This window comes from Pleomorphomonas sp. JP5, from assembly GCF_023721815.1.
GTDB lineage: Bacteria > Pseudomonadota > Alphaproteobacteria > Rhizobiales > Pleomorphomonadaceae > Pleomorphomonas.
This window is the reverse complement of the sequence record NZ_JAMDLI010000007.1, coordinates 885,236-940,494: the sequence shown is the minus strand read 5'-3', so window position 1 is coordinate 940,494 and position 55,259 is coordinate 885,236. Positions and strand designations below refer to the sequence as shown.

54 protein-coding genes (1 of these 54 cut by a window edge) are annotated in these 55,259 nt (G+C 63.6%); 22 read left to right on the top strand and 32 right to left on the bottom strand.

The window, feature by feature from the left end; translation table 11 throughout:
* Together modD and M4J40_RS11275 are read right to left on the bottom strand one after the other, a co-directional pair.
* Positions 1 to 792: the 5' portion of a ModD protein gene (gene modD / locus M4J40_RS11280; protein ID WP_251754224.1), read on the bottom strand. It extends 27 nt beyond the left edge of the window; only the first 792 of its 819 coding nucleotides appear in the window; its start codon is at positions 790 to 792; its stop codon lies off the left edge, out of view.
* Positions 789 to 1,001: a molybdopterin-binding protein gene (locus M4J40_RS11275; RefSeq protein WP_251754223.1), complete on the bottom strand. Its 213-nt coding sequence runs from the start codon at positions 999 to 1,001 to the stop codon at positions 789 to 791. The genes modD and M4J40_RS11275 overlap by 4 nt, the downstream gene beginning before the upstream one ends.
* A 125-nt stretch (positions 1,002 to 1,126) precedes the next feature.
* On the opposite strand from M4J40_RS11275, the gene M4J40_RS11270 reads away from it, so the two are divergent.
* Complete coding sequence (locus M4J40_RS11270) at positions 1,127 to 1,729, top strand: DUF2478 domain-containing protein (RefSeq protein WP_251754222.1); 603 nt, start codon at positions 1,127 to 1,129, stop codon at positions 1,727 to 1,729.
* Positions 1,730 to 1,744: 15 nt separating this feature from the next.
* Here M4J40_RS11270 and fdxB read toward each other — a convergent pair whose 3' ends face one another.
* The 8 genes from fdxB to nifH all read right to left on the bottom strand — a co-directional run bounded on the left by fdxB (position 1,745) and on the right by nifH (position 10,332).
* The gene (gene fdxB / locus M4J40_RS11265) at positions 1,745 to 2,062 is read right to left on the bottom strand and encodes a ferredoxin III, nif-specific (protein WP_405030736.1); all 318 of its coding nucleotides are present in this window, start codon (positions 2,060 to 2,062) and stop codon (positions 1,745 to 1,747) included.
* Between the two features lie 33 nt (positions 2,063 to 2,095).
* Positions 2,096 to 2,557 carry a NifX-associated nitrogen fixation protein gene (locus M4J40_RS11260; protein ID WP_251754220.1) on the bottom strand — a complete coding sequence of 154 codons (462 nt, stop codon included), beginning with the start codon at positions 2,555 to 2,557 and terminating at the stop codon, positions 2,096 to 2,098.
* Positions 2,558 to 2,561: 4 nt separating this feature from the next.
* Complete coding sequence (gene nifX / locus M4J40_RS11255) at positions 2,562 to 3,050, bottom strand: nitrogen fixation protein NifX (protein ID WP_251754219.1); 489 nt, start codon at positions 3,048 to 3,050, stop codon at positions 2,562 to 2,564.
* Positions 3,013 to 4,395 (bottom strand): nitrogenase iron-molybdenum cofactor biosynthesis protein NifN, encoded by a 1,383-nt coding sequence (nifN, locus tag M4J40_RS11250; RefSeq protein ID WP_405030745.1) that lies wholly within the window; start codon positions 4,393 to 4,395, stop codon positions 3,013 to 3,015. Before nifN ends, nifX begins: the two co-directional genes overlap by 38 nt.
* Positions 4,396 to 4,399: 4 nt before the next feature.
* Positions 4,400 to 5,878 (bottom strand): nitrogenase iron-molybdenum cofactor biosynthesis protein NifE, encoded by a 1,479-nt coding sequence (gene nifE, locus M4J40_RS11245; protein ID WP_251754217.1) that lies wholly within the window; start codon positions 5,876 to 5,878, stop codon positions 4,400 to 4,402.
* Between the two features lie 284 nt (positions 5,879 to 6,162).
* Positions 6,163 to 7,704, bottom strand: a complete 1,542-nt coding sequence (nifK, locus tag M4J40_RS11240; protein ID WP_251754216.1) for a nitrogenase molybdenum-iron protein subunit beta — start codon at positions 7,702 to 7,704, stop codon at positions 6,163 to 6,165.
* A 133-nt stretch (positions 7,705 to 7,837) separates the two neighbouring features.
* Entirely contained in the window at positions 7,838 to 9,352 is a 1,515-nt protein-coding gene (gene nifD / locus M4J40_RS11235) for a nitrogenase molybdenum-iron protein alpha chain (RefSeq protein ID WP_251754215.1), read from the bottom strand.
* An 80-nt stretch (positions 9,353 to 9,432) separates the two neighbouring features.
* Entirely contained in the window at positions 9,433 to 10,332 is a 900-nt protein-coding gene (gene nifH / locus M4J40_RS11230) for a nitrogenase iron protein (protein WP_251727549.1), read from the bottom strand.
* A gap of 538 nt (positions 10,333 to 10,870) precedes the next feature.
* On the opposite strand from nifH, the gene M4J40_RS11225 reads away from it, so the two are divergent.
* From M4J40_RS11225 to M4J40_RS11205, 5 genes are all read left to right on the top strand, one after another.
* Positions 10,871 to 12,463, top strand: coding sequence for an ABC transporter substrate-binding protein (locus tag M4J40_RS11225; RefSeq protein WP_251754214.1), 1,593 nt, complete (start codon positions 10,871 to 10,873; stop codon positions 12,461 to 12,463).
* Positions 12,464 to 12,555: 92 nt separating this feature from the next.
* Complete coding sequence (locus M4J40_RS11220) at positions 12,556 to 13,578, top strand: ABC transporter permease (protein WP_251754213.1); 1,023 nt, start codon at positions 12,556 to 12,558, stop codon at positions 13,576 to 13,578.
* A complete protein-coding gene (locus tag M4J40_RS11215; RefSeq protein ID WP_251754212.1) occupies positions 13,575 to 14,402 on the top strand; it encodes an ABC transporter permease in 828 nt (275 codons plus the stop codon). Before M4J40_RS11220 ends, M4J40_RS11215 begins: the two co-directional genes overlap by 4 nt.
* Entirely contained in the window at positions 14,395 to 16,026 is a 1,632-nt protein-coding gene (locus M4J40_RS11210; protein WP_251754211.1) for an ABC transporter ATP-binding protein, read from the top strand. Before M4J40_RS11215 ends, M4J40_RS11210 begins: the two co-directional genes overlap by 8 nt.
* 76 nt (positions 16,027 to 16,102) lie before the next feature.
* Positions 16,103 to 18,100 (top strand): CocE/NonD family hydrolase, encoded by a 1,998-nt coding sequence (locus M4J40_RS11205; RefSeq protein WP_251754210.1) that lies wholly within the window; start codon positions 16,103 to 16,105, stop codon positions 18,098 to 18,100.
* Positions 18,101 to 18,228: 128 nt separating this feature from the next.
* On the opposite strand, the gene M4J40_RS11200 is transcribed toward M4J40_RS11205, so the two are convergent.
* From M4J40_RS11200 to M4J40_RS11175, 6 genes are all read right to left on the bottom strand, one after another.
* Positions 18,229 to 19,098 (bottom strand): SIR2 family protein, encoded by an 870-nt coding sequence (locus tag M4J40_RS11200; protein WP_251754209.1) that lies wholly within the window; start codon positions 19,096 to 19,098, stop codon positions 18,229 to 18,231.
* A 1-nt stretch (position 19,099) separates the two neighbouring features.
* Positions 19,100 to 19,312 carry a putative nitrogen fixation protein NifT gene (gene nifT / locus M4J40_RS11195; RefSeq protein WP_251754208.1) on the bottom strand — a complete coding sequence of 71 codons (213 nt, stop codon included), beginning with the start codon at positions 19,310 to 19,312 and terminating at the stop codon, positions 19,100 to 19,102.
* Entirely contained in the window at positions 19,309 to 19,608 is a 300-nt protein-coding gene (locus M4J40_RS11190) for a nitrogen fixation protein NifZ (protein ID WP_251754207.1), read from the bottom strand. The genes nifT and M4J40_RS11190 overlap by 4 nt, the downstream gene beginning before the upstream one ends.
* A 1-nt stretch (position 19,609) precedes the next feature.
* Positions 19,610 to 19,804, bottom strand: coding sequence for a 4Fe-4S binding protein (locus M4J40_RS11185; protein ID WP_251727553.1), 195 nt, complete (start codon positions 19,802 to 19,804; stop codon positions 19,610 to 19,612).
* Positions 19,805 to 19,951: 147 nt separating this feature from the next.
* Positions 19,952 to 21,727: a nif-specific transcriptional activator NifA gene (nifA, locus tag M4J40_RS11180; RefSeq protein WP_311134107.1), complete on the bottom strand. Its 1,776-nt coding sequence runs from the start codon at positions 21,725 to 21,727 to the stop codon at positions 19,952 to 19,954.
* 191 nt (positions 21,728 to 21,918) lie between these two features.
* The gene (locus M4J40_RS11175; RefSeq protein WP_251754206.1) at positions 21,919 to 22,674 is read right to left on the bottom strand and encodes a GntR family transcriptional regulator; all 756 of its coding nucleotides are present in this window, start codon (positions 22,672 to 22,674) and stop codon (positions 21,919 to 21,921) included.
* Between the two features lie 623 nt (positions 22,675 to 23,297).
* Here M4J40_RS11175 and M4J40_RS11170 point away from each other — a divergent pair.
* From M4J40_RS11170 to M4J40_RS11145, 6 genes are all read left to right on the top strand, one after another.
* Positions 23,298 to 24,257 carry a PfkB family carbohydrate kinase gene (locus tag M4J40_RS11170; protein WP_251754205.1) on the top strand — a complete coding sequence of 320 codons (960 nt, stop codon included), beginning with the start codon at positions 23,298 to 23,300 and terminating at the stop codon, positions 24,255 to 24,257.
* Between the two features lie 47 nt (positions 24,258 to 24,304).
* Positions 24,305 to 25,297: a 2-keto-3-deoxygluconate transporter gene (gene kdgT, locus M4J40_RS11165; RefSeq protein WP_251754204.1), complete on the top strand. Its 993-nt coding sequence runs from the start codon at positions 24,305 to 24,307 to the stop codon at positions 25,295 to 25,297.
* Positions 25,298 to 25,353: 56 nt separating this feature from the next.
* On the top strand, positions 25,354 to 25,815 hold the full coding sequence (locus M4J40_RS11160; protein WP_251754203.1) for a YhcH/YjgK/YiaL family protein: 462 nt from the start codon (positions 25,354 to 25,356) through the stop codon (positions 25,813 to 25,815).
* Positions 25,816 to 25,845: 30 nt separating this feature from the next.
* Entirely contained in the window at positions 25,846 to 26,688 is an 843-nt protein-coding gene (gene kduI, locus M4J40_RS11155) for a 5-dehydro-4-deoxy-D-glucuronate isomerase (protein ID WP_251754202.1), read from the top strand.
* Positions 26,689 to 26,708: 20 nt separating this feature from the next.
* A complete protein-coding gene (locus M4J40_RS11150; RefSeq protein WP_251754201.1) occupies positions 26,709 to 27,494 on the top strand; it encodes a gluconate 5-dehydrogenase in 786 nt (261 codons plus the stop codon).
* Positions 27,495 to 27,595: 101 nt separating this feature from the next.
* On the top strand, positions 27,596 to 28,429 hold the full coding sequence (locus M4J40_RS11145; RefSeq protein ID WP_251754200.1) for a class I SAM-dependent methyltransferase: 834 nt from the start codon (positions 27,596 to 27,598) through the stop codon (positions 28,427 to 28,429).
* A gap of 4 nt (positions 28,430 to 28,433) precedes the next feature.
* Here M4J40_RS11145 and alr read toward each other — a convergent pair whose 3' ends face one another.
* Complete coding sequence (gene alr, locus M4J40_RS11140; protein WP_251754199.1) at positions 28,434 to 29,537, bottom strand: alanine racemase; 1,104 nt, start codon at positions 29,535 to 29,537, stop codon at positions 28,434 to 28,436.
* Positions 29,538 to 29,733: 196 nt separating this feature from the next.
* Here alr and cpaB point away from each other — a divergent pair, with 196 nt between their 5' ends.
* From cpaB to M4J40_RS11105, 7 genes are all read left to right on the top strand, one after another.
* On the top strand, positions 29,734 to 30,663 hold the full coding sequence (cpaB, locus tag M4J40_RS11135; protein WP_251754198.1) for a Flp pilus assembly protein CpaB: 930 nt from the start codon (positions 29,734 to 29,736) through the stop codon (positions 30,661 to 30,663).
* Positions 30,660 to 32,030, top strand: coding sequence for a type II and III secretion system protein family protein (locus tag M4J40_RS11130; RefSeq protein ID WP_251754197.1), 1,371 nt, complete (start codon positions 30,660 to 30,662; stop codon positions 32,028 to 32,030). The genes cpaB and M4J40_RS11130 overlap by 4 nt, the downstream gene beginning before the upstream one ends.
* Before the next feature lie 5 nt (positions 32,031 to 32,035).
* A complete protein-coding gene (locus M4J40_RS11125; protein WP_251754196.1) occupies positions 32,036 to 33,277 on the top strand; it encodes a response regulator receiver protein in 1,242 nt (413 codons plus the stop codon).
* On the top strand, positions 33,270 to 34,676 hold the full coding sequence (locus tag M4J40_RS11120) for a CpaF family protein (RefSeq protein WP_251754195.1): 1,407 nt from the start codon (positions 33,270 to 33,272) through the stop codon (positions 34,674 to 34,676). The genes M4J40_RS11125 and M4J40_RS11120 overlap by 8 nt, the downstream gene beginning before the upstream one ends.
* Positions 34,677 to 34,683: 7 nt before the next feature.
* On the top strand, positions 34,684 to 35,643 hold the full coding sequence (locus M4J40_RS11115) for a type II secretion system F family protein (RefSeq protein WP_251754194.1): 960 nt from the start codon (positions 34,684 to 34,686) through the stop codon (positions 35,641 to 35,643).
* A gap of 7 nt (positions 35,644 to 35,650) precedes the next feature.
* Complete coding sequence (locus M4J40_RS11110) at positions 35,651 to 36,649, top strand: type II secretion system F family protein (protein WP_251754193.1); 999 nt, start codon at positions 35,651 to 35,653, stop codon at positions 36,647 to 36,649.
* Positions 36,650 to 36,876: 227 nt separating this feature from the next.
* Positions 36,877 to 37,353 (top strand): tetratricopeptide repeat protein, encoded by a 477-nt coding sequence (locus tag M4J40_RS11105; RefSeq protein ID WP_251754192.1) that lies wholly within the window; start codon positions 36,877 to 36,879, stop codon positions 37,351 to 37,353.
* Here the strand turns inward: M4J40_RS11105 and M4J40_RS11100 are convergent, their stop codons facing one another.
* Positions 37,354 to 37,713 carry a DMT family protein gene (locus M4J40_RS11100; RefSeq protein ID WP_251754191.1) on the bottom strand — a complete coding sequence of 120 codons (360 nt, stop codon included), beginning with the start codon at positions 37,711 to 37,713 and terminating at the stop codon, positions 37,354 to 37,356.
* A 122-nt stretch (positions 37,714 to 37,835) separates the two neighbouring features.
* Here M4J40_RS11100 and M4J40_RS11095 point away from each other — a divergent pair, with 122 nt between their 5' ends.
* Positions 37,836 to 38,540, top strand: a complete 705-nt coding sequence (locus tag M4J40_RS11095) for a polysaccharide deacetylase family protein (RefSeq protein ID WP_251754190.1) — start codon at positions 37,836 to 37,838, stop codon at positions 38,538 to 38,540.
* 15 nt (positions 38,541 to 38,555) lie between these two features.
* On the opposite strand, the gene M4J40_RS11090 is transcribed toward M4J40_RS11095, so the two are convergent.
* Both M4J40_RS11090 and M4J40_RS11085 read right to left on the bottom strand, forming a co-directional pair.
* Positions 38,556 to 38,888 (bottom strand): hypothetical protein, encoded by a 333-nt coding sequence (locus M4J40_RS11090; protein WP_251754189.1) that lies wholly within the window; start codon positions 38,886 to 38,888, stop codon positions 38,556 to 38,558.
* Positions 38,889 to 39,001: 113 nt separating this feature from the next.
* Positions 39,002 to 39,502, bottom strand: coding sequence for a response regulator (locus tag M4J40_RS11085; RefSeq protein WP_026790096.1), 501 nt, complete (start codon positions 39,500 to 39,502; stop codon positions 39,002 to 39,004).
* A gap of 436 nt (positions 39,503 to 39,938) precedes the next feature.
* On the opposite strand from M4J40_RS11085, the gene hemA reads away from it, so the two are divergent.
* Positions 39,939 to 41,210, top strand: a complete 1,272-nt coding sequence (hemA, locus tag M4J40_RS11080) for a 5-aminolevulinate synthase (RefSeq protein WP_251754188.1) — start codon at positions 39,939 to 39,941, stop codon at positions 41,208 to 41,210.
* An 84-nt stretch (positions 41,211 to 41,294) separates the two neighbouring features.
* On the opposite strand, the gene ccoS is transcribed toward hemA, so the two are convergent.
* From ccoS to ccoN, 8 genes are all read right to left on the bottom strand, one after another.
* Complete coding sequence (gene ccoS / locus M4J40_RS11075) at positions 41,295 to 41,510, bottom strand: cbb3-type cytochrome oxidase assembly protein CcoS (protein ID WP_251754187.1); 216 nt, start codon at positions 41,508 to 41,510, stop codon at positions 41,295 to 41,297.
* Entirely contained in the window at positions 41,507 to 43,810 is a 2,304-nt protein-coding gene (locus M4J40_RS11070) for a heavy metal translocating P-type ATPase (RefSeq protein ID WP_311134106.1), read from the bottom strand. Before M4J40_RS11070 ends, ccoS begins: the two co-directional genes overlap by 4 nt.
* Before the next feature lie 14 nt (positions 43,811 to 43,824).
* Complete coding sequence (locus M4J40_RS11065; protein ID WP_251754186.1) at positions 43,825 to 44,334, bottom strand: FixH family protein; 510 nt, start codon at positions 44,332 to 44,334, stop codon at positions 43,825 to 43,827.
* Positions 44,335 to 44,414: 80 nt separating this feature from the next.
* Positions 44,415 to 45,869 (bottom strand): cytochrome c oxidase accessory protein CcoG, encoded by a 1,455-nt coding sequence (gene ccoG / locus M4J40_RS11060; protein WP_251754185.1) that lies wholly within the window; start codon positions 45,867 to 45,869, stop codon positions 44,415 to 44,417.
* Between the two features lie 278 nt (positions 45,870 to 46,147).
* The gene (gene ccoP / locus M4J40_RS11055; RefSeq protein ID WP_251754184.1) at positions 46,148 to 47,014 is read right to left on the bottom strand and encodes a cytochrome-c oxidase, cbb3-type subunit III; all 867 of its coding nucleotides are present in this window, start codon (positions 47,012 to 47,014) and stop codon (positions 46,148 to 46,150) included.
* A 3-nt stretch (positions 47,015 to 47,017) separates the two neighbouring features.
* Complete coding sequence (locus tag M4J40_RS11050; RefSeq protein WP_101291274.1) at positions 47,018 to 47,173, bottom strand: cbb3-type cytochrome c oxidase subunit 3; 156 nt, start codon at positions 47,171 to 47,173, stop codon at positions 47,018 to 47,020.
* 9 nt (positions 47,174 to 47,182) lie between these two features.
* Positions 47,183 to 47,914 carry a cytochrome-c oxidase, cbb3-type subunit II gene (ccoO, locus tag M4J40_RS11045; RefSeq protein ID WP_251754183.1) on the bottom strand — a complete coding sequence of 244 codons (732 nt, stop codon included), beginning with the start codon at positions 47,912 to 47,914 and terminating at the stop codon, positions 47,183 to 47,185.
* Between the two features lie 11 nt (positions 47,915 to 47,925).
* Positions 47,926 to 49,551 (bottom strand): cytochrome-c oxidase, cbb3-type subunit I, encoded by a 1,626-nt coding sequence (gene ccoN, locus M4J40_RS11040; RefSeq protein ID WP_251754274.1) that lies wholly within the window; start codon positions 49,549 to 49,551, stop codon positions 47,926 to 47,928.
* Positions 49,552 to 50,172: 621 nt separating this feature from the next.
* On the opposite strand from ccoN, the gene hemN reads away from it, so the two are divergent.
* Entirely contained in the window at positions 50,173 to 51,534 is a 1,362-nt protein-coding gene (hemN, locus tag M4J40_RS11035; RefSeq protein WP_251754182.1) for an oxygen-independent coproporphyrinogen III oxidase, read from the top strand.
* Positions 51,535 to 51,547: 13 nt separating this feature from the next.
* Here hemN and M4J40_RS11030 read toward each other — a convergent pair whose 3' ends face one another.
* From M4J40_RS11030 to M4J40_RS11015, 4 genes are all read right to left on the bottom strand, one after another.
* On the bottom strand, positions 51,548 to 52,306 hold the full coding sequence (locus tag M4J40_RS11030; protein ID WP_251754181.1) for a Crp/Fnr family transcriptional regulator: 759 nt from the start codon (positions 52,304 to 52,306) through the stop codon (positions 51,548 to 51,550).
* 410 nt (positions 52,307 to 52,716) lie between these two features.
* Positions 52,717 to 53,055: a response regulator gene (locus M4J40_RS11025; protein WP_251754180.1), complete on the bottom strand. Its 339-nt coding sequence runs from the start codon at positions 53,053 to 53,055 to the stop codon at positions 52,717 to 52,719.
* 74 nt (positions 53,056 to 53,129) lie between these two features.
* Positions 53,130 to 53,750 (bottom strand): response regulator transcription factor, encoded by a 621-nt coding sequence (locus tag M4J40_RS11020; protein ID WP_251754179.1) that lies wholly within the window; start codon positions 53,748 to 53,750, stop codon positions 53,130 to 53,132.
* Positions 53,751 to 53,998: 248 nt separating this feature from the next.
* Positions 53,999 to 55,162 carry a nitrogen regulation protein NR(II) gene (locus M4J40_RS11015; RefSeq protein WP_251754178.1) on the bottom strand — a complete coding sequence of 388 codons (1,164 nt, stop codon included), beginning with the start codon at positions 55,160 to 55,162 and terminating at the stop codon, positions 53,999 to 54,001.
* Between the last annotated feature and the right edge of the window lie 97 nt (positions 55,163 to 55,259).

The following is a 55,259-nucleotide window of genomic DNA, read 5'->3' as shown; positions in this document are numbered from 1 at the left end:
GTCGCGAGGACGAGCGGTGTAGGGCCAGGACGTGACGATGAAGTCGGCGCCGGCCGCAGCATAGGCGGCCGCGTTGGCCGGGTCGATGCCGCCGGCCGCACCGATACGAGCCCGCTTGCCCCTTTCCGGCAGACGATCGACCAGTTCGGCCACCGCCTCGGGCGCAAACTTCTCGAGCTGGACTACATCGAAGCCGGCGACAGCCGCCTCGACCGCCTCGTCGATCGTGCCGACCTCGACTGTCAGCGCTTTCTCGGGCTGGGTTCGTCGGAGGCGAGCTGCGATGTCGGACAGGCTCTCGCCACCAAGGAACAGGCGGTGTTCCGGGAAGACGAGGATGGTCTCCGACAGACCATGGCGGTGAAGAATGCCGCCACCGGCCCGGACGGCCAGTTGCGACAGGGCACGGGCGCCGGGCACCGTCTTTCGCGTGGTGGCGACCGGAAGAGGGGCCGCCGCCTCGACCACGGCGCGAGTGGCCGAGGCGATGCCCGACAGGATCTCGAGAAGCGTCTGCGCCGCCTTCCAGGCACGGTGCAAGGCGGAGGCTGGTCCACGCGCCTCCAGAATGGCCGTCCCGGCGGGCAGCCAATCTCCGTCCTTTGCGTGAAGAACGACGGTGAGGCCGTCCATCATTTTCGCGGCAACCTCGATGCCGGCAAGCACCATGTCATGGCGCGCCGTGAAGGTCATATGGCCGGGTCGGTGCCCGAAGCCCAGAGCATCGGTGGTCAGATCGCCGGCGGGCACATCCTCGGCCAGCAGGCGCTCAATCTCGGTTCGCGAAATCATGGTTCGATACCGATCATCACGTCGGACGCCTTGATGATGGCGGCGGCGTCCGCGCCGACCATCAGCCCGAGATCGTCGGCCGCCTCGTTGGTGATCGCAGCCGTGACCACCACGCCTTCCACGATCTCGACCTTGACATGCGTGGTGGTCGCGCCACGGGTGAGAGCCACCACCTTGCCCTTCAGGATGTTACGCGCCGAGAGCCGCATGGCCTTCTCCGTATGTGCGTGAAGTCTCGTTTCGTTATATATCCGAAGCAATAACGGTCAAGGCAATTGGCCCGGCCTTTGCGAAGCGCCCACCATTGCCGCCCGCATTCGACACGGAGCCCCTCATGACCCGTCGCCTGCTCGACCGCTTTCCCACCCTCGACCCAGCCGCGATAAATGCGTCCGAGCTGGCGGCAATCGTTTACGAGGAAGGCGCCTCGGTAGACCATCTCATCGCTTTCTTCGCCGATGAACTCCAGACGGCGGGGCGTCGAGTGGGCGGCATCGTCCACCTGCCCGATGACGAGGAACCGCCGAGCAGAGACGTGACACTGGTCGATCTGATCGGCGGCGACCGGTGGCGCCAGTCGCATGCGCGCCCCTCTCCAGCGGAGGCGGCCGTGACGAGGAGGCGTATCCTCGCAACCATCGAGGCGCGGGCCGACCTTGCCATCGTCCCACGCTTCGGCGCGGCGGAAATCACAGGCGGCGGCCAGGCGGACACCTTCGGCACGCTGGCCGCCTTTGGCCTTCCGATACTGACGGCCGTCCGCCGGGAAGACGTGGACGCCTGGCTGCGGTTCACCGGCGGCATCGGAACCCTGCTTGCCTGCCGCCTGCGCGTCGTACGCGCCTGGTGGCAGGAAACCGACGACCGGCGACAGAAGATGCTGGCCCGAACGAACGCGAGAAGCGGCAACATCGTGCCGCTTCTGCCAAGTTTCTGACAATGGAGGAAGGCGTTACGCCGCCAGCTTGTCGGGCGCCGCGTGATTCTGACAGTTCTTCGGGCAAACGCGGGCGCACGCGTTGCAGCCGATGCAGGCGCCGTCGTTGTCGGCGACCATGATCTTGCGATTGAGTTCGCCGTCGAAGTCGTCATCATCGTCCTCGACGACCTTGCCGAGGATCTCGCCGTCCTCGTCGACACCGTAGAGATGCATGACGTCGCGATCGCAAACCTTGAAGCAGCGCGCACAACCGATGCAAGCGCCGCCGTCGATCGAAACGAGAAACAGCGGCGTCCAGGGACTACCGTCGCGGGTGGTGTAGTCGGCCATCAAATGTCTCCAGCTCGGATGGATCGAGAGAACTCAGAAATCGGCGACCTCGGGGAAGCGACCGATCATGGCGGTCGCCTCGTCGACCAGCTTGCCGCCGGCAGTGGCCAGAGCGGCGAAGTCGTCGAAGCCGAAGCGGTGGACGTCGCGCAACGTCCTTGAGATCACCACCAACCGGCCGGCTGTGAGCAGCACGCGGCCGAATCCCTCGTGGTTCAGCTTCAGGATGGGCGAGGCGACCCGCCCCGTGACCTGCTCGACGGCGAGACTGACCGCGCCATAGAAGGCCTCCACGCGGTCGATGATGTCGGGATCCGGATCGTCGATGATGGGCCTCGACCGACGCTCCTCGCGGCTGACGATGAAATCGGCGAGCACCTCACCGTCGGTCTTTCGTTCCCAGACGCCGTAGCTGTCGGCGGAGCGGACGAGGCGGGCCAAGGTCTTGACGAAGGGATGGTCGAGGTCGGAAATCGGCGGGGCGATGTCGCTCATCGGTTCAGTCATCCTCAAAATCGGGGCGTGGGGCGCCTACGCCGGCCGCCTGTAGAACCTTGCGAAGCCAGGGCGGCGGGCTGCCGGTCAGCATGGCCCGCACCTTCTCCAGCACATCGTCGATCGGCGCCGGTTGAGCCTTGATCGGGTGTATCCGCTGCGCCACCGCCTTGGCGGCGGCCGGCCCGCCAATGGCCAGGCAGAACAACAGATGGCAGCCTGCGAGCGCGTCGACCTTGGGCGTGATGCGGTCGTCGCCATCGGTCCGGTGGTTGCCGTCGCCCTCGGTGTTGCCTTCGAACTCGACGGCTTCGACAAAGCTCCAGCCGGAGGGTGTCACGTCGTAGACGGCGAACTTGGGCGCCGAGCCGAAGTGGGCGTTGAGCCCCTTGAGATCGGTTGACGCAATGGCGACGCGCACCGCGCCGGGCGGTGGCGCGGCATCGGTTGCCTCGTCAGTGTCGACGAGGCTCAGGCGACGGACGGCTGTCATGGAGTGTCTCCCGGTTGCGTAGCGGATCGAGGCTTTCGGGTGTCGGGTGATGGTGGTCGGCGGCGATCAGGGTGTTCGCCACCTCGAAGATCAGGTCGCGCGTGCCCTCGTAGAGCGCGCTTCGACGATGCTGGGCGCCGAGACGGTCGAAAATCGGAAAGCCGACGCGGAACAGCGGTATGTCCAGCCGCTCCGACGCTTGACGACCATGGGCATGACTGACCAGCAGGTCGGCGCCGGTCGCGCGTTGCTCGAGGTCGCCGAGGTCGCCGACAATCACCTCGGCCGGCACGGCCTCCAGGATGGCGCTGTCCGGCGTCGAAGCGATCGCGACGCTGGTTTCCGCGCCCATTTCGGCGAAGAAGCTCGCCATCTGGTAGAGAAGATCCGGTTCGGCTGCGATGGCCACCTTGCGGCCGCCGAAGTGGAAATGACCGTCCAGCATGGCATCCTGAAGCTGCGACCGGCGACGGCGGATCGACGCGGGGACCGGCCGGCCGGACAGTCGGGCGAGCAAGGCGACGAACCGATCGGCAGCGGCAAGGCCGGTCAGCGTCGGCAGAAGCGTGAAGGCGAGGCCGGTCTTGCGGTTCAGGACCTCGGCCGGACGGCGCATGTGCTCGCCGACGGCGACGCAATGGCAGGCAGCCCCCAACGTCTCGATGTCGGCAACGGCGGTGCCACCGTAGGCGGAGGGTATCCAGCGATCGGGGACAGTGCCATCGAGCGAGCCGGAGATGTCCGGCAGGACGACCGGCGTAAAACCGAACAGCTCGGCCGTTTGCCGCACGACTTCGATGTCGCCAACCGTGAAATGGCTGGGAGCAAGAATGACAAGGCGCTCGGGGTCACGCCGCGCGGTGGGTTGGGTACCCGCTTCGATCATTGCCGTGACGGCGGCGCTCCACCCCTCCTCGATCGAGCCGCGGAAGTCGGGCGTCCCGGCCAGAACGACGCGGCAGTCGCCGAGCGCATCGGCGCGACGATCGACGATCGAGGCAATGTCGGCGGCAAAGTCCTCGCCGCGCGTTTCGACCAGCGCCGTGGTGCAGACACCGATCAGCTTGGGGTTGGCGCGTGTCCGGATGTTGACGATGGCTTCCTCGAGATGATCCGAGCCCCCGAGCACCGTCGAAATCTCGTTCATGGCCGTCGTCTGGATGGGAATGGTTTCCTTGAAGTGGCGGACGAACAGCACCAACGCGAAAGCCGTGCAACCCTGACTGCCATGGAGGAGAGGAATGCCCCCCTCGACACCAAGAAAGGCATAGGCGGCACCGAGCGGCTGCGAGGACTTCAACGGATTGGTGGAGAGAGAGCGAACTTCGGTCGAGGACATCACTATCTCCTCAGCAATCGTCGGCGTCTTCGAGGACGCCGCCGGCGAACTTGCGAAAGCTATGGACGACCTCCACCGGCACGTCGGGGGAGTCGAGCAGGCGACCGGCCTCGTCCCATGGCGCCGGTGCGCGCAAGGCCGGGAATACCGGGCTGTTGACGGCAAGATCGATCCGCTTGAGCAGTTCGACGAAACCTTCGTAACCAGCGTAGGGGTGGTGGCGCTCCTGATTGACGTCGAGCCAGGGCGTCTTTGCCTTCAGCGCGATGAACTGCGTGCGGCTGCCGGACAGCATGATGTCGGCCTCGCCATCGGCCAGCATCCGGTAGATCTCGCGCGGAGGCAGGCGATCGAACAGGTGCTTCTCGTCCTTCAGGGCGGCCAGCGCCCGGGCCTTGTCTTCCTCCGTCGACTTCTTGATCGAGGTCCGGATCACCTCCATTCCGGCCTCCTGAAGCGCATCGACCATCGACCAGCTCTTGACGCCGCCGGTGTTGAGCAAAACCCGTTTGCCGGCGAGCCGAGGCTTCAACGGCTCGATGCGCTGCCAGGCGATCGCCTCTTCGCGAGCGATCAGCGTTTCGGCCCGATCGAGCAGATCGGCAGAGGCTCCTCCCTCCACCAGCAGACGGCAGATGCCACGGATGGCCGCCGATGTGTCGGCAATGCCGTAGAAGGATCCTTCGAAATAAGGGATGCCCCAGCGCTCCTGCATGCCGCGCGCGAGGTTGATGAGGGCCGACGAGCAGACCATCATGTTGGCCTTGGCCCGATGAGCGGTGGCAATGTCGCGATAGCGGGCGTCGCCCGGAATGACGGCGCGCAGACGGATGCCCAGCTCCTCGAGGAGCGGCTTCACGAACCAGAACTCGCCGAGCAGATTGTACTCGCCGAGGATGTTCACGTCGTAAGGCGTCACATCGTCCGGCTCGACGGTGCCGATGACATGGTCGAGAAGCGTCTGACCTGCCAAGCGGTTGCCGAGGTTCTTCGAACCGGCGAAGCCGGGCGCCTCGACGGCGACGACGGGACGGCCAAAGCGCTCGCCGGCGCGTTTGCAGACGGCGGAGATATCGTCGCCGATCAGCGAGGCGACGCAGGTGGAGTAAACGAAGATCGCCGGCGGATCGTGCCTTTCGACGATGGTTCGGATCGCCTTGAACAGCTTCTTCTCGCCATTGCCCATGACGATGTCGAGCTCGGAAAGATCGGTGGTGAACGAGCGCCGCCACAGATCCGGGCCGGATGAGGCCGAATGGCGGTTGTCCCAGGAGTTGCCCTCGCAGGCAAGAGGACCGTGGATGAGGTGGGCGACATCGGTCACCGGCTGCAGCACGATCTTGGCGCCATCGAAGGCGCAACCGCCGGCTGCCGCGCCGGGTGTCAAGGGTTTCGAGCAGCCCTTCTTGCGCGTCGTCTCGGACTTCTCCCGATTGGTCGGGCAAGCCGGCTCGTCGAACACACTGGCAATCCTGGCCTTCAGGGACATCGGAGCCTCGTTGCTTGCGGTCACAAGACGTGTTTCGCAAGCGACGTGCCAGTGAAAGCCTACCTACCAAGAGATTGAAATCGCTGGCTCCTTCCGCCACACACAGGGACTTCGCGCGTTCGTTCCCCGTGACGGCGAGGCTTGCGACACATCATTGTCGGGTTTGCGACGCATCGTCTTTCGCTCAGCATCCAACCTTTGGCGGCAGGGCTTTGGCTTCCCTCAATGGATGAGGGCCGGCTCCGTTTCCGGGCCGGCCCTCGTCATGCGTCTCGATACCGCTTTCAGCGCGTCAGATCGAAGGAGATATCGGTCTCGCCGGCAATGTTGGTCTCGGCGTCGAGCTTGTCGAACAGCTTGTCGAGGATGGTGGTCAGCACTCTGAGGCCGCCCTGATAGCCGATCACCGGGAACCGGTGGTGGTGATGACGGTCGAAGATCGGGAATGTCAGCCTGATGAGCGGGGTCTTGGTATCGCGTTCGAGATACTTGCCGTGGCTGTTGCCGATCAGGAAGTCCACCGGCTCGGTGAACATCAGCGAGCGCAGGTGCCAGAGATCCTTGTGCGCATAGGCCTTGCAGTCCTTGCCGAAGGGCGAGCTGTCGAACAGCACCTGCATGTCCTCGGCCCATTCCTTGCCACCGTTGGTGGACAGGCAGTGGACGGGTTCGCCGCCCGTTTCGAGGATGAAGCGCGCCATGGCCTGAACGAAGTCGGGATCGCCGAAAATGGCGTAGCGCTTGCCGTGCAGATAGGCCTGGCTGTCGGCCATGGCATCGACGAGACGACCACGCTCGAGACGAAGCGCCTCGGGGATAGCCTTGCCGCTGAGCGACGAGATCTTCATGAGAAGCTCGTCGGTGGCGCGGATGCCGAGCGGGTAGTTGAAGCTCGCGGTCTCCTGGCCGACGCTTCCCGCGTACTCCAGCGTCTTGCGACTGTTCCAGTGCTGGAGCGCGAGGGTTGCCTTGGCACCCTTGGCGGCCTTCAGGTCGTCGATGGTGGTGCCGCCGTCATACATGCGGTACTCGCCGTCCGAAGGCGTGTCGAACTGGTCGGCAGCGTCGCCGATCAGCTTGTAGCTGACGCCCATCAGGTCGAGCATGCGACCGAGCTCGCGATTGTTGCCGACGCAGAAGCCATCGAAGCCGGGGACGATGTTGATGGTTTCCGATGCGCTGGCCACCACCGGATTGTCCTTCCAGAAGTGCTCGAGGATGCCCTTGATGGAGTTGTCGTAGCCATCGATATGGCTGCCGACGAAGGAGGGCGTGTGGGCAAAGGGCACGTCGAAGTCTTCGGGCACCGAGCCCTTGGCCTTGGCATTGCCGATGAAGCCGTGCAGGTCGTCGCCGATCACCTCAGCCATGCAGGTGGTGGAGACGGCGATCATCTTGGGCTGATAGAGCGAGTAGCAGTTGGCGAGGCCGTCGATCATGTTGTTGAGGCCGCCGAACACCGCCGCGTCCTCGGTCATCGACGAGGAGACCGCCGTGCACGGCTCCTTGAAGTGGCGGGAAAGATGCGAGCGGAAGTAGGCGGCGCAGCCCTGCGAGCCATGGACGAAGCTCATGGTCTTCTCGAAGCCGGCGGCGGCGAATACCGCGCCAAGCGGCTGGCAGGCCTTGGCCGGATTGATGACCAGCGCTTCACGAGCAAAGTTCTTTTCCCGATATTCCCAGCCCTTGGTGTATTCGGACTGGAGCGCGGTGGCGTCGATGCTGGCAGCGCCGTCGCAAGCCTTCTTGCGAGCGAACATTTCCTGGTATTCCGGCTCGCGGAACAAGGGGCCATGATCGAGGATCTTTTCGGCTGACTGGGGCATGGTCTGACCTCATCGCCCGCGCCGCGCCATACGGCGGCCAAACGGGCACAGGAGTATCGGTCACGCGGCAAGCGCGTGGTGAAAGGGTTGGCTTTTGGGGAGCCCCCTCCCCTTTCGGGGAGAGGGAGGCAGATCATTCGGCCGCTGCGAGCAGTTCGCCGCCATCCGTCCACGGCGCGTCGAACAGGTCCCAGACCGGATTGTTGATCGCAAGATCCATGTCGCGGGCGAAAATGGCGAAGCCATCATAGCCGTGATAGGGGCCCGAATAGTCCCAGGAGTGCATCTGGCGGAAGGGGATGCCCATCTTCTGAACGGGATACTTTTCCTTGATGCCCGAGCCGACGAGATCGGGGCGGATCTTCTCGACGAACTTCTCCAGTTCGTAGCCGGTGACGTCATCGTAGATCAGCGTGCCTGGCTTGGCGTAGTGACCGGTGCGCTGGTAGTCGTCGTTGTGGGCGAACTCGTAACCGGTGCCGGCGATCTCCATGCCGAGATCCTCGTAGGCGGTCATCACGTGACGTGGCCGGAGGCCGCCGACATAGAGCATGACCTTCTTGCCCTTGAGGCGAGGGCCGTATTTTTCCAGAATGCCGTCGACCAGCGGCTGGTACTTGGCGATGACCTCCTCGGCCTTCGCCTCGATTTCCGGGCCGAAGTGCTTGGCGATCTTGCGCAGGCTGGCGGCGATCTGCGAGGGGCCGAAGAAGTTGTACTCCATCCAGGGGATGCCGTACTTCTCTTCCATGTGCCGGCAGATGTAGTTCATCGAGCGGTAGCAGTGAATGAGATTGAGCTTGGCCTTCGGCGCGCGCTCCATCTCGGCCAGCGTGGCATCGCCCGACCAGTTGCCGCAGATGCGCAGGCCCATCTCCTCAAGGAGGCGCCGCGATGCCCAGGCGTCGCCGCCGATGTTGTAGTCGCCGACGATGTTGACGTCGTAGGGGCCGGCCTCCCATTCTGCTTCGGCGCTCTTGTCGAGCACCCAGTCGCGGATGGCGTCATTGGCGATGTGGTGACCGAGCGACTGCGACACGCCACGGAAGCCCTCGCAGCGGACGGGAACGATGGTCTTGCCGATCTCCTTGCCCTTGCGGCGGGAGACGGCTTCGATATCGTCGCCGATCAGGCCGATCGGGCATTCAGATTGCACGGAGATGCCACCGCTGAGCGGGAACATCTGCTCGATTTCGTCGATCACCTTGTCGAGCTTCTTGTCGCCACCGAAGACGATGTCCTTCTCCTGGAAGTCGGACGTGATCTGCATGGTGCCGAAGGCGTCGATGCCGGTGGTGCCCACATAGTAGTTGCGACGCTGCGACCAGGAGTACTGACCGCAGCCGACCGGGCCATGGCTGATGTGAACCATGTCCTTGACCGGTCCCCACACCACGCCCTTTGAGCCGGCGTAGGCGCAGCCGCGGATGGTCATCACGCCGGGGATCGACTTGATGTTCGACTTGACTTCGCATTCGGTGAGAAGCGGGCCTTCCTCGCCGACCGGCGCATCCGGCTCAACCTCGGCCGCCTTGGCGACGGAGAGATGCTTCTTGCGCCGCTTGGCGAACTTCTCGGGATACTGGGCGAGGACCTCGGCGATATATTGCTCGTGGGCCTTGCCGTCGTTTTCGTAACTGTCGCTCATGGTTCATGTCCTCGCGGAACGGGCCGAAGAATGAATGCGAAAGCCGGGGTCAAGGCCCGGCCTTCGCCTCCCCCCGGAGATCAGGCGGGAACCGCGGCCTGACGGGCGGCTTCCTTGGCGGCGAGTTCGGCGATCATCTGTTCGTCGGTCTTCATGATGCCGAAGGCGAGCAGCATGTCTTCCAGCTCTTCCATGGTGATCGGCGTGGGTATGGTGCCCTTGCCGCCGTTCTCGTGGATCTTGGTGGCAAGCTGCCGGTATTCCTCGGCCTGCTTGCTGTCCGGCGCGTACTGGATGACCGTCTGCTTGCGCAGTTCGGCGTGCTGGACGATGTTGTCGCGCGGCACGAAGTGGATCAGCTTGGTGTTGATGCGCTTGGCCAAGGCCTCGGCAAGATCGAGCTCGCGGTCGGTCTGGCGCTCGTTGCAGATCAGGCCGCCGAGGCGGACGCCACCAGTGTTGGCGTATTTCAGGATGCCGCGCGAAATGTTGTTGGCGGCGTAGAGTGCCATCATCTCGCCGGACATGACGATGTAGATTTCCTGCGCCTTGTTCTCGCGGATCGGCATGGCGAAGCCACCGCACACCACGTCGCCGAGAACGTCGTAGGAGACGTAGTCGACGTCGTCATAGGCGCCGTTTTCCTCGAGGAAGTTGATGGAGGTGATGACGCCGCGGCCGGCGCAACCGACGCCCGGCTCCGGACCACCGGATTCGACGCACTTGATGCCCTTGTAGCCGACCTTCAGCACATCTTCGAGTTCGAGGTCCTCGACCGAGCCATGTTCGGCGGCGAGGTGAAGAACGGTGTCCTGCGCCTTGGCATTGAGGATGAGGCGCGTCGAATCGGCCTTCGGATCACAGCCGACGATGAGGATCTTCTGCCCCATCTCGACGAGGGCAGCGAGCGTGTTCTGGGAGGTGGTCGACTTGCCGATGCCACCCTTGCCGTAGAATGCGATCTGGCGGAGTGCAGCCATGGTGATGGTTCCTTGTCTTCTCGAAAGCACCGGGAGGGGATGCCAACTCGGTCGGCAGCAAAGGGCCGCCTCACACCCAGCTATTTTCAAAGGCCGTGCCAACTGGCTATTCTTCTATAAAATTCAGTCTTTTCAATTATTTATAGACAAAACAGCACAAAACTGGCCAGCAACAGATGCTGTCGCGGGTCCGACAAAAGTCGACAGTCGATGTCGGGGGCGGGCTTTCAGTCGGTCGGCGTCGTGGCGGCTGCCGCTCAGGTACCCGCTCCATCCTGAGCGACAAGCGACTTGTTCACCACCAACGATTTTCGTGTCGAAAAACTCCGGCATGAATGAGAATTGCCCAAGCATGCGCCAGCACCTCGACAGAGGGTAAAATACGGCCTTACGTTGGTTGCATTCACAAGCAAGCTCACTTTAGGTTACACCCTCAAGCTGAATTGGTTCGACGCCCAGCGCCTTCCGCGATCAATTAGCCGCCGCCCACATATGCCTTGCGAGAGGCATGCCGATTGTTTGAAACCCGGGGAATTATATGAGCGAGAAACTCGATTATCTTGTCCAGCAGGCAAAAGCGGGCGGCCTCGATCGGCGTCATTTCCTGCGTCTGGCCGCAACCTCGGGCCTGACCGTCATTGCCGCCGAGGGGCTTCTCGCGAGCAGGGCGATGGCAGAGGAGCCGCCACGCAAGGGAGGCCATCTGAAGCTTGGGCTCGAAGGTGGAGCTTCCACCGACTCCCTCGATCCGGCAAAATACAGCGGCTCGGTCTCCTTCACCGTCGGCAGGACTTACGGTGATACGCTGGTGGACTCCGACCCGAAGACCGGCACACCATTGCCCTCGCTCGCCGAGTCCTGGGAGCCTTCGGCCGACGCATCGGTCTGGACCTTCAAGATCCGCAAGGATGTACGCTTCCACGACGACTCGTCGTTCACCGCCGACGATGCGGTCGCGACCCTGAAGCGCCACAGCGACACCGCGTCCCAATCCGGAGCCCTGGGGCTTCTTCGCTCGATCAAGACCATCGAGAACCGCGCCGGCGACCTCGTCATTACCCTTCACGAGGGCAATGCCGACTTGCCGCTGATCCTGACCGACTATCATCTGGTGATGCAACCGAACGGTGGCGTCGACAAGCCCGAGGCCGGCATCGGCACCGGCCCCTACAAGCTTGTCGACTATCAGCCCGGCGTCCGCATCACCTTCGAGAAGAACAAGGACGACTGGCGATCGGACCGCGGACATGTGGACAGCGTCGAAATCATCGTCATGAACGATGCTACCGCCCGCATCGCGGCGATCTCCTCCGGCCAGGTACACTACATCAGCCAGATCGATCCCAAGACGGTATCCCTGCTCAAGCGGTCGCCGCGCGTCGAGATACTACGGACGCCGGGCAAGGGCTTCTATTGCTTCCTGATGCATTGCGACACCGCACCATTCGACAATAACGACCTCAGGCTCGCCTTGAAGCATGCCATCGACCGTGAGGCGATGCTGAAGCAAATCCTCGGCGGCTACGGAAGCCTTGGCAACGACTTCCCCGTCAACGATGCCTATGCGCTGTTCCCCGAGGGCATCGAGCAGCGCCTTTACGACCCCGACAAGGCCGCCTTCCACTACAAGAAATCGGGCCACGACGGTGCGATCGTGCTTCGCACGTCCGACGTTGCCTTCCCGGGCGCGGTCGACGCTTCCGTCCTGTTCCAGCAAAGTGCTGCCAAGGCCGGCATCAAGCTTGAGGTCAAGCGCGAGCCCGGCGATGGCTATTGGACCAATGTCTGGAACGCCAAACCGTTCTGCGCCTCCTACTGGGGCGGCAGACCGACGCAGGACCTGCGCTACTCGACATCCTATTTGTCGACCGCCGAGTGGAACGACACCCGGTTCAAGAGCGAGGACTTCGACAAGTTGCTCCTGGCCGCCCGCTCCGAGCTCGACGACGATAAGCGCAAGGCGCTCTATCGCCAGATGGCGCTGATGGTGCGCGACGGCGGCGGCCTCATCCTGCCGGTGTTCAACGACTACATCGGCGCGGCGAGCAAGACGCTCAAGGGCTACGTCCACGATATCGGCAACGACATTTCCAACGGCCTCATCGCTAGCCGCGTCTGGCTCGAAGCCTGAAGTCATATTTCTCCGCGGAACCGGAAGCTCCCGGTTCCGCCCCGCTTCCGATCGTGGCGTTCCGCCAACACGGTCCCAACCCACCCTTGCGCATGACGATTTTCTCTTCCGACGTCACAAAGCCGGCTTCGACACCGGCGCCACCCGGCTTCCGCAAACGCTTTCCCTTGGCGACGCTGATCGCGCAAAGGCTCGGCCTCAGTGCCTTGCTGCTGGTCGCCGTTTCGATCCTGATCTTCGTCGGCGTCGAAGCGTTACCCGGCGACTTCGCCTCGACCTATCTCGGCCAAGCTGCAACCCCCGAGGCCGTCGCCAATATTCGTGCCGACCTCGGCCTGGACAAGCCGGTGGCCACCCGTTACGTCGAATGGCTTTCCGGCGCCCTTCATGGCGATTTCGGCATGTCCTGGGCCAGCCACGCTTCGGTCAGCCAACAGATAGCCAACCGACTGGGCAACTCGCTCTTTCTTGCTTTCGCAGCCGCCATCATCGCCGTCCCGCTGGCGGTCGGCCTTGGCATGGTGGCCGTTCTCTTCCGCAACCGAGTACCCGACCGACTGATCAACGTCGTCTCGCTGGCGGCGATCTCGCTTCCGGAGTTCTTCGTCGGCTATCTTCTCATCCTGTTCTTCGCGGTTGAACTCGGGTCCGTTCCTTTCCCGGCCACGGTCTATCGAGGCATGCCCCTCTTCGATCGTCTCGAGGCCATTGCACTGCCGACGGCGACGCTGGTCCTGGTGGTGCTCGCCCACATGCTCAGGATGACCCGGGCCGCCATTATTTCCGTGATGGCCTCACCCTACATGGAGACCGCCGAGCTCAAGGGATTGCCGAGTTATCTTGCGATCCTTCGGCACGCGGTGCCCAACGCCATCGCTCCGATCATCAACGTCGTCGCGCTCAACCTCGCCTACCTGATCGTCGGAGTCGTGGTTGTCGAGGTCGTCTTTGTCTACCCAGGCATGGGGCAGTACATGGTCGATGCCGTCACCGTACGCGACATGCCGGTGGTCCAGGCCTGCGGCCTCATCTTCGCCAGCGTCTACATCCTTCTCAACATGATGGCCGACATCGCCGCCATCATCGCCAACCCCAAACTGAGGCATCCGAGATGAGGGCGCGCGACATTCCCCCGAGCGCCTGGATCGGCATCATCGGCATTACAGTAACGGCCGGCGCCGCTGTCTTCGCCCCTTATGTCGCCCCCTATGGGGAACGCGAGATCGTCGGCGATATCTGGGAGCCGATGAGCTCGACATTCCTGCTCGGTACCGACAATCTTGGCCGCGATCTGCTTTCACGTCTGATCTACGGTGCCCGAACCACGCTCGCCGTGGCTCTCGCCGCTTCGGTGTTGTCCTTCTCGATCGGCATCACGCTGAGCTTCATCGCCGCCGCCACTCGCGGCGTTGTCGATCAAGGCCTGTCGCGGCTCAACGACCTGATGATGTCAATTCCGACGCTGATCTTCGCTCTCGTGCTCCTGGCGGTCCTGCCGCAGAGCGTGTGGGTACTCATCCTGGTCATGGCCGTGCTCGATTCCACCCGCGTCTTTCGGTTGGGCAGGGCGATCGCCCTCGATATCTCGGTGATGGAGTTCGTCGAGGCCGCGCGGCTGCGCGGGGAGAGAACCATCTGGATCATCTTCCGCGAAATCCTGCCGAATGCTCTGTCGCCGCTTCTGGCGGAGTTTGGGCTGCGCTTCGCCTTTTCCATCCTGTTCCTGTCGACGCTGTCCTTCCTCGGCCTGGGGATACAGCCGCCAACCGCCGACTGGGGCGGCATGGTCAAGGACAACAAGGATGGCATCATCTTTGCCGTTTCCGCCGCCCTCATCCCTGGCGCGGCCATCGCCACGCTTGCCGTTTGCGTCAACCTGGTCGTCGACTGGCTCCTGAAGAGAACGTCCAGCCTCAAGGGAGGACGCGACGATGGCTGATTTCTTTACGGTCCGGGACCTCAGGATCGCAGCCAAGGTCTATCCGCCCGGCGAACGCCCCCGCGACATGGAGATCGTCAGCGGCGTCTCCTTCTCGCTGGAGAAAGGCAAGGTGCTTGGTCTCATCGGCGAGTCGGGCGCCGGAAAGTCGACCATCGGCCTCGCCGCGCTCGCCTATGGGCGAGGAGGCATCCGCATCACAGGCGGAGAGGTGCTGCTCGACGGAGAAGATATCGTCACCTTTTCGAAGCGCGACATCCGCCGCCTGCGTGGCGCCCGCGTCGCCTATGTGGCGCAGTCGGCCGCCGCCGCCTTCAATCCAGCGCATCGACTTATCGATCAGGTTGTGGAGGCGACGCTTCTGCACCGGCTGATGGATCGTCCATCGGCCCGCGCGCGAGCCGTCCACCTCTTCGAGGTGCTTGGCCTGCCAGATCCGGACCATTTCGGCGACCGCTATCCGCACCAGGTCTCCGGCGGACAGCTCCAGCGGGCGATGACCGCGATGGCATTGTGCCCCAATCCCGAGCTCATCGTCTTCGACGAGCCGACCACGGCGCTGGACGTCACCACCCAGATCGACGTGCTCGCCGCCATCAAGCATGCGATCCGCGAAACCGGCACCTCGGCGCTCTACATCACCCACGACCTCGCCGTGGTCACTCAGATCGCCGACGACATCATGGTGCTGAGAAACGGCCAGACGGTCGAATACGGCACTGTGAGCCAGATCATCGAGGCTCCGAAGGAAGACTACACCAAGGCGCTGATCGGCGTGCGCAAGTCGCGGGAGACGGAGGCGACGGACCAGTCTGGCACGCTTCTCAAGGTGGAGAACGTGACCGCCGCCTACGGCAACGGCGTTCCCGTCCTAAAGGATATTTCGCTGCATCTGCCGAAGGGGCAGACGCTTGCCATCGTCGGCGAGTCCGGTTCGGGCAAATCGACGCTTGCCCGTGCCATCACCGGTTTGCTGCCTCCGAGCGATGGGCGGATCCTCTTTGACGACGAGGTTTTGCCGGCACTTCAAAAGCGCCGGAGCAAGGACCAACTGCGGCGCATCCAGCTCATCTACCAGATGGCGGATACCGCCATGAACCCAAGGCAGACGGTCAGCCAGATCATCGGGCGTCCGCTTACCTTTTACTTTGGCCTCAGGGGACGCGAGAAGGCGAGGCACATCGCCGAACTCCTCGACGCCATCGAGATGGGAGAGGGCTTTGCCGACCGTTACCCGGGCGAGTTGTCGGGTGGCCAGAAGCAGCGGGTAGCCATCGCCCGGGCGTTGGCCGCCAAGCCCGACCTGATCCTCTGTGACGAACCAACGTCGGCGCTTGATCCGCTGGTGGCTGAGGGCATCCTCGATCTGTTGATGCGCCTTCAGCGGGAGACGGCGGTGTCCTACCTGTTCATCACGCACGACATTTCCATCGTCCGCGCCCTGGCCGATTCGGTGGCCATCATGCTGAACGGGCGCCTGCAACGCTTCGGCCCGAAGTCGCAGGTGCTGTTGCCGCCCTTCGACGACTACACCGACCTCCTGCTCAAATCGGTTCCGGAAATGCGGATCGGCTGGCTGGAGGAGGTTCTGAAAAGCCGGCACATCACGAGCGCCGGCAACTGACACACGCCCTGAATCAGCCCACGCGCAGCGTGCCCGATCCGATGGGCCGCGTTGTGGAACTTACGGACCGATCTCCATGACCGACAGCGACTTCACCGTCATCGAAAACGAATGGATCCCCCTTGGCGACGGCACCCACCTCGCCGCCCGCATCTGGATGCCCGAGGGAGCCGAGGCCGACCCGGTTCCCGCAGTTCTGGAGTTCCTGCCCTACCGCAAGCGTGACGGTACCAGTCCGCGCGACGAATCCACCTATCCCACCTTCGCGCGGAACCGGATCGCCGGTGTCCGTGTCGACATTCGCGGGTCTGGCGAGTCGGAAGGCGTCATCGACGGCGAGTACACACCGCTTGAGCTGGCCAACGCCGCCGAGGTGATCGGCTGGATCGCCAGTCGCCCCTGGTGCAACGGTTCGGTCGGAATGATGGGAATCTCCTGGGGCGGCTTCAACTGTCTGCAAACCGCCGCCTTGCGTCCCCCTGCCCTCAAGGCCGTGATCTCCATCGCGTCGACGGTTGATCGATACAACGACGACATCCACTACAAGAATGGCTGTCACCTCTACTCCAACCTTTCCTGGGCGGCGAACATGCTCGCCTACCAGTCTCGCTCGCCCGATCCTGCCCTGGTCGGCGATCGCTGGAAGGCCATGTGGCTCGAAAGGCTGGAGAACGAGCCCTTTTTCCTGGAAGACTGGCTGGCACACCAACGCCGGGATGCCTTCTGGAAGCATGCCTCCATTTGCGAGGCCTTCGATGACGTGACCATTCCCGCGCTGGTGATTGCCGGTTGGGCCGATGGCTACCGCAACACGCCTTGGAAAGCCGTCGAAGGCCTTGGCGACAAGGCCAAGGCCATTGTCGGCCCCTGGATCCACAAATACCCGCATTTCGCCTGGCCCAAGCCACGAGCCGACTTTCTCAACGAGGCGGTCCGCTGGTGGAACCGTTGGCTCAAGGGCGAGCAAAACGGCGCCGAGAACCTGCCGCAGGTGAGAGCCTACATCATGGAAGAGGCGCGCCCGGCGCCATGGCGCGACTTCGATCCGGGGCGTTGGATCGCTCTTCCTCACTGGAGCAAGCCGGAGATGCTCCGGCAGTGCCTCGACGCGACCGGTTGCCTCGTCCCTGGCGACGGAGTGGCGGGAGCTCCCGGCGATATCGTTCTGAAGTCGCCCCTGGATACCGGCACGACAAGCGGCGAATATTTCACCCTAAAGCCCGACGCGCAGATGGCGGGTGACCAGCGCTTCGATGACGGAGCGTCGCTCTGTTTCGAGACGCAACCGATGGAGGCGGATCTCGAGCTCCTCGGGCAACCGGTCCTGACCCTGCGGCTTGCTTCCGACGCCGCCATCGCCAATTTCGTCGCGCGACTGGTCGACGTCCATCCCGACGGCACGGCTTACCGCATCGCCTTCGGCGTGCTCAATCTCACGCATCGGGAGAGCGACGAGTTTCCCGCCGCCATGCCGCCGGGCGAAAAGGTCGAGGTGTCACTGACACTCGATGCCTGCGGCTATCGGCTGAAGTCCGGCCATCGGCTGCGGCTGGCGCTTTCCTCCGCCTATTGGCCGATGATCCTACCGCCGCCGTCAGACGCCGCGCTGACCATCGACCGGGCGAGCCTCAGGCTCGACCTTCCCCTTCTGGGGACGCATGAGGGGATCGACATGCCGGAACCGGCCGATCCCGATCCGCTGCCAAAGTACATCACCCGCGTACCTGGACGGACCGAGCGATCGGTAAGCCGCAACCTGACCGACAATCGCACGGATTACCGCATCTTCGAGGATCGTGGCTGCGAGGAGCACCCGCAGACCGGTCTTGCCGTCCGCGAAGTGCGCGACGAGACTTGGTCGATCTCCCCCGACGATCCCCTGAGCATGACCGGCCGCAGTCTTTGGACCTGTGAGATGGAGCGGCCAGGCTGGTTTGTTCGCACGGTGATCGACACCGCTCTGTCCTGTACGGCGACGGACTGGAAGTTGTCGGCAACGGTGACCGCATATGACGGCGACGAAAAGGTCTCCGAGAAATCGTTTGCCAAGACGATTGCCCGGGACTTCATGTAAGGGGCCTCGCGTAGCCCCTCAAAGAGTCCGCCGACAGCAAGAGGGTGTTGTGGCTCAAAAGGTGTACCGCACTGAAAAGAGCCACGCCCCCCTGGGCTTGAATCTGCTTCTCGTGGCTGGGCACGGCGTCATCCAACGAGGCTTTGCATCGCCTCCGCAAGCGGCAGGTCGATCACCGCAATCCCTTCGGCGGCCAGGAAGCGGCGCTCATTGACTGTCAGTGTCGCAAGGTCGGCCACACAGGCATGCGGCCCCGCCGATCGCTTGACGATCTGGCGCGCGTAGGTCCGGAGCATCTGGTCGTGAAAGCGACAGCCGAGGAACAGGAATCCGCGCGTCGACCGTCGCGCGCGAACCTCCTCCGGGATCGGCGTCTGGATGTCGATCTCCGTCAGAGACTCGACGTAATCGCTGTCGGAAACCAGCACGTCGCCAATCGGCCGTATGCCGCCATGCGGCCTGTAGAGCAGCGTCCTCGCGTTATCCGGCTCGGCGTCGGCACCAGCAAGATCGATGGAGCGATACCAGCGATCCTCGCCGAGAGCGGCGCGCGACTGCCCCTGCACGTCCACGACGTCGGTCCGCCCGGCATCCGCCATGGCGGCAGCCAGCGTGCCGTCGTACCAGCTGTCGACCACGAGGCTGAGAGGAAGCTTGGCCAGATAGCGATGGAAGGCCGAAGGGCTGGGTTCCCCGGCAAAGACGTCGACCATCAGCTTCTTCAACGTACGCCGGTGGCGATGGCTTTCGATATATTGGGCGACGGCCCACATGTTGCCACGGATGCGGCCGGGGACGGGCACTCGCTTCTGCAGCGCGGCGGCGACGTCCTCCGGCGAAGCCGGGACGGGCGATGCCCCTTCGAGCGTCAGAAGACCAGGGCCAAGGTAGGGGGCGAGGCGATCGGCCAGAAGGTCGGCGCGCAGATCGGTCAGCGCGGCGCGCGCGGCCTCGCCGGAGATGGTCTGAAGCTGGCCGCCGGCAAGGAGCGCGCTCATGTCAGTCGTCCTCGCCGCGTCGGCGGGCGTTGACGGTCACCGGCAGGCGGGTTTCGGAGGGCATGTCGGGAAGATCCAGCACCCAGCCGTTCTTCAGGGTGACGGCGCCGCCCCAGAGATCGTCCCTCTCCTGCGAGACGATGGGCTCTTCGAGGTCCTTCTTGGCGACGTAGGCGGACAGCCCCTTTGCAGACTGGCGGATCATCACTTTCATGGCGCGGAACGCTCCGTCCTCTCAAGGGCATCGAGCGCGCCGAGTTCGCGCGCGCGCATGCCGACCAAGACACCGCGATCGACCCACTCGACCGCATAGATGTAGAACTGCTGAAGGAAGGTGCCGATGTCCCGCACGTAGCCGACGTCGCCCTTGTGGACGAGGCGCTCGCCGATATCGCGTCCGGGGAAGGTGCCGTCGTTCTTCACGTTGAGGCGCGCGATCACCTTGTCGCCGGGGTGGAAGCGGGGCGGCCCATCGATTTCGATCTCCGGCTCCCGCTCGACGAAGGGCATGTCAGGCTGCCTTGGCAATGGCGCCGGACGGGCACACGTCGTCGCACTGCGGCGCGGCGGCTACACCCTCGCACTCCGTGCATTTCTGCGGGTCGATGACGTAGACGCCCCCCTTCATGCGGATGGCCTTGGAAGGGCATTCGCACTCGCAGGCACCGCAGGTGGTGCAATCGTCGGCATTGATGGACATGGCCATGGCGAGATCTCCGTGAAAGGTCCGCCATGGGCATCGCAAGGCATGTGCCAAAAATTCATGCCTTTATTTTCAGTCGGTTATGAGATCAAAACCTCCAAAGGGCGGCGGTGACGCGACACACCCTTGTCGGACTTCCGACAGGAACGATCAGAACCTCTTCAGCTCGACGCGATGCTTCTTGAGCGCGTAGCCGATCTGGCGGGGCGTCAAGCCGAGGATACGCGCTGCCTTGGCCTGCACCCAGCCGGATTTCTCCATGGCATCGATCAGCCGCTCCTTCTCGCCCGCGCGATGACCTATGGCAGGGCAGTCGGGACCGGCATGCTCGCACAGCGGACTTTCGGCTTGCGGCTCGGCGTAGGCCACCGAATCGTGTGGCCGCGCCGTCGGCGGTAGCGGCACCGGTGGCCTGAGACCGGGCACCAGAACCTCGCCGCGCTTCAAGGCCGTGAGCTGTTCGTCGGCCGTCACGTGGTGGGCGCCGGTCCACAAGGTCGCCGAAAGGCACTCGCCGTGCGCGCAGGCAAAGTCCTCGCGGCGGATGGTGTCGCTGCGGGAGAGCGTCGCCGTGCGGCGGACGCAGTTCTCCAGCTCGCGCACGTTGCCCGGGAAGTAACACTTGCCCAGCAGATCGAGCGCCTTGTCGGTTATGTTCAGGCGACGGCTGTTCTCGCGGTTGAAGCGGTCCAGAAAGGCGCGGGCAAGCAACGGAATGTCGCCGGGCCTTTCGCGCAGGGGCGGCAGAAACACCGGAACGACGTTGATGCGATAGTAGAGGTCGGCGCGGAAGTCGCCCTTTGCAACGGCCGCTTCGAGATCGCGATTGGTGGCGCAGATGAGACGGACGTCAACCTTCAGCGTCCGGGTGCCGCCGACACGCTCGAACTCGCCCTCTTGCAGAACGCGCAGCAGCTTCGACTGGAAGGCTGTCGAGATCTCGCCGATCTCGTCGAGCAACAACGTTCCACCATTGGCAAGCTCGAAACGGCCCGGCTTGAGAGCTATGGCCCCGGTGAAGGCGCCCTTCTCGTGGCCGAACAGCTCGGACTCGAGCACGCTCTCGGAAACGGCCGCGCAGTTGAGCTTGACGAAAGGCTTGGCCTTGCGGCTGGACAGTTCGTGGATGGCGCGCGCGAACAGCTCCTTGCCGGTGCCGCTCTCCCCGCGCAATAGCACCGTGGAGTTGGACGGCGCGACGATGGAGATCGTCTCCATCACGCGACGCACCGACGGACTGTCGCCGACGATGCCGCCGATGCTGACCCGGACTCGGGCCGGCTTGGGCTTTTCGTCGAGCGCCTTCTCTAGGCGTGACCGCTCGTCGATCAGGCGCTTGCGGTCGGCAGCGACGATACGGTGGAGACGCACCGCCTGCCCGACGAGATTGGCGACCATGGCGAGGAAGCGCAGGTCCTCGTCGATGCGGATGTCGGTCGAGCCGTCCCAGACGCGGTCGATGCTGAGCGTCCCGATCACCTTGACATCGTCCTTGATCGGCACACCGACAAAAGAAACGCGGCTGGGGTCGTGGGCGGCCGGCGTATCGGCGAACAGCGGGTCGGTGGCCGTATCCTGAACGACGAGCGACGTCTGCGTCGCGACGATGCGATCGATGACCGCCTGCGGAAGGCTGTCGATCGGGCGCCCCTTCACCTCGCCGGCCCAGCCGGCCGTGGCCACGATCTCCGGTTCGCCAATCTCGTCGATGACGACGATCATGCCGCGCCGCATGGCGAGGAAGGACGTAAGGATATTGACGACGCTCGCCAGCATGCTTTCGAGACGAACGGGCGCGTTGAGTATCTTCGATATCTCGTAAAGGCCGAACAGCACCATCTCGGCGCTCTGCCGGCCTTCACGGCGAACAACAGGTGACGTCTCGACGGGGGCGAGGCGAGGCGGTTGGCGGACTGCCACGATCATGCCATGGCTCCTCAGGTCGGGGCCGGCAGGGAGGATACCGGCTTCCCACCTCTATAGGCTCAAGGCAAAACCTGTGTTTGTCACGCACGAATTGCAGTCAATCCTGAGACCAACCTGCATAATACGAAAGCATATAAGTTTGTTTACTTAAGAAGGTCTGCGACAGGACGTGGAGGCGTCCCTTGGTACGGTCAGGCCGTTTCGCCGGCCCAGCGCTCGTAAACGGCACCGACGTCGCCCGAGAAATAGTCTGGATTGAGCTCACGGATCGGCGCGAGGCTGATGCGAAGTCCATCAAGATGCCGATCCATGGCCGCCGCAGCCACTGCCGGGTCGCGATCGGCGATGGCGTCGACAATCTCTTCGTGCTCGCCGAGCGCCCGCTCCATACGATGCGGCTGAGGCAAGGTCAGGCGGCGGTAGCGGTCGAGCTGAACCTTGATCTGAACGATCATCGCCCACAGGCCCGGCAGCTTGCCCGCCTCGGCAATGGCCCGGTGCATGAGCTCGTCGGAAGCATGGAAGCCGTCGATATCCCCGGTGGCAAGCGCCTCGCGTTGGCGTTCGATGATCGCCCTGAGGCCGGCTATGTCGGAGCCTTTGGCGCTCTCGGCCGCCGCCCGTACGGTCACCGCCTCGAGCGCAGCGCGAGCAACGATGATTTCGGGCAGAATCTCGGCCGGAATCCGGGAGACCATGGTTCCGGACTTGGGTACGATCTCGATCAGCTTCTCGTCGGCAAGGCGGAGAAGCGCTTCGCGAACCGGCGTCCGGCTGACGCGGGCTTCGATGGCGATCTCTTTTTCGAAAATGACGTCACCCGGACGACGACGCATGGACACGATGTCATCCCTCAGCCGGCGGTGAACCAACTGGGCGGCCGTCTCACCAGCCGGCGCAGCGGCGACCGGGGATCGTCCACTGTCGTTCATGGTCCATGTCGTCATCGGGTCCGCTCCATGGGCTGCCCTAGTGGCCGTATGCGCAGTCGATTCCCCGAGGAGGCCGACGGAGAGGTGCGCCTGCCGCCCGTCCGTCGCGCCACTCCGCTGATGGCAAACCGACTCCATCTCGTATTTCAGATATATGAAAAATAGTCAGAGCGGGTTAGTGCCAAGCTCGCGGATCAGGGGCGATACGGATACGCCCGCCGACCAAAGGTCGCGCGCCTTTCCAGCATAAGTCGGTCCGCCTCAAGTGGAAACCTGACGCCAGCCGACCATACCGGAATTCCTCGGCAGTCCTCCCAACACGCCAAAACGACTCATCAATAAACATAACGACGATCATGCCCGCATATACCTTATATATCTTGTATATAAGATTGTATATATTATGCGACACCCAACTCATGTCGAAATTTATACTTTAATAAAACCACGCGAATTTTCAGATTATCTGTACCTTGAGTCCTATATAGACTTTCGATGTGTACGCGATTCCAGAATATAGACATGGATTAATGCGTATTGACTTGGAGCGGCAGCAAGTAGATGTTGCAGCCAGCAAGACGGATGGGGGAGGCCAAGCGCCCTCCCGGAGCTCGAACGGCGAGCGATCGGAGGATGATGTGACCAAGGACATCCGCGTGGCAGCCATCGGAGAATGCATGGTCGAGCTGCAGGAGCGACCCGACGGCGGCATCACGCAGTCCTTCGGTGGCGACACCTTCAACACGGCGGCCTACATGGCGCGGCTTGGAACGGAACTCGGCAGCTTCGTCGACTATGTCAGCGCCATCGGTGACGACCCGTTCAGCGATGCTATGGCCGCTTTCTGGCGCAGCCAGGGTGTCGGCGACCGACTGGTGCTGCGTCGCCCGGGGCGTCGCCCCGGCCTCTACTTCATCAAAACCGATACCGCCGGCGAGCGCCGATTCTATTACTGGCGCGGCGAAGCCGCCGTTCGCGAGACATTCGAGACCGACGGGTCCGATGTCATCCTCACCGCGCTTTCGGGCTACAGCAACATCTACCTCTCCGGGATCAGTCTCGCGGTGCTGAAGCCGCAAAGCCGGGCTCGTATCATCACTCGCCTCGGCGAACTCGCTCGCGATGGCGTCGCCGTCGACTTCGATTGCAACTACCGTCCGCTTCTTTGGGAGAACGTCGAGACGACGCGCGCCACCTATGAAGAGGTCATCGCTTTCGCAAGCCGCGTCCTGGTGACGGTCGAAGAACTCGAAGTCCTCGGCATCGCCCCAACGCCGGAGGCCGGCGCCAGTCACTTCGCGGCCAATCCGCGCCTCGAAGTGGTGATCAAGGACGGCGCCAAACCCTGCACGATCGTCCACGGCGGCAAGATCGAGACCGTACCCGCCACCGCCGTCGACAAGGTGGTCGACACCACCGCCGCTGGCGACAGCTTCTCGGCCGCCTATCTCCTCGGTCGTAGCCTCGGTCTCGCGCCAGCGGACGCCGCGCTTCGCGCCCACGCGGTCGCAGGCGCCGTCGTGCAACACCGGGGCGCCATCATTCCGAAAGACGCCACCCCCGACGTCTTCGCCGACGAGATCGCCCGGCGTCGATAAGCCGACAGCTCCAATACCATTCCACACGCTGGAGATGACAGGTCATCATGAACATCAAGAAGACGATCGATAAGGTCCCTGGCGGGCTGATGCTGGTGCCGCTGATCCTCGGCGCACTGTGCAAGACCTTCTATCCGGAAGCCGGCAAGTACTTCGGTTCCTTCACCAACGGACTGGTTTCCGGAACGGTGCCGATCCTCGCCGTGTGGTTCTTTTGCATGGGCGCCACAATCGACCTCCGTGCGACCGGCACCGTGCTGCGCAAGTCTGGCAATCTCGTCATCGTCAAGACGCTGATCGCCTGGGCCGCCACCTACGCCGCCGCCCAGTTCCTGCCGATCGAAGGCGTGCAGGCCGGGCTCTTCGCCGGCTTTTCTGCGCTGGCCATCTGCGCCGCGATGGATATGACCAACGGCGGCCTCTATGCGGCGGTGATGCAGCAGTACGGCACCAAGGAAGAAGCTGGCGCCTTCGTTCTGATGTCGATCGAATCCGGCCCACTGGTGTCGATGTTCATCCTGGGCGCCGCCGGCGTCGCCACCTTCGAGCCGCATCTGTTCGTCGGCGCCGTGCTGCCCTTCCTGGTCGGTTTCCTGCTCGGCAACCTCGACAAGGACCTGAAGGACTTCTTCGGCAAGTGCGTGCATACGCTGATCCCGTTCATCGGCTTCGCGCTCGGTAACGGCATCGACCTGCATGTCATCGCCCAGACCGGCCTTGGCGGCATCCTGCTCGGCGTCATCGTCATCATCATCACTGGCATTCCGCTGATGTTGGCCGACAAGTTGATCGGCGGCGGCAACGGCACCGCCGGCCTCGCGGCTTCCTCCACCGCCGGAGCGGCGGTCGCCAACCCGATGATCATCGCGGAGATGGTGCCTGCCTTCAAACCGGCCGCCGCCGCCGCCACCTCGCTGGTCGCCGCCGCCTGTCTCACCACGGCGATCCTGGTGCCGATCCTGACCGGCATCTGGGCCAAGCGTGTCAGAAGCGCCGCCCCAGCACCCCTTCCGGTCGAAAAGCTGCAAGCGGCCGAATAATCGCGGAGGGGCCGACGCCAAGCGCCGACCCCAAAATCGCTTCCCGGAGAAAGCCGATGTATCTCAGTCATATCGCCACGCTCGACCGCGACGCCGCCAACCTGCCCGAGGACATCCGGCGAGGGCTTCGTTTTCTCGCGGAGACCGACATCAACGCCTTGCCAGCCGGCCGCGTCGACATCGACGGCGATCGCCTGTTCGCTCTGATCCAGGACTACGAGACGGTGCCCAAGGCCGACAAGCGTCCCGAATCCCATGCCCTTTACATCGACATCCAGTACGTGGCGAGCGGCCGAGAGCTCATCGGCTATGCGCCTCTCGCCGGCAACAATCCGGTGTCGGAGGATCTTCTGGAAAGCCGCGACATTCAGTTCTTCGCCACGGTGGCCGACGAGACCGATCTCGTTCTGGGCACCGGCGCCTACGCCATCTTCCACCCCACCGACATCCACAGGCCCGGGTGCGCCATGGGCGCACCTGCCAAGGTCCGCAAGGTCGTCGTCAAGATCCAGGCCTGATCGCCTCACCTCTCACCATCGGAGACACCAATGGATATTCGCTATTCGGCCAACCAGAAGGACTTCAAGCGCTACACCACCGAGGAAACGCGCGCGGAGTTCCTGATCGAGAACCTCTACCGCGATGACGAGGTGGTCGCCGTCTACTCCCATGTCGACCGCATGGTCACGCTCGGCTGCAAGCCGGTCAACGAGGCGGTGCCGCTCGACAAGGGCATCGATTGCATGAAGAACTTCGGCACCGCCTACGTGCTGGAGCGCCGCGAGATCGGCATCTTCAACATCGGCGGGGCCGGCTCCATCGAAGCCGACGGCGAAACCTTCCAGCTCGGCTTCCAGGACTGTCTTTACATCACCAAGGGTACCAAGTCGGTCGCCTTCCGGAGCGACGATCCCAAGGCGCCGGCCAAGTTCTACATGGTGTCGGCGCCGGCACATAAAGCCTGCAAGACCACCTTCCTGTCGATGACGGACGCCAAGAAGAAGCCGCTTGGCGACGAGGCGACCGCCAACAAGCGCGTCATCAACCAGTTCATCCATCCAGACGTGCTGGAGACCTGCCAGCTTTCCATGGGTCTCACCCAGCTCGCGCCTGGAAGCGTCTGGAACACCATGCCGGCCCACACCCACGAGCGCCGCATGGAGATCTACACCTATTTCAACATTCCCGAGGGACAGGCCGTCTTCCACATGATGGGCGAAGGCAACCAGACCCGACACATCCTGGTGCAGAACGAACAGGCGGTCATTTCGCCCTCCTGGTCGATCCATGCTGGCTGCGGCACCAGCGCCTACACCTTCATCTGGGCGATGGGCGGCGAAAACCAGACGTTCGACGACATGGACCACATCGCCATCGGCGACCTGCGCTAACCGAGCAAGGACTGACTGCAATGACCTATCCGAACGCATTCTCCCTGGAAGGCAAAGTGGCTCTCGTCACCGGCGCCTCCTACGGCATCGGCTTCGCGTTGGCCAGCGCGCTGGCCGAAGCTGGCGCCACCATCGCCTTCAACGACATCAACGAGGAGTTCCTTGCCAAGGGGCTTGCCGCCTACAAGGCGGCGGGCATCGACGCCCGGGGCTACATCGCCGACGTCACCGACGAGGCCGCCGTGCAGAAGCTGGTGGCCGACATCGAGAAGGATCTCGGCACCGTCGACATCCTGGTCAACAACGCCGGCATCATCAAGCGCATCCCCATGCATGAGATGGACGTCAAGGACTTCCGCCAGGTGATCGACATCGACCTGACGGCGCCGTTCATCGTCGCCAAGGCGGTCATCCCAGGCATGATGAAGAAGGGCAGCGGCAAGATCATCAACATCTGCTCGATGATGTCCGAGCTCGGCCGCGAGACGGTGTCGGCCTACGCCGCCGCCAAGGGCGGCCTCAAGATGCTGACCCGCAACATCGCCTCCGAGTATGGCGCCTTCAACATCCAGTGCAACGGCATCGGCCCCGGCTACGTCGAGACACCACAGACCGCGCCGCTGCGTGCGCCCGGCCACCCGTTCGACGCCTTCATCCGCGCCAAGACGCCGGCCGGCCGCTGGGGCACCACCGACGATCTGAAGGGCCCGGCGGTGTTCCTCGCCTCGTCAGCCTCGGACTTCGTCAACGGCCACATCCTCTACGTCGACGGCGGCATTCTCGCCTACATCGGCAAGCAACCCTGATCGACCGATCTCTTGAACAGGACGGCCGCGTTCCACCGAGACGCGGCCGTGTTTTTCAGAACCTAGATTTCGGGGCGGACGAGGCCTACCGTGCCGCCATCATGTACGAAGTCATCTCAGAATTTCTCGCCCGCCCCGCTCCCTTTTCCATATCGACCACCGAGCAGCTATGGACCGACCCGCATATCGCGACGGAGATGCTGCGCTTTCATCTCGACGAGACCAGCGACCTCGCCTCGCGACGGCCGGGCGTCATCGACGCCTTCGTCGACTGGCTTGATCGACGCCATCCGCTCTCCGGCCTGACCGTCGCCGATCTCGGCTGTGGGCCCGGCCTCTATGCCAGTCGCTACGCCCAAAGAGGCGCCAAAGTGACCGGTCTAGACTTCTCGGCCAACTCGCTGGCTTACGCGCGCAAGGCGGCGGACTCGGCGGAGCTGTCCATCGACTATCGGCGAGCCGACTATCTCAAGGACGAGCTGCCCTCAGGGCAAGGGCTCGTCACCATGATCTATGGCGACTTCTGCGCAATGGCACCGGAGGCGCGCAAGCTGATCCTCGCCAAGGTCAAGGCCATGCTGCGACCGGACGGCATCTTCGTGTTCGACGTCTTCTCGACCGGCATGTTCGATGAGCTGAGCGAGGAGACAATCTTCGCGCCGCGCCTGATGAACGGCTTCTGGGCGGCCGGAGACTATGTCGGCTTCAAGACGACGCACCTCTACAGCAACGAGGCGATCGGTCTAGACCGCTATCTCATCGCGGCGCCCGGCCGAACTTTCCAGGTCTACAACTGGATGCAGTATTACACGCCTGCCAGCATCACCGAGGAGGTGCTGGCAGGCGGCTATTCCAGCGTGGAGATCGTCGATTTCGCGACCGGCGGCCCATGGCCAGGCGGGGCCAGCGCTTTCGCGGTGATCGCCCGCCCCTGAGCGGTTAGCGGTAAACGCGGTGGTAGCGTCGACCGAGGGAGGTCAGCACCTCGTAGCCGATGGTGCCGGCGGCGCGGGCAAGATCGTCGGCGCTCTGGTGCGGACCGATCAGCTCGAGGAGATCGCCCTCGGCGAGGGTGCCGACCGGAAGGGCGCTGATGTCCACCGAAAAGCTGTCCATGGAGACGCGCCCGACCGACGGCAGCCGCGTATCGCCATGAAAGGCGGCCGCGGCGCCGCCAGAGAAGCGGCGCCACCAGCCATCGGCGTATCCCGTCGCCAAGGTGGCGAGGCGGGTCGTCCGGCTGGCGCGGAAGGTGTAGCCATAGCCGACCGAGGTGCCCGTTTCGATCTCGCGAAGCTGGGCGACCCTGACTCTGAGGTCGACCACCGGCTTGATGCCCGTGGCCAGGGGGCTCGTCTCGATGCCATAGAGCGCTGCGCCGGGGCGGGTGAGATCGAAGTGATAGTCCGGTCCGAGGAAGATGCCGCTTGACGCGGAGAGCGAGCCGGCGAGTCCCGGAAGACGAGCGCGAGCGGCGCGGAAGGCGGCAAGTTGTTCGCCGCTCGCCGGCTTGTCAGGCTCGTCGGCGCAGGCAAGATGGCTCATGACAAGACGGCCGCCGGTCGCTGCGAGCAGGCCGGGTTCGTCGGCAAGAGCTTGCTGCTCGGCGACATCGAGGCCGAGACGCGACATGCCGGTATCGACCTGGATAACCGACGGCCGGCTGCCGCGACTGGCTTCGGCCCAGGCGCGACATTGGGAAAGCGAATTCAGGACCGGCAGGACTCCGTCGCCGTAGGCAGCAGCGGTGCCCGGCATCAGACCGTTGAGGACGTAGATGGTCGCATCACGAGGCAGCAGCGGGCGGATCGCCCCGGCCTCCGACAGCGTGACCACGAAGAAATCGCGACAGCCGGCCTCATAGAGTGGGCCGACCAGCAGCGTGGCGCCCAAACCGTAGGCGTCGGCCTTGACCACGGCGGCAGAACGGGCCGGCGCTACGCGGGCCGCAAGGCTGCGCCAGTTGGCGACGATGGCCTCGACGCCGATCGTCAGAATGCCGCCAGCCGCGGCCGCGCCTGAAACGCCCTCAGAAGCCGACACTGTTTCCTCCGCACCCGATGAACCGTCGACACTCGGCTTAGTCCCCCTTCCTGCCCGCCGCAAGCCGCAGCCGCGAAGAACCGGCTTCGGAAGAGTAAACAAAACCTTGAGATGACTGCGGAAAAGCCACGAACCGATTGAACCGGCCTTTATCGCAAAGCTGCTAGCCTGAGCGCATCTGAAGATGAGTGTCTCAATGCGTGCCAATTTCAAGGTCATGATCGTGCTTGCCATCGCCTGCGGCGGCGGTGCTATCTGGGCGGGCGGCCGCTGGCTCGACAACGCCTCGGCGGCGCGCATCAGGGAAATCGAGGCAGCGCGGCCGTCGGTGACCTTCGGCACTCTCGTTGTGGCCGCCAAGCCTTTGCGCTTCGGCGCACCGCTTTCCCGCCAGGCGGTCCGCGAGATCCCCTGGCCGAACGGTGACCTGCCAAGCGGCGCCTTCGCGACCAAGGACGATCTGTTCAAGGACGGCGACCGCACCGTGCTCTATCCGCTGGAGCAGGGCGAACCACTGTTCGCCTCCAAGCTAACGGGGCCCGGCGAACGCGCCGCCGTTTCCCGACTGATCTCCGACGGAAACCGGGCCGTGACGCTCCGCGTCAACGAGGTTGCCGGCGTCGGAGGTCTGGTTCTGCCAGGCGACCGGGTCGACGTCGTATTGACCACGGGCGAAACTGCCGAGGTCATTCTTCAGGACGTGCGCATCCTGTCGATCGACCAGATGGCCGACGAAAAAAGCACCGAACCGATGGTGGCGCATACCGCGACGGTCGAAGTTTCACCGGAAGCCGCGCAGAAGCTGGTGCTGGCCCAAAGCGTCGGCAGCCTGTCATTGGTGCTCCGGCGCGCCGGCGAAGTGAGAGCCGAGGCGTTCCGTCCCATCAGCGTCGCCGACCTCACGACGGCCCGCAAGACCGAAAACGCCAAGGCCGAGATACCGCCGACTTCGCCGGCAACGGATGCCACGGTGTGGGTGCGGCGGGCAACCGAACTGACCCAGTACTCCGTACCGGCGAGGGATGGCGGTCCGAGCCGCCTCGTGACGCCACCCGGCGCGCCGACTGGGCCAGTTGAAGCGCCCTCGCCTCCCCCAGCATCGATCGCCGCCGGAGAACCGCAATGACCCTCTCGACGCGCGCAGCTTCCTACGTCATTGCTCTCCTCGCTCTCGTCATGGTCGTCGCCTTGCCGGCCGAGGCCGCCTCGCCCATCCGGATGACGGCTGCGACCTCGGGCCAGTCGTTCTCGATTGCCAAGGGCGTGCCGCAGATGATCGTGACGACGACCCCCTTCTCGGAAATCGTCGTTGGCGATCCGGCGCTGGCCGACGCCTGGCCGCTCACCGACAAGTCGTTCATGGTGCTCGGCTCGAAGGGGGGCGTGACCGGAATCGTCCTGTTCGACAAGGAGCGCAACGTGGTCGGCGCCGCCGACTTCGAAATCTCCCTGCACACCGACCGGCTGCAAGCGGCGCTTGAGCGAAAGCTGCCCGACGCCAAGGTTGACGTGTCCTCGGCAAATGGCTCGATCGTCCTGTCGGGCATGGCGGCCGACCAGAAGACCATCGACGAAGCCGGCGCCATCGCCAAGGAGTTCGGCGGTGAGAAAGTCGTCAATGCCGTCGACATCGGCGGCGGCAAGCAGGTTCAGCTCAAGGTCCGCTTCCTTGAAGCCACGCGTTCGGCCAGTCGTGAACTGGGCCTGGGCTGGGCGGTCCAGAGCGACGGAATCGCAGTGGGAGTCGGCTCTTCGACACTCGCCTCCGGTTCCACGCCGTTCGGCGAGATCGTCAGCCAGGTTCTCTCGGGCGGACTCTCGGTCGACATGGTCGTGAAGGCGCTGGAGGCGCGCGGCCTCGCTCGCTCGCTTGCCGAACCCAACCTCGTGGCGTTGTCCGGCCAGACCTCCAGCTTCCTCGCCGGCGGCGAGTTTCCGGTGCCGGTTGCCGGCGACCAGAACTCTATCTCGGTCGAGTTCAAGAAGTTCGGCGTGGGGCTGGACTTCACACCGACGGTCGCGCCGAATGGCCTCATTCACCTCAACATCAAGCCGGAGGTGAGCGAGATTGACTACTCGGCGGCGGTGACGATCAACGGCATCACCATTCCCGGTCTCAAGGTGCGACGCTCGGACTCGACGCTGGAACTGCGCGACGGGCAGAGCTTCGTGATCGCCGGCCTGCTCACCAACTCGCGCTCCGTATCGAACAACCGCGTGCCCTGGCTTGGCTCGGTGCCGGTGCTCGGCAACTTGTTCCGCTCCACCGCCTACAAGCGTTCGGAAACCGACCTCGTCATCATCGTGACTCCGCACATCGTCGATCCGCTCGGCGCCGGCGCCACCATCGCCACACCGTTCGATCGCGCAGTGCCGGGCAGCGATCTCGACGCTTTCGCACGCGGCAATGCCGAAGTTCCACCCGACCCGACCGCCTATCTCGCCGCCAATGGCGCATCGACCGGTGGCTACATCCTGGACCTGGTACGATGACGCCAATGGCCGAAACCTCCATCAATTTCGGCACCGTCGTCGTCGTCACCGCCGACAAGGACTTCGCCGTCCTCGTGGCGGACGCGCTTCGCACCTCCGGCGCCAACGTGGGCGACCTCAAGGTACGAACACCCGACAAGCTGTCCGACGAACTCGCTGACCCGGCCTGCGGCCTCGTCGTCCCGGACCTCGACGCCTTTCCCGATGGCCCTGTTGCCGGCCTGTCCGAGCTCTATCGACAAGCCGGGCCGTCGGTGCGCTTCCTCCCCGTCACCGGCGTGTTCGACGCCGAGGTGGCCCGCGGCTTCCTCAGGCTGCGACTCCAGGACTTCCTGGTAAAGCCGGTCGTGCTCTCCGACCTTGCCCACACGCTCACCCGCCTTGGTCGCGACGAAGCCGATCCCTACCCGGACTCCCGGATCTATACCTTCCTGCCGGCGGCCGGCGGAGTGGGTAACACGACCCTGGCGCTGCAGGCGGCCGCGCTGCTTCATCAGGCAGCGGCGCGGCGCCACCAGACGACATGCGTCGTCGATCTCAACCTTCAGAACGGTTCCTGCGCCGAGTATTTCGACATCGAGCCGCATTTCGACATCGCCGAGATCGAGAACCAGCCGGACCGGCTCGACCGCAAGCTGCTCGACGTCATGCTGAGCCGTCACAAATCGGGTCTTGCCATCGTCTCGGCACCGCCCTGCCCCTGGGAAATGCGCAGCTACCGGCCGGATCTCGTGGCACGATTGCTCGACCTCGTCGCCGGGCATTTCGACAACGTGGTGATCGACCTGCCCCGAACCTGGTTTCCCTGGACCGACTCGGTTCTTCAAGGGTCGGATCACGTCTTTCTCACCACCGAAATGACGGTGCCGGCACTGCGACAGGCGCAGCGACTCGCACAGGCCGTCCGGGAACGCGTCCACAAGAACGCCCGCTTCGGCGTCATCCTCAATCGCGTCGACGCCAAGGGGAGCCCAAGCGTGTCGCTTTCCGAGGTCAAGGAGCTGTTCGGAGACGACTTTGCCGGCTCGGTCGCCAACGACTACAAGGCCGTGAGAGAGGCGCTGGATCAAGGTCGTCCCCTCGGCGAGGTGGCTCCCAACTCTCGGGTGATCGCCGACCTCAGAGCGATCATTGCCGACCCGGCAGAGCTTGCCGCCCCCTCGTGGACGACGCCTCTTCGCTCCATTCTCGCCCGTCTGAAGCGCTCCGACATCTCTGCCAGGATCAAGGGGAGGCGTCATGCGTAGCCGCTTCCAGACCCTGCAATCGGGCGACGCACCACCGACGATGCCCAGCGACCGGTCGACGGCATCGCTGATCCAGGTAGCCCCCTTGCGCGAAATGGAGCCGTTGCCGCTACCCAAGCCGATCAACGAGAAGCTGATCGCCGCCAAGGACAAGCTGCACAAGCGCCTGATCGAGGACCTCAACCTTTCCCAACTCGAGAAGCTGTCGCCCGACGCGGTGATGCGCGAACTCTACGGCCAGGTGAGCGCCTTCGCCGCCGAAGAGCGCCTGGCACTCAACGAGCAGGAGTTCGGCGAGTTCGTTACCGCCGTCTACGACGAGATGATGGGGCTCGGACCGCTGGAAGCGGTGATGCGCGACCCAACGATCAACGACATCCTGATCAACGGTCATCAGAACTGCTTCGTCGAGCGCTTCGGCAAGCTCGAGCCGATCAACATTCCCTTCAAGGATGAGGCGCACCTCTTGCGCATCATCAACAAGATCGTGGCGGCCGTCGGCCGGCGCATCGACGAAAGCCACCCGACCTGCGATGCCCGCATGCTCGATGGCTCGCGTTTCAACGCGGCGATCCGACCGATCGCCGTCGACGGCCCCCTGGTCTCCATCCGCAAGTTCGCCAAGAAGAAGCTGTCGCTCGATCGACTGATCGATGTCGGCGCGCTGGCCAAGCCGATGGGGGAGTTGATGGCGGCGGCCGTCAATGCGCGCGTCACCACGCTGATCTCGGGTGGTACCGGCACCGGCAAGACGACCATGCTCAACGCCCTCTCGGCCTTCATATCGCCGGACGAGCGCCTGATCACGATTGAGGATGCGGCCGAACTGCAACTGCAGCAGCCGCATGTCGCCCGCATGGAAACGCGCCCTGCCAACACCGAGGGCCACGGCGAGATCCGCCAGCGCGACCTCGTCAAGAACGCACTGCGCATGCGACCCGATCGCGTCATTCTCGGCGAGTGCCGTGGCGAGGAGGCCTTTGACATGTTGCAGGCCATGAACACCGGCCACGAAGGATCGATGGCCACGATCCACGCCAACACGCCGCGCGACGCCATCTCACGCCTCGAACAGATGCTGGGCATGACCGGCATGCCGATGACCGTCGCCTCCATCCGCTCGCAGATCGCCTCGGCCATCCACCTGATCCTGCAACTGACCCGTCTGTCCGACGGCAAACGTCGCGTCACCTCCATTTCGGAGATTACCGGCATGGAGGGCGACATCATCCAGATGCAGGAGATCTTCCGCTTCAATCGCCTGCGTACGGAGGTAGACGGGACAGTCGTCGGCGAGTTTCGCGCCACCGGCATTCGGCCTCGCTTCCTTGACGATCTCGTCGCCAAGGGCATCACCGTGCCGAGCGCCTACTTCGACCCCACCAAGCCACTCGTGTGAGGCCGAGATGAACGAGATGCACCTCTTCTACGGGTTCGCCGGTTTCGCCGCCGCCTTTCTGGCGGAAGCGGTGTATCTCCTGACCGTGAATGCCAGCGCCAACCGCCGCCAGATCAATCGCCGGCTTCGAGTGTCGGCACCCGACGCCAATCGGCAAGAGGTCATGATCCTGCTCAGGCGCGAGCGTGGACTGACCGCCTCCGGCGGCATGCCGAGCCACCTCGCCTGGCTCGGTCGACTGATCGTTCAGTGCGGCATCACCATAGGCCTCACCAAGCTGATGCTGGTGTTTGCCGCCACCGGCCTCATCGTCTCGGGCCTGGTCTTCAACCTTACTGACCATGACCTCGCGCAGACCGCCCTCGCGTTTCCGATCGGCGGTTTCGTCATCCCCGTCATGGCGCTCCGCATGCGGCGGACCCGGCGGCAGGAGAAGTTCGCCGTGCAGTTCCCCGAGGCGATCGAGTTGATCGTCCGAAGCCTCAAGGCCGGTCATCCCGTGCCCGTGGCCATGTCGATGGTGGCGCGCGAAATGCCCGACCCCATCGGCACCGAGTTCGGGATGATGGCCGACGAGGTGACCTACGGCGCCGATCTCGTGACGGCGCTTGCCAACATGCAGGCCCGTGTCGGCCAGGAAGACCTGCCGCTGTTCGTGACCGCCGTATCGATCCAGTCGTCGACCGGCGGCAACCTGCGCGAGATCCTGCAAAACCTTACCGACGTGATCCGGCAGCGCATCAAGATGCGGCGCAAGATCCGGTCGATCTCCGCCGAGGGCCGGATTTCCGCCGTCTTTCTCACGGCCATGCCGGTCCTGCTGTTCGTTGCCCTCAACTTCATGTCGCCCGACTACTACGGTTCGGTGTGGGGAAAGCCGATGACCACCTGGGGGCTCGTCGGCGCCGTTACCTGGCTCGGTGTCGGCAACCTGATGATGAAGAAGATGATCAGCTTCCGCTTCTGAGGTCTCAATGCCCGACGTCGTTCTCTCCGCGCTCGATATCGCCAATGCCCGACCGGAGCTCGTGGCGCTCGTCGCCTTCGTGGCCATGCTGACGAGCATCGCCGCGACAATCGCAAGTTCGCTGTCGCGTCGAGGGCGCGTGAGACGCCGCCTCAAGATCGATATGCCGTCGCCGAAACGAGAAACGTCGGCGGAAGAAGCGAGCGACGATCCGCTGTCGGACCTGGGCCTCGGACCTGAGGACAATCGCCTGCCACCGAAGCTTGAGCGCTTGATCTCCCAGGCAAACAACATCGTCAGCAGCGGCGACGCCGGCAAGATGAAGTTGGCCCGGCAGAGGATGATCCGCGCCGGCCTGTTTTCCCCTCACGCCGTTGCCGTGTTCTTTCTTGCCCGCCTCGCGGGAGCCGCCGTAGTGCCGCTCGTCGTGCTGTTGCTGCTGACTGCCGCCGGTTTCCATCCCGAGGTGACGAAGCTGCTTCTCATCCTGATGGTGTCCGCTATCGTCGGTTATCTCGGGCCGAGCTTCTATGTCGACCGGAGCGCCAAGACGGTGCTTCGGCAGAACCGAATTGCGTTTCCCGATTTCATGGATCTGATGGGCGTTTGCGCCAACGCCGGACTTTCCATGGAGGCCAGCCTTGAGCGCGTGACGCAGGAACTGGCGCCGATGTACCCGGCGCTCGGCGTCAATCTGCAGGTGCTTTGTCTCGAAGTGCGGGCCGGGCGTTCGATGGAAACGGCGCTGCAAACCCTGGCCGACCGCGTCGGCGTTCCGGAAGTGCGCGCCTTTGCGACGCTGCTCCAGCAGTCGCGCGAGCTCGGATCCAGCCTTTCCGATGCGTTGCGCGTCTTCGCCGAAGACATGCGCCATCAGCGCCTCGCCGCCGCCGAGGAGAAAGCCTACGCCTTGCCTGCCAAGCTGTCGGTGCCGGTTACGGCCTGCATCCTGCCGGTGGTTCTATTCATCGCCATCTGGCCGGTGGTGGTGAAGTTCAACAGCTGATCAGAGTATTACGGCCTCGTCGAGGGGCGCCCGGACCGGAGGGTTCGCGGCATCGATCTTCTCGGCCACCCGCAAGGTGGCTTCGGATGGCTGGAGATCAGCGTAGCCGATATCGGCGTTTCCCAACAGGGACTTAGATTCATCTTCTCCGTAAAATTGAAGTGGAATTTTTGACGCGAATTTATGGCGCATTCGCTATCGTTCAGTACTTCACCAAGGTATGCACCATGGATCGACTTTTCTTCCTGCCGACAGTTGCTCTTCTGCTGGCCTTGCCGCTCGGTGCCTGCAGTACGGCCTTCGAAGATGGGCTTATCGACAGTGGGCCAGAGTATTCGCAGTTCGCAAGCCAGCAAGCGACCTTGCGAAATCGCGCCAAGGCCGCCTTTCGGCAGAGTGACTTCGCCGGCGCCGAGCGTACGTTCCGGGCAGCCCTCGCCAAGGACCCTCTCGACCCGGAAGCCTGGCTCGGCTTCGCCGCGGCGTCCGATCGTCTCGGTCGGTTCGATGTCGCCGACAGGGCCTACGCTCAAGTGATTGCAATCGCCGGTCGGCGCGGCGAAGTGGTGAACAACATGGGCTGGTCGCAATGGCATAGGGGCAATCGCGCGGCAGCCAAGCTTCTGTTTGCCGAAGCACTGGCCCTTGCCCCAGGCAACCCGGTGATCGTCGCCAATGCGTCGGCCAGGAGCGACCAAAGCTGACTACAGCCGAATCGGCCCCTTGAAGATGAAATACGCGCCAAGGCCGATGAACGCGAAGCCGACCACGTGGTTGAGCGTGATCGGCTGCTTGAGGTAGACGGCCGAGAATACCATGAAGATGGCAAGCGTTATCACCTCTTGCATCGTCTTGAGTTCGGCCGCCGAGTAGACGCGGAAGCCATAGCGGTTTGCAGGAACAGCAAGACAGTATTCGATGAGGGCGATCGTCCAGGACACCAGGATGACGGCCCAAAGCGGCTTGTTCGGGTACTTGAGGTGGCCGTACCAGGCGAATGTCATGAACAGGTTGGAGGCGACGAGCAGAACGACGGGGAGTAGCGCCGGCGGAATGAACGACATCGGGTCAGTTCCGGTGGATAATTCCGGAGTCTTGATTCCAGAATTTGGGCGGCATGACGGCAGCCTTGATTTCGACATGCCCGCAGCGCATCGACCCGCCATCCATTACCTGGAGCCGAGCGATGCGATTGCTCTTTGCTGTTCCCCTCCTTTCTTTGCTTGCCACTCCAGCCATTGCCGGCGACGTCGAGCCACGCCTGACTCTTCCGGCCGGCACTCACGCCGTGGCCCTGACCTTCGACGCCTGCTCGGGGGGCGTTGACGAGCGCATCCTGGACGAACTGATCGCCGACCGTGTTCCTGCCACGATCTTCGTCACGCACCGTTGGCTGAAGCGCAACGCGGTCGCCACGACGAAGCTTCTGGCGCATGCCGACCTGTTCGAGATAGAAAACCACGGCGAGAACCATGTGCCGGCCATCACCGATCGCCCGACCGTCTTCGGCCTGCAGACGGCGGGATCGCTTTCGGCGGTGTTGCAGGAGGTGACGGGAGGCGCGGGCGCGGTCTCGGCCACCTTCGGTCGGGCGCCCATCTGGTATCGCGATGCCTCGGCCCGCTACAGCCGCGATGCAACCCAACTGATCGCCGGGCTTGGATACAGAATCGCCGGTTACTCGCTCAATGCCGATGTCGGCGCCTCACTTCCGGCGGCGACCGTGAGCAAGCGTGTTGGAATGGCAAAACCGGGCGACGTCATCATCGCCCACATCAACCATCCGGAACGCCCCGCCGGAGCCGGGGTCGTCGAGGGCATCAAGATCCTTCTTGCCAAAGGCGTGCGCTTCGAGCGGCTTGACGCCGCCTTCCCCACGCCGACCGGCTGAAGGCGCTCCACTCGTTCAGAGCGAGCCGAAATCCCCCTTGGCGGACGGATCGACTGCGCCGGTGGGAGTGATGGTGGTGGCAGGACTCTTCTTCGGCGCTGCGAATGTGCCGCAGGCAACCGTCATGCCGACTCCATCAGCAAGATCGAGGTCGACGCTGCGGCTCGGCGTCACATCGAGCAGGGACCACACCGGAGAACCGTCCCCGGACCCGAGGCCGACCAGGCAGGCGGACAGGCCAGAGGGCAGACCGGAGGGGAGCTCGATGGCGGCAACAGGGGTCGACAGCCCCAAAACCGCTGCGATAGCGATCGGCGGGAAAGCGGATCTTCCGGGGATGCGCACCATATCGTCCCTCCAGAAGAGCTGACGGGCCGCCAGAAGTGCGGCAAAAGAACCTTCGTCAGCCCCTTAACGCGGAGTACGGGAAAGGGTTTCATGACACGGGCGCCACAACGGCATCAGGATGCCGCCTTCTCGCCCGGCTTTGCCTGCCAGATGTTCTGTCGATTGCGAATCTCGCGCGGGGCCGGGCCAAAGTAGGTCGGCGTCTTGACGAAGTCGCGCGGCGCCAGCACCACCGATTGGATGCGCTGGTAGAGCGACTTGGCCGAAATCGGCTTGCATAACAGCTCGTGGATGCCGAGACGGCGCGCCTCGATGATCCGGCTGCGTTCGGTGTGACCGGTGACCATGATGATGGGGATATAGGCGAAAGGATTGGACGGCACACGAATCATCCGCACCATGTCTGCGCCATCGAGGATCGGCATCACCCAGTCGAGAATCAGGATATCCGGATTGGCGCGATCCATCGCTTCCAGGCCGGACGCGCCGTCTTCCGCCTCCACGATGCGGCGCGCGCCGAAGCCTTGCAGCATCGTCCTGAGGATCGTGCGCATGTAGGCGCTATCTTCCACGACCAGAAAGGTCAGGGATGACAGATCAAGCTGCACCGGCATACTCCTTCATCTACCTCCTTATCAGTCAAAGGTGAAAAAGCGGTTAGGCGCCATGACGATCGCGGCGATGAGCCAACGCCATCGACCAAAGGACAAACAGGACGGGCAACGATGCCGCGGCGGACCCTTTCATGGCGCGAGAGTAACGAAACTGCTTGAGACTTCACCCTTGCCGTGCTTTAGTTTCAGACAGATGCGCCGGGTTTTTGGACCCGTTCAAAAAGCTGTGACCACGCAAGGACATCGGGGCCTCCCACCGTCTTTTCGCCGACCCTTTGATCAAGACAGCGTATGATTTGATCGTGATCAAAGGCGTCTTGCGGCAATATGCGTAGGTTATCGTAGGTGGAAAGACGACGGACCGTCGGCCGTAGCAGGGCGATCCGTTCACGGAAAGACGCTCAGTCCGCCGGGCGTCGGAGGGATTGGATCGATCATGAACTATGATGCCGTGTTCGAGAGTGCCGTCCAGGCGCTGCAGGACGAGAAGCGCTATCGCGTGTTCGCGGAACTGGAGCGAATGGCAGGACGGTTTCCCACCGCTCTCTGGCATCGGGGCGACGGAACGCGCGAAATCACCGTATGGTGTTCCAATGACTATCTCGGCATGGGCCAGCACCCCAAGGTGATCGGCGCCATGACGGCTGCCGCCGAGGCCATGGGCGCTGGCGCCGGTGGCACGCGCAATATTTCCGGCACCAACCATCCCCTGGTCCAGCTCGAGCATGAGCTGGCCGATCTGCACGGCAAGGAAGCCGCTCTGGTCTTCACGTCGGGTTACGTCTCCAACGAGGCGGCGATCTCGACCATCGCCAAGCTGTTGCCCAACTGCCTGATCCTCTCCGATGCGCTCAATCACGCGTCGATGATCCACGGCGTGCGGTCGTCGGGCGTCTCCAAGCAGATCTGGCGGCACAACGATCTCGAGCATCTCGAGGAGTTGCTGATCGCGGCCGGTCCGGACCGCGCCAAGCTGATCGTCTTCGAGAGCGTCTATTCGATGGACGGTGACGTCGCCCCGATCGAGAAGATCGCCGACCTCGCCGACAAGTACAACGCCTTCACCTACATCGACGAAGTGCATGCCGTCGGCATGTATGGCGAACGTGGCGCCGGCATCTGCGAACGCGACGGCGTCATGGATCGCATGGATGTCATCGAGGGGACGCTGGCCAAGGGCTTCGGCGTGATGGGCGGGTACATCACCGGCAAGAAGTCGCTGGTCGACGCCGTCCGTTCCTATGCTCCGGGCTTCATCTTCACGACGGCCCTGCCGCCCGGCCTTTGCGCCGCCGCCACCGCGTCCATCCGGCACCTGAAGGAAAGCCGCAGCGAACGCGAGGCGCATCAGCGCCAGGCTGCCCGCACCAAGGCGGTGTTGAGGGCCGCCGGCCTGCCGGTGATGCCGTCGGTGACGCATATCGTGCCGGTGCTGGTCGCCAATGCCGATCTCTGCAAGCAGGCGACGGACATCCTGCTGGACAAGCACGGCATCTATATCCAGCCGATCAACTATCCAACCGTGCCGCGCGGCACGGAGCGGCTCAGGATCACCCCGACGCCGTTCCACAACGACGCCGTCATCGATCACCTGCGCGACGCGCTGGTCGACGTTTGGGAAACGCTCAACCTGCCGTTCTCCGAACCGAGCGTGCCGGAGGCCGAGACCGTGGTACGCCAGCAGATCTTCAGCGCCGCTGGCGGCTGATAGCGAACGGCTCCAGAAAAACGGAACGGGATCGACGGCGTCGGTCCCGTTTTTTGTTTGTCGATCGGTCGAGGTTGAGAGCGTTCAGCCCTTGCGACGTTGCTCGCCTTCCGGGACGCGGCCGCGCGCGCCCTCCGGCTCACAGTGGGGCGCGTCCTCGATGTCGTCGTCCTCGAGAATACGCCAGGCCGCGCCTTCCAGATCCTCGTACTGACCCGTCTTCAGCGACCACATGAAAGCGGCCAGTCCCAGAAGGCCGAGGGCCAACGCCGCCGGCACGAGAAAGACGAGAACGCTCATACCCGATCATCCCCAGCCATGTCCTCGCGAGCGGCCGCCACCGCCGCCGGCGGCCGTATGGCCGGGGGCATGGCGACGCGGCGGAGGCGCAAGGCGTTGAGCGTCACGATCAACGAGGAACCCGACATCGCCACGGCGGCAATGAGCGGCGTGACATAGCCCAGGACGGCGATCGGCACCGCGACGAGATTATAGCCGACTGCGGTCCAGAGATTCTGTTTCATCAGCCTGTAAGCGGCATGCGAGACGTCCAGGGCCGTGATCACCGGCCTCAAACTCTCGCCAAGGAAGACGGCGTCGGAGGCTGCCTGCGCAAGATGGGCCGCCGACACAGGTGACAGCGACACGTAGGCGGCGGCCAGCGAAGGCGCGTCATTCAGGCCGTCGCCGACCATCAACACGCGCCTCCCCTCCGCCTTCAGCGCTTCAAGCCGAGCAATCTTGCCGGCGGGATCGACCTCGGCCTGCCAGTCGGAAATGCCGAGCCTTGCCGCCACGACCGACACGGCCGCCTCACGGTCACCCGACAGGATCATCAGGCGACAGCCCCTCGCGCGGAGTTCGGACGCAATCTCGATCGCGTCAGCCTTGAGGCGTTGGGCAAAAGCGAACACCGCCTTCCGTTCGCCATCGGAAAAGGCGATGAGCGAAGCATCGGGATGCGCGAGGAGCACCGGGGCCGCGGCGGCGTCGTTCACCTCGCAAAAGGAAAGAGATCCGAGCCGTAAGGTGCGTCCCTCAAGATCAACGGTCACACCCTCACCCGTCACCTCGCGGGCTCCCTCCAGAGCGCCACAGGCACCGGATGCGCGAGCCAATGCCTCGGCCAGGGGATGCCGGCTCGAGCGGGCAAGCCGGCCGGCCAACTCCAAAAGATCGTCGGATATGTCGGACCGATTGGCCAGCAGTGGTTCGGGACTGGTCAGGGTTCCCGTCTTGTCGAAAACGACGGTGTCGACGCGCGCAAAGCGCTCGATGGCGGCACCGGCATTGAGCAGGATGCCGTTGCGGAAGAACCGCCCGGCGGCGGTCACCTGCACCGCCGGCACGGCAAGGGCCAGGGCGCATGGGCAGGTGATGATCAGGACGGCGATGGCGTTGACCAAGGCCGTATGCCAGCCCGCGCCGACGGCGAGCCAGCCGATGGCAGTGAGCAATGCGGACAGGTGGACCACCGGCGCATAGGCGCGCGCGGCGCGGTCGGCCAGACGGAGCGTGCCGGACTTCGCCGATTGCGCCTCGCCGATCAGCCGCTCGATCTCGGCCATCAGCGTGCCCTCGACGGCGGCGGTCACCACCACGGTCAGCAGGCCGGCGCCGTTCAGCGTACCGGCGTGAACGACATCGCCGGGCGCGACCGACACGGGAAGCGTCTCGCCCGTGACCAGACTGCGATCGACGTCGGACTGGCCGGAGAGAACCTCGCCGTCGACCGGCAACCGCTCGCCAGGCCGCACGACCACGATATCGCCCGGATGCACGGCGCTGAGCGGCACGCGCACCAGATCGCCGTCGCCCCCACGTTTCAGCGCCGAGTCGGCCCTGAGCGTCGCCAGCGTCTCCGCCTCCACCGCCGTGCGGCGGCGCATGTTCTCGTCGAGGAACCGGCCGAGCAGCAGAAAGAACAACAGCATCAGCGCACTGTCGAAGTAGGCCTCGAGCGCGTGGTTAAGCGTGTTGAAGATCGAAAGGCCCATCGCAAGGCAGACGCCGAGCGAAATGGGCACGTCCATGTTGAGCGACCGGCGACGAAGGGCGGCAAAGGCGCTTCGGATGAACGGCCGGGCTGCGTAGGCCACCGTTGGAATGGCCACGAGCGCGCTCATGAAGTGGAAGAAGTCGCGCGTCTCGGGCGTGATGTCGGTGACGTTGCCGGACCAGACCGCGACCGACATCAGCATGACGTTCATCGCGCCGAAGCCAGCGACGCCCATGCATTTCAAGAGTTCCCGCGCCTCGGCCGAGCGGTTGTCGCGTCGTGTCGCCGGATCGAACGGCTGCGCCGGATAGCCGATTGCCGCCATTCGCTCCAGCACGTCGTCCGGCGTCAGCTTGTCGGGCGAGAAGACGACCGAGGTACGGCGGTTTCCAACGTTGACCCGGGCGCTGACCACGCCCGGCAGGCGACGAAGGCCGCGCTCAATGTCGGTCAGGCAGGCGGCGCACGTGATGCCGTCGACGGCGAGCTCGATACGGCGGCAGCCGTCACGATCGGCGACGGTGTATGCGTCCCAGTCGTGCCCCACGGACCTCCCTTCGGGGTCGCGCTCCAGATCTCCGGCATCCACCGCAATGTTCACGGCGTCTCCCTTCGTCAGCGGGCGAGGCGCAACTGGTTGCGGCTGCGGAAAAGCCGCTCGTCACCCTTGTAGGCCTCGATAGTGAGGTTCCACATGCCGGCCTTCACCCCCTGGAGCATGGCGCGGTAGGTGCCGCTCGCCACCTCGGACAGGCTGGCCGAATGGTCGTGGTTCGGATCAACGGCGTGGGTGAGCCGGACGCGCACGTCAAGGCCATGAAGATCAACCCCGGCCTTGTCGCTGAAGTGGACCTCGACGGAAACGCCCTCACCGGCGGGCCGCACGGCGGCATCCACCGTCCACCCGCGGTCGGCCTGCGCCTTGCCGGCCGCCACCTCGCCTTCGAACTCCTGGCCAGCCTTGTAGCTCGACGCCACCTCGACGCCGGGGAAGGTCGAAACCGCGAAGTAAATGAAAGCGCCATTCACCGCGAAGGTTATGCCGAAGAAGGCCAGGAGCCAGATGAGAACACCCCGCCCGGTCAGACGACGGCCGCGATCTGGTTCTTCGGTGGTAGCGGTCATGAGGTCCATCTCCCTCGCCATATCCAAGCATCTGCCTTTTGCCAGCCGTTCGCAACCTTTGGGATTACGGCCGGCACGGCTCAGTTCGTTGGCGCGGCCTTGAAGAAGTCGGAGGTGGAGGCCTTTTCGCCGTTGTCGGTATCGACGATGTAGAACTCGATCGGCGTCGACTCCGGCAATGCAACTCCCCCTGGGACCATAACCAAAACACGCAGCTCGCGCGTCGTGTCGGCCGATACCTCGATCACCGGCTTGCCGTTGGCCGCCGGCACGCCCTGGGCTTCGACGGTAAAGCCGTCCGGCAAGCCGGAGACGGTAAGCGCGAAATGCCGCTCGTGAGGCCGCTTGTTGATCAGGCGCACGGTATAGCCGTTACGGACGCCACCGTCCGACAGGTTGACGTAGAGCGGGTTGCGGTCGTGCAGCACGCTGACGCCCTGGAAGGCCCGGTTGGCCAAGGTGTAGGTCATGATGCCGCCGATGATGACGATCAGCGCCGCATAGAGAACGGTACGCGGACGCACGATGCGGAAGATCGGCGGCTTCCCCTCGCTGCGTCGGGCGATGTTCATGTCGGTGTCGTAGCCAATGAGCCCGGGCTCGCGGCCGACCTTGGCCATCACCGTGTCGCAGGCGTCTATGCAGAGACCGCACTGGATGCATCCGAGCTGCAGACCCTCGCGGATATCGACGCCGGTCGGACAGACATGCACGCACGCCTTGCAGTCGATGCAGTCGCCGACTTTTGCGCCCGCCTCTTTCGCTTTGGCGCCCGTCCGCACCGACATGCGCGGCTCGCCACGATCCGTCCGATAGGTAACGTTGAGTGCCCACTCGTCGGTGAGCGCCGCCTGGATGCGCGGCCAGGGGCACATGTAGAGGCAGACCTGTTCGCGCATGAAGCCGGCGAGCGAATAGGTCGTGAAGGTCAGGATGCCGATCCAGATATAGACGATCGAGGCGGCATTGCCGGTGAAGATATCCCTGATGATCGTCGGTGCGTCGCCGAAATAGAGCACCCACGCGCCACCGGTACCGACGGCGATCAGCAGCCAGACGAGATGCTTGCCCGCCTTGCGAGCGAACTTGCCGGCGCTCATCGACGCGCGATCCATCAGGATCCGGTCGCGGCGATCACCCTCGAACCAGCGCTCGACGGCGAAAAAGAGATCGGTCCATACCGTTTGAGGGCAGAGATAGCCGCACCAGAGGCGGCCCGCCACGGCGTTCATCAGGAACAGAGCGATAGCGGCAAGCACGAGAAGACCCGTGAGGTAGTAAACCTCCTGCGGCCAGATCTCCACGCCGAAGAAGTAGGCCTTACGGCCGGCAATATCGATCAGGACCGCCTGACCGGGCGCATCGGGGCCGCGATCCCACCGAATGAAAGGCAGGAAGTAGTAAATGCCGAGCGTAATGATCAGCACGGACCACTTGATCGTCCTCAATCGGCCGCTGACGGACGCGGGATAGTTCTTCTTGGCAGCCGCATAGTAGCTGTCGACCTCGGCCGTGACGTGTTCGTCGCCCCGCATGGTAGCTCTATCTCCCGGCGTCCGCCTTGTCGCTCAGGCGGCTCACTTCTAAGTAATCGCCACTATTATTAGCACATTAGCACAAGCTAGAAGTCGTCACGACCGGCGATTTGGTCGCTGCCGCCATGCGCCAGGACGGAGCCGTCGAAACCGTGCCGTTCGTCAGCCGCCCCAACTAGGGCCCCACACTTGCACAGGCTGTTTCGAGCGCGGCTTCCAATCAAAAGGCAGCGGCGGGGATCGCTCCCCGCCGGCTCGATTTCAAGGCATGGGTGAACTCAGGTCCCGCCGCCGAGGTCGTGGACGTAGATCGCCAGCGACTTGATGGTCACCGGATCGAGCTTGCCACCCCAGGTCGGCATGACGCCGCGGTGGGCGTTGGTAATCGTGTTGATCACCGACGCTTCGTCGCCGCCGTAGAGCCAGATCTTGTCCGTCAGGTTCGGCGCACCCAGCTCGTGACTACCCTTGGCGTCTTCTCCGTGACAGCTGGTGCAGTTCTCCGCGAAGATCTGCTTGCCGGCGTCGACATCGGCGCCCTTGACCGAGTTGCCCGAAAGCGACAGCACGTAGCCGGCGACGTTGCGGATCTGCTTGGCGTCGAGCAAACCGTCGGCACCAAAGCGCGGCATGTCGTTCATCCGCGTATCCGGGCTGGTCGACCGGATGCCAACGGTGATGGTGTGCTCGATGTCGGTCAGAGTACCGCCCCACAGCCAGTCGTCGTCCTGCAGGTTCGGGTAGCCCTTGGAGCCCGTGGCGCCAGAGCCGTGACATGGTGCGCAATTGTCGCCGAAGGCGGCTCGTCCCTGCGCCATCGCGAACTCCAGCATCTTGGGATCGTTCTTGATCTCCTCGAGGCTGGCGTTGGCGAGATTCTGCCCGACTTCGTTGCGAGCGGCGCGACCGGCCTCGGCCTCGGCGAGCGCCGAAGCCCGCTGGGAATAACCGAGCCAGCCCTTGGTGTAGGACGAGACGAGCGGGACCGCCGGATAGACGAAGACGTAGCCGACCGCGAAGGCGATACAGGCGTAGAACACCCACAACCACCAGCGCGGCAGCGGATTGTTGAGCTCCTTGATCCCGTCCCACTCGTGGCCAGTGGTCGACACGCCGGTGACCTTGTCGATTTCTTCGTGAGCCATGGCTCAATCCTCCTCAAGCGGGATCTGCGCGGCGTGGTCGAACTTCGCCTTGTTCTTGGGCCAAAGCGCATAGACGCAGATGGCCGAGAAGATCAGGAAGAAGTACAGAAGCCCGCTTTGTTGGGCGAAGGCGGCAACCTGTTCGTAGCTGAAGTCCATGGCAGTCCCTCAACGCAGGTTGGCTTTGTCGTCGTAGGTCGAGAAATCGACCAACGTGCCAAGCATCTGAAGATAGGCGACGAGGGCGTCCATCTCCGTGAGCTTCTTCGGGTTACCGTCGAAGTCGCGCACCACCGTCTTGGGATAGCGGGCGACCAGACCTTCGATCATGCCGTCCGGATTGACCTGAGCCTTGAGATCGGCCTCGGCGTTGGCAATGTCCTCGTCGGTGTACGGCACTCCCTCGAGGCGCAGCGTCTTCATGTCCTCGGCGATGAGATTGGCCTTGAGCGGATTGTCCTTCAGGAAGGGATAGGCCGGCATGACCGAAGCGGGAACCACCGAACGCGGATCGGTGAGGTGGGCGACGTGCCAATCGTCGGAGTACTTGCCGCCGACGCGGGCGAGGTCAGGCCCCGTTCGCTTCGAGCCCCACTGGAAGGGGTGATCGTACTGGCTTTCCGCCGCCAGCGAGAAGTGGCCGTAGCGCTCGATCTCATCGCGCATCGGGCGGATCATCTGGCTATGGCAGAGATAGCAGCCCTCGCGAATGAAGATGTTGCGGCCAGCGAGCTCCAGCGGCGAGTAGGGGCGCATCCCCGTCACCGTCTCGATGGTGCTCTTCAGGTAGAACAACGGCACGATCTCCACCAGGCCGCCGATCGCCACCACGATCAGGATGCCGATCAGGAGAACGATCGAGTTCCGCTCGAACACCGCATGCTTTTGCATGAGACCCATCAGTCGTCTCCTTACTCGGCCGGAGCCAGAGCCACGTCGGCAGCCGGCTTTTCAGCCTCGCCATGGCGAATGGTGAGATAGAGGTTGACCGCCATGATCACCGCGCCGGTCAGGAAGAGGATGCCGCCCAACGCACGAATGACGTAGTAGGGATGCATCGCCTCGACGGTTTCGACGAAGGAGTACTGCAGGAAGCCGAACTCGGTGTAAGCGCGCCACATGAGGCCCTGCATGATGCCCGACACCCACATGGAAGTGATGTAGAGAACGATGCCGAGCGTCGAGATCCAGAAGTGCCAGTCGACAAGCTTCAGGGAATAGACGTCACGCTTGCCATAGACCCAGGGGACCAGGCAGTAGAGCGCGCCGAAGGAGACGTAGCCCACCCAGCCGAGCGCGCCCGAGTGGACGTGGCCGATGGTCCAGTCGGTATAATGGCTGAGCGAGTTGACAGCCTTCACCGACATCAGCGGCCCCTCGAAGGTCGACATGCCGTAGAAGGCCACCGACACGACGAGCAGACGCAGCACAGGATCGGTACGGAGCTTGTCCCAGGCACCCGACAGCGTCATCAGGCCGTTGATCATGCCACCCCAGGACGGCATCCACAGCATCACAGAGAACACCATGCCGAGCGTCGACGCCCATTCCGGCAGCGCCGTATAGTGAAGGTGGTGGGGACCGGCCCAGATGTAGAGGAAGATCAGCGCCCAGAAGTGGATGATCGACAACCGGTATGAATAGACCGGCCGATTGGCCCGCTTCGGCACGAAATAGTACATTATGGCCAGGAAGCCGGCGGTCAGGAAGAAGCCCACCGCGTTGTGGCCGTACCACCACTGCACCATCGCGTCCTGCACCCCCGACCAGACCACATAGGACTTGGAGCCGAAGATGCTGACCGGTACCGCCGCGTTGTTGACGATGTGCAACATGGCGATGGTGACGATGAAGGCAAGATAGAACCAGTTCGCCACGTAGATGTGGGGCTCCTTGCGCCGCCACAGCGTCGCCAGGAAGACCAGGAGATAGGCGACCCAGACGATGGTCAGCCAGAGATCAGCGTACCATTCCGGTTCGGCGTATTCCTTGCTCTGCGTGACGCCCAGCAGATAGCCCGTGCCGGCGATGACGATGAACACGTTGTAGCCGAGAATGACGAACCACGGCGTGACGAGACCGGGCATACGGGCACGGCTGGTGCGTTGCACGACGTAGAAAGACGTCGCCAGAAGCACGTTGCCGCCGAAGGCGAAGATCACCGCCGACGTATGAAGCGGCCGGAGGCGCCCGAAGGTCGTCCAGGGAAGACCGAGATTGAGCGCCGGATAGGCAAGCTCGAGAGCGATCCAGATACCGACGGAGAACCCGGCGAGCCCCCAGAACATGGCAGCAATCGAAGCGAACTTGACCGGGCCGAGATTGTAGTTCGGCTTGCCGTTGATCTCGGCGGGTTCGACATGGCCATCACGGTCGATGAACGACCGAATGATCAGGAAGACGCCGGCCGCCGACGCGATCGCGCCGATGGTGGCATGAAAGGCAAAGACCGGATCCACCGCCTTTCCGGCGGCCAGAACGCAGTAGAGAAAGAGAAGCCCCAGGAAAACCGAATAAGCGGTTTCCTCGAGCGACATCAGAGGTTTGGCCCTCAATGCCGTCATGTTCGTCGCCCCGTGTCTGTCGGAGATCGCCCGCTGTCACCAACGAACGCCTCGCTTCGCCCGTTTGCCGACACTCTAGAATCCCCCGCCCCGAACCTTCGCGTCCAGAGCACGGGAAACAACCTAGTTATGTCTACGCATACCAACCTTGACAAAGGTCAAGCTTGATCCGGCAATGAAGGGGGTTTAGCGCAGTTCTAGACGTTTTGCCTATATCAAAATGGACTAATTATAATGAGCGACACGGATCGGACCGGTGCCGTTGCAATCGAGCCGAACGGACCGACAGCCCGCCAAGGCAAGAGAACCCGGATCGACGATTCGGACCGAAGTTCCAATGCTTGACGCCGATCAATGTGCGAACCTGCAGCCGATGCCTAATGGTTGCTGGGAGTTCTCAGAAAACGCGGGCCGCTTGAGTTCCTGCCCCAAGAACGCCCTTGCACAATAACGCCGCGCATCTCCGCGCAACATGCTGCCGAGCCTCTTTTGGCGAGTGAGAACGCCTCGATAGAGGCTCACCTTTCTTGTTAGGACGCAACTCCGGACGCAAAACCGGTTCCCACTTTCGCTGGAGTTGCTCTAGGATACCCCATGACCCAGCTGGACGAAGCCGTTTCCCTCGAGACACTTATCCGCGCCACCGTACCGCGCTACACCTCCTATCCGACGGCGCCTCATTTCTCGGCCGAGGTTGGAGCGGAAGCCTACGGCGAGCTTCTCGACAAGGCGACTGTGGAAGACGGCCCTGTCTCGCTCTACATTCACATCCCGTTCTGTCATTCGATCTGCCACTATTGCGGCTGCACGACCAAGGCGACCCGGCGCTATGCGCCGATCGAAGCCTATGTCGAGATACTCAGGTCGGAAATCGCCATGGTCGCCGCACGGGTCGGCCGGAGGCGCGTGTCGCACATCCACTGGGGCGGCGGTACACCCAATCTGCTATCGACCGAGGCCTTCGAGGCTATCGTCGGCGATTTCCATCGCTTCTTCAGCATAGGATCGGATACCGAACACGCGATCGAACTCGATCCGCGCAATGTCGGTGAGGGACGGGCGCGCTTCCTCCGCAGCATCGGCATCAACCGGGCCAGTCTGGGCGTACAGGACTTCGATCCAACGGTTCAGGCGGCCATCGGTCGCATCCAGCCCGCCGAAACGGTGGCCGCATCCGTCGAGCATCTGAGAAGCGCCGGCATCGCCTCGCTGAGCTTCGACCTCATATATGGACTGCCCGAGCAGACGGTCTCCTCCATTCAGCGCACCGTGGAGGCGGCCATCGCGCTCGCGCCCGATCGGATCTCCCTGTTCGGCTACGCCCATGTTCCCTGGTTCAGGGCCAACCAGAAGCTCATCGACGCATCAAAGCTGCCGGGCAGCGAACAGCGGCTCGACCTTGAGAGAACGGCCCACAGCTCGATCGCGGCGGCGGACTACACGCCGATCGGCATCGACCATTTTGCGCGACCGAGCGACTCCATGGCCGTGGCGTTGTCGGATCGAACGTTGCGCCGTAATTTCCAAGGCTACACAACCGACCGCGCCGACACGCTCATCGGCTTCGGCGCCTCGTCGATCAGCCGAACGTCTTGGGGCTATGCGCAGAACGTCGCCGACACCGGCAACTGGCGCGAGCGTGTCGTCGACGGTCGGTTCGCAACCGAGCGGGGGCGGGTCTTGACGGCGGAGGACCGCCTCAGGGCCGACGTGATCGAACAGCTCCTGTGCTTTTTCGACGTGGACCTGTCGGCCACTGCGGCCCGCCACGGCGCCGCGATGAGCGTGTTCTCGGCTGACCTTGAGAAGTTGACGCCACTCGTCCATGCCGGCTGGGTGGTCGCCGACGAAGGACGAGTGAGGATTGTTCAGCATGGCGCCGAGCTGGCCCGCCTCGTCGCGTCCGCCTTCGACGCCTATCTCGGCACGGGCGGACGCCATTCGGTGGCGGTGTAGCCAGCGACAGAGCTCAGTGTATGCCGGTCATCTTGCAGACACGGCAGACGTCGACAAGGCGAATGCGATCGTTGCGCTCAATGGCGATGAAGCCGCGTCGCTTGAGATCGGACAGCACACGGCTCACCGTCTCGATGGTAAGGCCGAGGAAGTCGGCGATCTCCTGCCGCGTCATCTTCAGCACCACGAGCTCGGTGTCCGTGTTGTGCCGCTCCGGCCCCGTACAGCCGACAACGCCACGATTCGGAACAAAGCGCATCAGGAAGCTTGCCACGCGCTCGGTAGCCGACTTGCGGCCGAGCAACACGGCGTGACTGTGCAAGGCTTCAATGCGTGTCAGAAGGCACCGATTGACGTGAGCGAGCAGATCAACCGACTGATCGATGTCACGGCGATCCAGCACCCGCACCTCGGCAGAGGTCAGCGCTTCGGCGGTGCAATCATAAAGACCGGTCAGCGAATGGCCAAACAGATCACCCTCGCCGAGGATGTCGACGACCTGGCGGCGCCCATCGCCGAGCAGGCGATAGAGCATGATCTGGCCACTGACCACCTCGTAGAGATGGCTCGCGGTATCGTCCTCATGGAACAGCACGGCGTGGGCGTCAAGACGATCGAACCGCGCGCGCGGCGAGGCGCGGTAGCGGTCCCAAGCACTGTCGTCGACCGGCGCGCGGAGCCGCGTACCGGCATAGCGGCTGCGGTGGCGTCCGCCATCGTAACCACTGGCTGAGAATCCCTCGGCAAAGGACGTCTTTTTCTCAACGAACATCGATCCCTCCTCGATGACTTGCTCGATGTCATGTGGTCGGCAGGCCACCGGAGGATCGAACTGGCCATCCGTCCATGGCCACTCCCTCTCCGTCGACTCGACCGAAACCCGTCCGCTTCGGCCGCACCACTATCGATAGTGACACAATATGGACATAAGCGCCCTGCGGTAATTCGTTTGGTTACTTAACCATCGCAGGAAGGGTTGCCGGCGTCAGAGCCTCAGGGACGACTAAGCAGGTAGAAACAAAGCCCCTCCAACCGCCCCACCAGAGATGCAGGCAGGGGAGCACCACCCGGACAAAACAGGCGCGGACATGGACAATTCCGCCAAAAATCATCGCTCCCTCCATGGGAGGAAGACAAAAAAAGCCCGGAGACCGGGCGACCAGAGCAAAGTCCCGAAAAGGGTCAGGCGGTGATCGCTTCCAGCCAATCGGCTGCTGGCGGCTTGCGAAGGATTTTCACTGCGGCCAAGCCTTCGGTCTCGCGAGCGATTGTTCGCGACGACTTGCCGGAAATGGCGATCACCCTGGGGGTGGCGCCGGCCTTTTCCAGATGACGGACGAGTTCGCCACCACTCATGCCCGGCAAGCCGAGGTCGACGATCATCGTGTCTTCGGGTGTTGGGGGAGCGGAATGAATGAGTTCCTCGGCGCTCGCAAAGACGCGCACCGGCAATCCCGCTCCTGAGAGCAGGGATTCCAGCGCATCGGCGACCGAAGGATCGTCCTCAACAATGATATACATAGGCAACACTCTAAAACTGCGAGACGCAAACCAGTCGCAGGAAAAAGTAGTGTGCCCTGATCATCGAACAATGTTTATCCGTGATCCCCCGTATGCGCAGTCAGCACGATACGGACGAGATCGGCAGCGTTGCGCGCACCGAGCTTTTCCATGATGCGTGCACGATGCACTTCGATGGTCCGCGGAGAGATGCCAAGGCGCCGTCCGGCTTCCTTGTTGGACGCACCACCAGTGATCTCCTGCAGAACATCGCGCTCGCGCGGGGTCAGGTGTTCGGCGCCGGGGAAGCTGAGACCCGGAGTTCCGCCGTTGGCATGGCGGCCGTAAGAGGCGATGGCCTCGCGAACGCGCGTCACCACTGTGTCGGCGTCGAACGGCTTCTCGATGAAGTCGGTGGCGCCGGCCTTGATCGCGCTCACCGCCATGGGAATGTCGCCCTGGCCCGAAATGATGAACACCGGCGAGGGGAAGGTGCCGACATCAATCGAGCGGAGAATGTCGAGGCCTGACTTGCCTGGCATGTGAACGTCCAGCAGCACGCAGGCTGGCTTGTCCGTCTTGAGAGCCGCCAGGAACTGATCGCCATCGGCGAATACCCTGACGCCGTAACCTTCCATCTCGAAGATGACCGACAGCGCGTCGCGCACCGATGCGTCATCATCGACAACGAAGATTTTTCCTTCTGTTTCAGCCATGTCACCCTTCCTCGATCTGAGGATCCCTGAAGACCGCCAGGGTCCCGCCCGGCTAGCCAAGTCCATGGATCGCGTCCGCTCCTCGCGTCCCACTGTCTGCCGTTAGAAAGAGCAGCCATCGCGAGACTCGCGGCGAACTTTGCTTATCTAAGTGTTTATACGGCGAAACCTCCCGCCGCGCCAGTTACCACCCCTTGGATGGTCCCATTGTTTCTTGCCTTCCCACCGACGCCAGCCGCGCCGTCCTGTCACCCCCACGTGTCCTCTTCCGCTTCGTCCGAATGGTGCATCGGCAGCATCAGGGTGAAGGTAGCCCCCTGTCCGTTGCCGCCGGGGTCGGCCATCAGATCGCCGCCATGATTCTGGGCGATCGCCCGGGATATGGCGAGACCAAGCCCCATGCCGGACTTCTTGGTCGTGCTGAACGTTCTGAACAGCGACTTGCCGACGTCCTCGGAAAAACCGGGGCCGCTGTCGGTTACCGAAACGAAAGCCGAGCGATCGTCGGAACCGATGGATACCTTCACCCAGCGCTCTTCGCTCTCCTTGGCCACCTCGAGAGCATTGCGCAGCAGGTTCAGGATGATTTGCTGGATCTGCGTCGCGTCGGCGTCCACCTGAATCGGCGTCATGCCGAAGACGCGACGAATCGTGACTGTGGCGCCTTGCGCCACGAACTCGCTGAGGTCGAGCGCCTCGTTGACCACCTCGCGCAAATCGATGGTGGCCCGCTCCGGGTCGCGCTTCTCCACCATCTGGCGCATGCGCTGGACGATGTGGCTGGCCCGTTCGGCCTCGAGAACCGCCTTGTCGAGCACACCGAGCATCTTGTCGCTCGGCGGCTTTTCGTCGGCATGGCAGGCCCTGACCTGCCGGGCGACGGCCTGAAGATACAGAAGCAGCGCGGTCAGCGGCTGGTTGAGTTCGTGCGCCATGGCGGCGCCCATCTCGTCCATGGCGGACAGGCGCGTCATGTGCACCACCTGCGCCTGAAGTTGGGACACGCGCTGTTCGACGGCGCGGCGCGAGCGAAGGTCGCGCAACACGCCGATATACTGCCGCCCCTCCGCCGTCTTCGCTTCGCCGACCGAAAGTTCAAGCGGGAAGACCGTGCCGTCGCGATGCATGCCGGACACTTCACGGCCAATGCCGATGATCCGCTTCTCGCCGGTGCGGTGGTAGTTGTGCATGAAGCGGTCGTGCGACACCGAGAACTCGGGCGGCATGATCAGCGATACGTTCTGACCGATGGCCTCTTGCGAGGTGTAGCCGAACAGCTGCTCGCAGATCTTGTTGAAGACCAGCATGCGACCAGTCTCGTCGATGACGATGACGCCATCGGCGGCGGTGTCGAGAAGGCTTTCGAAGCGAGCCTCCGAAACCGCGGTCCTGCGGTCCTCAAGTTCTCCCATGTCCGCCTCGCTCTCCCCTTCATCCAGACAGGGCCAAACCTCTGCCCCGAAATCTGTCAAATCAGGAACAGCCCTTCAGTGCAAGTCCGGATGTAAC

Excerpts from the sequence above, each read along its gene's own strand:
- M4J40_RS11145 (WP_251754200.1), top strand. The coding sequence starts at position 27,596 with ATGTACGAAGTCATCTCAGAATTTCTCGCCCGCCCCGCTCCCTTTTCC.
- M4J40_RS11100 (WP_251754191.1), bottom strand. The coding sequence starts at position 37,713 with ATGTCGTTCATTCCGCCGGCGCTACTCCCCGTCGTTCTGCTCGTCGCC.
- nifA (WP_311134107.1), bottom strand. The coding sequence starts at position 21,727 with ATGATCGTGGCAGTCCGCCAACCGCCTCGCCTCGCCCCCGTCGAGACG.
- nifE (WP_251754217.1), bottom strand. The coding sequence starts at position 5,878 with ATGTCCCTGAAGGCCAGGATTGCCAGTGTGTTCGACGAGCCGGCTTGC.
- M4J40_RS11270 (WP_251754222.1), top strand. The coding sequence starts at position 1,127 with ATGACCCGTCGCCTGCTCGACCGCTTTCCCACCCTCGACCCAGCCGCG.
- ccoP (WP_251754184.1), bottom strand. The coding sequence starts at position 47,014 with ATGGCTCACGAAGAAATCGACAAGGTCACCGGCGTGTCGACCACTGGC.
- M4J40_RS11205 (WP_251754210.1), top strand. The coding sequence starts at position 16,103 with ATGACCGACAGCGACTTCACCGTCATCGAAAACGAATGGATCCCCCTT.
- ccoN (WP_251754274.1), bottom strand. The coding sequence starts at position 49,551 with ATGTCGCTCGAGGAAACCGCTTATTCGGTTTTCCTGGGGCTTCTCTTT.
- cpaB (WP_251754198.1), top strand. The coding sequence starts at position 29,734 with ATGCGTGCCAATTTCAAGGTCATGATCGTGCTTGCCATCGCCTGCGGC.
- M4J40_RS11025 (WP_251754180.1), bottom strand. The coding sequence starts at position 53,055 with ATGTATATCATTGTTGAGGACGATCCTTCGGTCGCCGATGCGCTGGAA.
- hemA (WP_251754188.1), top strand. The coding sequence starts at position 39,939 with ATGAACTATGATGCCGTGTTCGAGAGTGCCGTCCAGGCGCTGCAGGAC.
- kdgT (WP_251754204.1), top strand. The coding sequence starts at position 24,305 with ATGAACATCAAGAAGACGATCGATAAGGTCCCTGGCGGGCTGATGCTG.
- M4J40_RS11065 (WP_251754186.1), bottom strand. The coding sequence starts at position 44,334 with ATGACCGCTACCACCGAAGAACCAGATCGCGGCCGTCGTCTGACCGGG.
- M4J40_RS11110 (WP_251754193.1), top strand. The coding sequence starts at position 35,651 with ATGCCCGACGTCGTTCTCTCCGCGCTCGATATCGCCAATGCCCGACCG.
- M4J40_RS11030 (WP_251754181.1), bottom strand. The coding sequence starts at position 52,306 with ATGTTCGTTGAGAAAAAGACGTCCTTTGCCGAGGGATTCTCAGCCAGT.
- M4J40_RS11095 (WP_251754190.1), top strand. The coding sequence starts at position 37,836 with ATGCGATTGCTCTTTGCTGTTCCCCTCCTTTCTTTGCTTGCCACTCCA.
- M4J40_RS11120 (WP_251754195.1), top strand. The coding sequence starts at position 33,270 with ATGCGTAGCCGCTTCCAGACCCTGCAATCGGGCGACGCACCACCGACG.
- M4J40_RS11215 (WP_251754212.1), top strand. The coding sequence starts at position 13,575 with ATGAGGGCGCGCGACATTCCCCCGAGCGCCTGGATCGGCATCATCGGC.
- M4J40_RS11020 (WP_251754179.1), bottom strand. The coding sequence starts at position 53,750 with ATGGCTGAAACAGAAGGAAAAATCTTCGTTGTCGATGATGACGCATCG.
- M4J40_RS11220 (WP_251754213.1), top strand. The coding sequence starts at position 12,556 with ATGACGATTTTCTCTTCCGACGTCACAAAGCCGGCTTCGACACCGGCG.
- M4J40_RS11015 (WP_251754178.1), bottom strand. The coding sequence starts at position 55,162 with ATGGGAGAACTTGAGGACCGCAGGACCGCGGTTTCGGAGGCTCGCTTC.
- M4J40_RS11210 (WP_251754211.1), top strand. The coding sequence starts at position 14,395 with ATGGCTGATTTCTTTACGGTCCGGGACCTCAGGATCGCAGCCAAGGTC.
- nifH (WP_251727549.1), bottom strand. The coding sequence starts at position 10,332 with ATGGCTGCACTCCGCCAGATCGCATTCTACGGCAAGGGTGGCATCGGC.
- fdxB (WP_405030736.1), bottom strand. The coding sequence starts at position 2,062 with ATGGCCGACTACACCACCCGCGACGGTAGTCCCTGGACGCCGCTGTTT.
- ccoS (WP_251754187.1), bottom strand. The coding sequence starts at position 41,510 with ATGAGCGTTCTCGTCTTTCTCGTGCCGGCGGCGTTGGCCCTCGGCCTT.
- M4J40_RS11185 (WP_251727553.1), bottom strand. The coding sequence starts at position 19,804 with ATGGCCATGTCCATCAATGCCGACGATTGCACCACCTGCGGTGCCTGC.
- nifT (WP_251754208.1), bottom strand. The coding sequence starts at position 19,312 with ATGAAAGTGATGATCCGCCAGTCTGCAAAGGGGCTGTCCGCCTACGTC.
- M4J40_RS11175 (WP_251754206.1), bottom strand. The coding sequence starts at position 22,674 with ATGACGACATGGACCATGAACGACAGTGGACGATCCCCGGTCGCCGCT.
- M4J40_RS11225 (WP_251754214.1), top strand. The coding sequence starts at position 10,871 with ATGAGCGAGAAACTCGATTATCTTGTCCAGCAGGCAAAAGCGGGCGGC.
- M4J40_RS11090 (WP_251754189.1), bottom strand. The coding sequence starts at position 38,888 with ATGGTGCGCATCCCCGGAAGATCCGCTTTCCCGCCGATCGCTATCGCA.
- M4J40_RS11085 (WP_026790096.1), bottom strand. The coding sequence starts at position 39,502 with ATGCCGGTGCAGCTTGATCTGTCATCCCTGACCTTTCTGGTCGTGGAA.
- ccoG (WP_251754185.1), bottom strand. The coding sequence starts at position 45,869 with ATGCGGGGCGACGAACACGTCACGGCCGAGGTCGACAGCTACTATGCG.
- M4J40_RS11160 (WP_251754203.1), top strand. The coding sequence starts at position 25,354 with ATGTATCTCAGTCATATCGCCACGCTCGACCGCGACGCCGCCAACCTG.
- M4J40_RS11105 (WP_251754192.1), top strand. The coding sequence starts at position 36,877 with ATGGATCGACTTTTCTTCCTGCCGACAGTTGCTCTTCTGCTGGCCTTG.
- kduI (WP_251754202.1), top strand. The coding sequence starts at position 25,846 with ATGGATATTCGCTATTCGGCCAACCAGAAGGACTTCAAGCGCTACACC.
- M4J40_RS11275 (WP_251754223.1), bottom strand. The coding sequence starts at position 1,001 with ATGCGGCTCTCGGCGCGTAACATCCTGAAGGGCAAGGTGGTGGCTCTC.
- M4J40_RS11260 (WP_251754220.1), bottom strand. The coding sequence starts at position 2,557 with ATGAGCGACATCGCCCCGCCGATTTCCGACCTCGACCATCCCTTCGTC.
- ccoO (WP_251754183.1), bottom strand. The coding sequence starts at position 47,914 with ATGGGTCTCATGCAAAAGCATGCGGTGTTCGAGCGGAACTCGATCGTT.
- hemN (WP_251754182.1), top strand. The coding sequence starts at position 50,173 with ATGACCCAGCTGGACGAAGCCGTTTCCCTCGAGACACTTATCCGCGCC.
- M4J40_RS11200 (WP_251754209.1), bottom strand. The coding sequence starts at position 19,098 with ATGAGCGCGCTCCTTGCCGGCGGCCAGCTTCAGACCATCTCCGGCGAG.
- M4J40_RS11115 (WP_251754194.1), top strand. The coding sequence starts at position 34,684 with ATGAACGAGATGCACCTCTTCTACGGGTTCGCCGGTTTCGCCGCCGCC.
- M4J40_RS11050 (WP_101291274.1), bottom strand. The coding sequence starts at position 47,173 with ATGGACTTCAGCTACGAACAGGTTGCCGCCTTCGCCCAACAAAGCGGG.
- M4J40_RS11125 (WP_251754196.1), top strand. The coding sequence starts at position 32,036 with ATGGCCGAAACCTCCATCAATTTCGGCACCGTCGTCGTCGTCACCGCC.
- nifX (WP_251754219.1), bottom strand. The coding sequence starts at position 3,050 with ATGACAGCCGTCCGTCGCCTGAGCCTCGTCGACACTGACGAGGCAACC.
- M4J40_RS11150 (WP_251754201.1), top strand. The coding sequence starts at position 26,709 with ATGACCTATCCGAACGCATTCTCCCTGGAAGGCAAAGTGGCTCTCGTC.
- M4J40_RS11190 (WP_251754207.1), bottom strand. The coding sequence starts at position 19,608 with ATGCCCTTCGTCGAGCGGGAGCCGGAGATCGAAATCGATGGGCCGCCC.
- nifK (WP_251754216.1), bottom strand. The coding sequence starts at position 7,704 with ATGCCCCAGTCAGCCGAAAAGATCCTCGATCATGGCCCCTTGTTCCGC.
- nifD (WP_251754215.1), bottom strand. The coding sequence starts at position 9,352 with ATGAGCGACAGTTACGAAAACGACGGCAAGGCCCACGAGCAATATATC.
- M4J40_RS11130 (WP_251754197.1), top strand. The coding sequence starts at position 30,660 with ATGACCCTCTCGACGCGCGCAGCTTCCTACGTCATTGCTCTCCTCGCT.